The sequence below is a fragment of the Paenibacillus sp. 11B genome (assembly GCF_030487755.1).
GTDB lineage: Bacteria > Bacillota > Bacilli > Paenibacillales > Paenibacillaceae > Paenibacillus > Paenibacillus vandeheii.
The window spans coordinates 230,687-288,357 of record NZ_JAUKNS010000002.1; the positions used below are offsets into that span (position 1 = coordinate 230,687).

The following is a 57,671-nucleotide window of genomic DNA, read 5'->3' on the forward strand; positions in this document are numbered from 1 at the left end:
GCGATCCGTGGAGGCAAGCACTTCCCACGTCTTTCCTGTCATTTCAACGATCTGGAGTACCAGCCTGCGTGCCAACTCAAGCCGACGTTCGTCGATATCAACCAGGGCAATGGTACCACCCTCCAAGCCTTCAATCAGCAGAATATCCATAGCGATCTCGCGCGTAAATGCACTGCCTGCTCCGATAATTGAGATTTTAGTCATCACTTTTCTCCTCGCCCGTTATTTCATGCCTGTCATCGCCAGGCCTTTAATGAATTGCTTCTGGAAGATCAGAAATATTATAATAACCGGTATCGTAATCAGCACCGCAGCTGACATGACGACGTTGTAGTTGACCTGATGCGTTCCGTTAAAATAGACCAATGCCAGCGGAACGGTCATTTTGCTCTCATCATTTAATACAATCAATGGCCACAGATAGTTATTCCAGGAGTTCATGAACGTGAATATCCCCAAGGCTGATAGCATGGGCATAATAAGCGGCATAACGATGCGAAGCATCAGCCTGAATTCGCCCGAACCGTCTATCCTTGCTGCTTCCAGCAGCTCTTGTGGAATCTCTTCAATGAATTGTTTAGCCAGAAATACACCATAGGAGCTGACCAGATTGGGCAAAATGATCGCGAGCAAATGGTTAACCAGTCCAAGCTCAGCGGTAATCAGATAAGTTGGAATCATAATAACCTGAAAGGGAATCATCATCGTTGCCAGGATCAGAATGAACAGCAGTTTCTTGCCTTTAAACTGATGTTTGGCAAATACATATCCGGCTAGAGCACTGGTAAATAAGGTGACTACCGTTATGATGACAGATGTCATCAGGCTGTTAAGCAGCCACGTAACAAATGGCGCCTCGCTAAAAACCGTTCGGTATCCGTCGAGGCTCGGCTTGCTTGGAAACAACCCGCCAGAACCCGAGACGATGTCCATGTTGCTTTTCAGAGATGACAATACCATCCAGGCATAAGGCAAAAGCATAATACAGGCTATGACTGCAAGAACTGCGATCGTGACGCCTTCCCATAGACTTACTTTACGTCGCATCGGCTTCTCCTCCTGTTCTCCTCAATGTTCCCATTGTGTGCGTCCCCATCGCAGCTGCAGCAGTGTCACAAGCAGGATGATCATTAGAAACACTGTGGCCATAGCGGAAGCGTACCCCATGTTGGAACTGGAGAATGCCTGCTCATAAATTTGCAGTGATAGCACTCGTGTTTCGTTGAAGGGTCCGCCCTTGGTCATAATCTGAAATTGCGGGAAGGCCTGAAAATAGGAAACAACTGTCGTGATAGAAACAAATAGCGTCGTTCTGCGCAGTAAAGGCAGTGTGATGTGAAGAAAGACATGCCATCGGCCCGCCCCCTCCAGTGTCGCTGCTTCATAGTACATATCCGGGATGGAATCCAATCCGGCAATCAAAAGAACGATGTTATACCCAATATCAGCCCACAAGGTCATCATAATGACGGAATAGAGCGCATAATGTGGATCACTGAGCCACTGGATTGGAGCCATATTCAGCTTGGCAAGAATCATGTTGAACAAGCCGTCATTGTAATTGAACATGGTATTCCATACGATGGCCGTTCCCGCCAGCGGAGCGATTGTGGGAAGAAAGAATATAGTTCGAAAGCCATTTTTGAGCCACGGGATGCTAATTCGTTGAATCGCTGAAGCGATCAAAAGTGTAATGACAATGTTGATCAGTACAGCGATAAATACAAATTTGAAGGTTACCCATAGTGACTTCAGAAATATGGAATCCTGGAACATACGGATATAGTTCTCCGCCCCCACGAATATCGCGTTTGAGCTGAGCGGGTCATACTTGAATGCGGACAAGCCAAGGCTCCATGCGATGGGAAGGAAAGCAAACACCCCGAACAGAAGCAAGATCGGTACGAGTGAAATGATGATGAACCTTCGTTTTGCCCTGTAAGCTGTCGACTTTACCGCTGGGTTACCCTTTTCGGCCTTTTTGGTAGATATAGCAGTACTCATGCCCCAGCACCCCTATCACTTATGTTGATCCTGATTATCGTTGATCGTCCGTTCAATGTTCGTCAATCCGTCTTCAACACTTTGCTGTCCACCAGCCATCAGTTGAAAATTGTCGTTGATCTGCTTGAAGAAGAAATCCCGGTCTGCTATAGGACCAATCCATTGACCTAACGCCAATATAGCCAGCGAGGGCTTTAAATGGGGATTGTTCTTCAGGAATTCCGGATTTTCAGCAATTTCCTTTTTGGCTGGAACGGTAAAGGTGTCCGTATTCCATGTCGTAAGGTTGTCCTTCTCCGAGATGAATTGGATGAAATCAAGTGCAGCCTCCTGCTGTTTGCTTTGCTTTGATACCGCAAGCCCCCAACCGGATTCGGCAGCAAAAACAGGAGGATTCTCCGTAAAGGAAGGCACGGAAACATATTCAAAATCATCTACCTTATAGTTGTTCTGCCCTGCAGCAATGGTCCAAGGGCCGCGATAGGTCATCGCTGATTTCCCCTGAAAAAAATAGTCAGAGGTATCCAGCTCACCACCGAAAGTGGTTAAATCCGCAACTTTGTCATCAGCCACGAGCGAAACCAAGGTGGACATCGCTTTCTGAGCCTCCGCCGTGTGAAAATTAACATGTCCGTCTTCACCCATAAAACTTGCGCCCTGCTGCAAAATGAGCGATAGGAAAGTAAACGTAATATTGTCTGCCGATACAAAATCGAAGCCTTTCACTTTGATGATAGCGCTTTCACGCACGGTTAGTTTTTGGGCGTAATCCACAAGTTCTGTCCAGCTTGAAGGTGGATGATCCAAGCCTTGTTCTTTGAGCATTTGTGGATGAATCAGCATGCCACCGTTCTCAATGTTATATTCGAGCGGCAGCCCATATAACTTGTTGTCTCGCAAATATCCCCCCAGGGGGGCATCATAATATGCTTTTTTTACATTTTCACTATCAGGAATTTCAACAAGCAGGTTGTTCTTGGAATATTCGGGTACCCAGGTGCCGAAGAATTCGGCAATGTCGGGTGGTTTCTTCGCGGAGAATGAAGCTTTCAGTTTCTGGCTGTACACATCATACGGAAAGGTCTGATACTCGATCGTTACATCGGGGTGTAAGCTCTGATATTTGGATATTAATTTCTTGTAAGCGCCCACTATGGCGTCTTCCTGATGACTCCAAAAAACCAGATTCACCTTGCCTTGCGAGTCTGCAGATGGATCGCCGCCGGAAGTGGAAGAACTGGAACAGCCCGCTTCAGCGATTACAACGCAAATCATCGCAAGGATCAGCATAAACTTGGAAAAATGCATTTGCATATCCTCCCTTGTTCTGCAAATTAGCCAGCATCTGAAGAGAGGGTCGTTTGAGAATCAGTCGTACTTATATAGAAGCATTGTGATCTGTAGTTGTATGTATAGCAATCTGCTGCTCCCTGCACGCTTGCTCAAACCATCCCTCCGGCTGCTTATTCGTAATTACCCCTGTCACCTGATTCAAGGGAGCAATGGTAAACAAAGCACTTTTCTCAACCTTGCTTTGATCGAATACAGCATAAACCTCGCTGGAACGTTCCATTGTTAATTGGGCTATACGGGCTTCAAGCTCGGAATGCATCGTAAAGCCGAAATTCTGTGTTACTCCATCCACCCCGAGGAACATTTTCGTAATGTTAATTTTATCAATTACGCTTTCCGCCAGCGGACCGCATAATTCGTAGCTTTTGGACCGCATAACGCCACCAATGACCACGACCTGAATATCTTCGGCATCAGCCAGTTCATAAGCAATATTCACCGCGTTCGTGACAATCGTAATATTACGGTGCTTTTTGAGTGCTTTCGCAATAAAGAACGTCGTTGTACCTCCCGTCAGGCAGATAATGTCCCCCTCTTCAACGAGGGCGGCGGCCGTGGCGGCGATTCGTTCCTTATCCAACCGTCTGTAATCGCGTTTTGCTGCAAAAGGCAGCTCCGATACCGCCGACGTCAGACTCCCTTCATAAATGGCTCCCCCATTTGTTCGAATAATCTCGCCCGCTTTTTCGAGCGCATCCAAATCCCGTCTTGCGGTTGCTTCCGAGCAACCGACCGTCTGGACAATCTCTAGCAGCGATATTTTCCCATGCGATTTAATCAGTTCCAATGTTTGTGCTCTGCGCAGTTCACCCTTTGAATATTGCATAAGTCTCTCCTTTATTATGTCTGGGCTTGTAAGATATCCGTTAACTACAGCCCGTGCTAGCTCTATTGTGTAGGATGAAAGGATGGATTGCAATATGCCGACGTGAACTGCATTTCATCAGAAAAGCATCTCTCTGGCGATTATTCATGAGGGATATGAAGCTGATTTGTACAACCTTCACCTTTTATAAAGGTATAATCTGCACCTGTTGTTCGTACTCCTCAAAAAGACCATAGTCGATGTCACCTGCTTTGGAAGACATGGCATTCGCAGCTGCCGCCGTGACAGCTGTTCGCAGCCTCGACTCAGCCGAATCGCCGCGCTCTGCCGCATACGCCATGCCAGCAACAAAGGCATCCCCGCATCCTACCGTGTTTACGGGCTGAATGGCTGGCGGCTTCACCATATACGCTGTTCCGTTTAGAATGGCCAGAGCACCGTTACTGCCTAGTGTTATGCACACCTCGTCAATTCCCTGATCCGCCAGCATATGTGCTGCTCGAGTCCACTCACTTACGTCTCTCGGCTTCTGTCCCAGCCATTCGGCTAGCTCGTGCTCATTAGGCTTCACGAAATGAGGCGTTGCACTCAACCCAATGTTGAAAGCTGTTCCACCTGTATCCAGAAAGGCTCGCGCGCCTGCTGAACGGACAATGCGAATCAGTTCTGCGTACAATGTGTTCGGTGCGCCTGGGGGTAAACTTCCAGACATGACGACCACACTGGACTGGATGGCAAGCTCCTGTACTTTGTTCTTGATCGCTTCAACTTCGGCTTCTGACATGGTTGGACCCTGCCCAAGCAGCTCGGTAGAGCTCCCACTGGAATCGTCCAGAATGTTAAGGCAGACTCGCGAGTCTCCTGCGGATTGGATAAAAGCAGTTCGTATCCCCCGTTCAGTCAGACTGCTCTCAATAAATCCGCCGTTATTGCCAGCAATAATGCCTGTAGCTGTGACTTGACCGCCAAGCTGCCGAATCACTTTGGCTACATTATTACCTTTGCCACCCGGTTCATTAACCTCCCGTGTAACCCGATGCACCTGACCTACGCCAAACTTGTCAACGTACAACGTCCGGTCAATGGCCGCGTGGAGTGTGACTGTGGTAATCATCGGGCCACGCCGGCTCTGCCAGTGCATCCGCATAATCGCATTTTCTCCATGGCAAGCCGTTTAACTGCTTCCTTCGCCGGAGCCATGTATTTGCGTGGATCATTCTCTTCCGGGTGAATTAAGAACACATCCTTGATGGCTTCGGAAAACGCAATACGCAGCTCTGTAGCTATGTTTACCTTCGACATTCCCAACGCGACCGCCCGATGAATTTGCTCGGCTGGAATGCCCGAACCACCGTGCAATACCAGAGGAACTGCTACACGATTCGCAATGGTTTCGATTCGTTCGAAATCAATGTTCGGCAGGCCTTTGTATATACCGTGCGCAGTTCCGATTGCCGGAGCAAGGGTAGTTACGCCGGTACGTTCAACAAACTGTACGCAATCTTCGGGATCAGCCAAGGACGCATGCTGTTCCTCAACGACAATATCGTCTTCAACGCCTCCGACTTTGCCAAGCTCCGCCTCAACGTTTACACCAGATGCTTGGGCAACCTCCATCACTTTACGGGTTAGATTCACGTTTTCTTCAAAAGGGTACATGGATGCATCGATCATAACGGATGTATAGCCTGCTCGTATGCATCGAATAATTGTCGAAAAATCAGTGCAGTGATCCAGATGAAGTGCGATGGGAATATCCGTCAATTCCGCTGCGGTTTTAGCCGCATGGGCGATGTATTCCGGACCCAAATGGTTGACTGTGCCCACCGTGGTTTGAATAATCAGCGGTGATTCGGTTTCCACAGCCGCTTCAACGACAGCCTGAAGCATCTCCAGAGTGTGTACGTTAAATGCAGCAATGGCGTAATGGTCCCTGCGAGCTGTTTGCAGCAGTTCAGTGGACGAGATCAGTGGCATATCCATTCCCCCTTAAAAGGTTGCGCCGCTCCCTGCTTCTAGGATTCAATGGTTACCCTTTATCAGCAGGCTACATAGCGACGATTAGAACGATCCTGCACCTCCCTTCACGGGTCAGATGAGATTGGAAATCTTTTTAACTTTTCTTGCTTGTGATCATAATAATCTTTTTATTTGATTAAATCAATCATTATTTTGGAAAACTATTGCAATTTCGTGGGTTATAACGGCATAATTATGATTAACACAATCATACAACTATATATTTGATCAAAAAGATCACAAACTGATGTTATCAATCTAAAACATTCCCGGGAGGTATTTTTATGAGTTTGACGTATCGTGAAGTAAAAGAACAATATAAGGCCTTGCAGCAGACTTACAACTATTTACTGGCCAAACGCACGGAATTTACTGCCTTTGTCCAAGCTCAAGCAATTAGCTCCGTAACCTTTGTTGGCGCCGGGTCCAGCTATTGCTTGAGCGAAGCGGCCGCTTTTTCCTTCCGTTTGCGTGCTGGCCTACCCTCAATGTCACTTGCCGCTGGTGATCTCATGCTCCATGCAGATCGGTACCGTCCCATGTTGGAGCGCAGCCTGATCATAGCGCCGTCTCGATCTGGCAGCACCAGTGAAGTGGTTGAAGCGCTGCGTTTACTCCAGTCCGATCAACGTATTCCATTATTAACAATCTCTTGTGTAACGGACTCGCCATTATCTAAAAGCGCCGATTTCCCTTTGGAACTGCCCTGGGCTTTCGATCATAGCGTTTGCCAGACCCGGACAGTAACCAATCTGTATGCAGCCAATCTCCTTCTTGCCGCTTTTCTTGCTGGAGATGAGGACCTGATTATCGACATGCAGGAGGCGATTCATCAAGGCGAAGCCTACATGGAACGTGTAGAGGACAGCATCCGCCGAGTCTCCGACTTCAACTGGACAAACGTGGTCCTGCTTGCAGACGGTGAACTACAAGGAATGGCAGCCGAGGGCGCCATCGCTTTGACCGAAATTGCGAAGACACAAGCACACGCATACCATCTTCTTGACGTACGGCACGGGCCGATGGTCACAGTGGATTCGAATACGTTAGTGATCGCAGCTTTGTCAGACAGCGGTATTGAGCATCAGCGCAATCTGTTGAGGGATATTAAGGAGCGCGGAGCCACCATTATTACGTTTGCCGATCGGGCGAAGGACATTCCGCAGGAGTTCTTTGACCTTGAGATCACGACAGATCGCCCACTTGATACAGCGGTGCGGGGTATCCCTTTCATTTTCATTTCGCAGATCGCTGCTCTTGCCAATGCTGAACGCCATGGGATTAACCCGGATCAACCCGATGGGCTGGTGGCCTGGGTCAAGCTGTAAGAAGCAAGCTTATTTCTTCCGATCCGCTTTAACGGTTGGCTATTTATATAAAAAAGTCGCCATTTCTGGCGACTTTTTTTTCATGTTTATGCCCTTTTATCCAGTATAACGTCAGGGGATACTCAAGACGTTAGATAAACTGTTTACTACAATCCAATAAACATATTTCTGCTTAAGGGTCCCCAATTTCCACCTGTGTATCCGGATCTCCCTTCCAAGTTCACAAAGCACGGAAGCAAAATATAAAGAACTCCCATCGTCGCGTTAACATTGAAGGTTATAACAAATCTCGTTTTGGAATTATTGATTGGAGTTATCATTCCCCGATCAGCACGAATCGTATTTTCTTTAGTAATGGCCTCTCCCATTCCTACACTGGCTATGTCTGATGGACTAGACATATTACTTCTTATCCAATAATTCGAAATGTTTGTTGCTGATGCTAAATCCGCTGGCTGATCATACGTCACCACAATTTGATTGGATGCGACTTGCCTAACCTCCACAACAACAGGGTGAGGCATCACGGCTTCCCTGTCTCTTCCCCCCATGTTCTCGATCCAATAAGGATGTGTTGTATTGGAATGATTATTAACTGACATTAGATTCCCTCCATGGCTGACTTCAATAGTCATTTGTCCTGAGATAATGTATGTAGGTGAATGACTATTGGTGCTTTGCAAGGCATCGCGAATCTAGCTTTCCCCTATGGGTTCACCATGACTTCCTAAAATTCAACTGTGGTCGAACCTCACTTTAAATGACATCATCGATTATTTAAAATAGGTATCTCTCCGAGCAAATTCTTCAAGTTAATCGAATCCCATGGCATATGCTCGGTTATACCCAAACCAACCACATCTGTTTCTTCCGATAGCTCTTTGAGCAGATGAAGAAGCTGAGGAATTTGCAAGGCTCCCGCAGGAGAAAAGGTGTAGGGTCCTTCAGGATTCGCAAATAATAAAGAACGAAAAGCTTTAGGGTCCAGCACATCCAAGTCAAGGTGAATAGCCAAATGCTTAATATCGCTTTCTTTGATCCACTCTTTTATGGATTGTGTACTTCTCATTAGTTCTTCGGCTCCGGCTGTTCTGATGCCTAGTCTTTGAATCATTTCTGTATCGGACTCTGCAGTAGTTATACCTAATCTTTCTAATGCTTCTGAGATGACTTCGCTTTCTTGCTCCGTAGGCGTTGCCAACCCCGCGATAAAGATATTTTCAGGTTTGAGAGGAATTTTTACATGTTTTGCAAACTCTTCATCCCCTTCTCCCAAAAGGTTCCCCAGGGGAAGCGTATGTCCGTTGTCATAACCCACGTAACCAACCAAATCACTGTGCGCATCAATCCAGATCAATCCTAATTCCCCGTCATATCGTTCGTTTAAATAGGCAAACGGGGCTTGTTCGACCAAGCAGTCCCCACCAAACATGACGATGCGATCCGGCTTGTGAGCACGAATAATATGTTGGGCTGCTTCCAATTGTTCAATGAGCTGTTTTCTGCCATGTACACCATTCTCGTTTTCCAGTGGAGTTCCATCATATGCTTGAACAGGCACTTGAATCAGTGGTTGATCATTATCAGGAGCCAGCCAGGCAAGCAGTTCCGCCCCAAAAGAGTAATTAGGATTGTTTCCCCCCTGCCATTGTGGCATTAACAGACGTATTGTTTTTTGATTCATGTTTTTCTCTCCTTTACTTCAAAGTAAGGTTAGTATAGACTGAACGCAAATCAAAAAGTAGTACGCACTATTATGACAGGTACTACCCGAAAGGATAGCATAAATATGAGCATGGCTGAATATCAAGGTAAGGTGAAACATATTCAAGATACGCCTTTTGGCTACACATTGTCTGTCATTGGCGGCAAGTGGAAGATGGTCATTATTTATCTTTTGGCAGAAAATCAACCGGTGCGCTTTAATGAACTGAAAAGACAAATTGGAGCGATTACGTTTAAAACATTGAGTTCACAACTCAAAGAGTTGGAAGCGGATGGGATGGTCGAACGGAAAGAGTATCCTCAAGTCCCTCCTAAAGTGGAGTACAGTCTGACTGATAAAGCGGAAACGTTACTACCCGTTCTAGAAGGCATGTGTGAGTGGGGAGTTAAAAATCAAAGTGAAAGAGGTGTGCTCGAGAATGATTAACTTTTTTTTCGACGAAGTGTAGTGCGATAATGATGACTCCCGCAGTGACATGGTTAACGTAAATAAAGTTGTGCATATGGACAGCAGCAGTCTGAACGGTTATGCTGCCGTCCATTATTCTGTTACGAATCATTTAAAGTACTACAACACCAACTCCAATGCGCGCCGCCTGTGCCTTATGCTCAACATCTGCCTTATCCTTCAAAGCCAAAGAGCCAAGCGGTAACGATGACACATCTCCGGAGATAACCAAATTGGGGGCCGCCAACATTTTGTTAAAATCATCACTGCTCCCTGTTTTGTAACCATTTAACCGTCCCAATGAGACCTATGAGTCCTATTAAGAAAACCAGTAAATAACTAGTACCCAACAAGGGAAATAAAGCGACTCCGCTTTCTTGCAAATGCAAAGCAGGTACAGACCAAGGGAGATAAGCTCCAATGGCGGTAGGTCCGAACACCAATGCCAACATTAAAGTTGTAAATGCAAAGCCGATCGGAACCAGATAACCACGCGATATACAGGCCAATAGGGCAAGAGGTGCACTTAATAATAGGTGGAGAGCGCCAATTATAAGTATTAGGAACAAATAATGTTGTACAATCGCAAACGAAAAGCCAGAAAGTCCAATAGCAAAACCGAGTATTAAGGCATAAGCAAAGCTGATCAACATCATTACAAAACACCAGAATATAATTGCGACATATTTGGCAATCGCAATTTTACCACGCGATACAGGCAAAACGAGCAAATCCTTGAGCGTCCGATCGGAATACTCACGGCCAAATGTCCAACTTGTTACCAGTCCAAACCCCAGCAGCCCAAACACGGATGCATACAAAAACGCAGTCTGTTCAAAAAAAGAAGGCCAATTGGGCTGTCCTAAGAACAACGTGATGACAAACAATATAAACAGAAGCGTGCCCCATAAAACAAAGGATCGACGCAATTTGTAAACTTCAACGCTACAGGCTGTCAACAAAGGTCTCATTCCGTCCCCCCCCCTCAACTCCGATTACTTTGAGAAAGTAATGTTCCAAATTCTCTTCTTCAATTTTAAGCATGGTGAGCGGTACTTCATGATGAGCAAGCAATCTCGCAATATGTTCGGGATGCTTAACGGCATAATCATCCGGTAGCGTAAAGCAGTTATTCGAAGTCGAATGTACCGCAAACCCGGAGTCTGAAAGAATAGCTTGAGCCTTCCGATCATCCTTCGTTCCGATCATCAACTGCTTTCGGCGGATTGTTTCAAAGTCTGTTGTTGTCAGTTCTTCAAGCAACACGCCTTTGTGAATAATGCCGATTCGAGAAGCCAATTTGGACATTTCCTCAAGGATATGGCTCGATATAAACACGGTAACCCCATGTTGGGAAGCCAGAGCTTTCAGCATTTCTCTTACCTCGACAATTCCGGCTGGATCAAGTGCATTGGTTGGTTCATCGAGAATCAGAACGTCCGGCTTATGAATTAACGCTTTGGCCAATCCAAGTTTCTGCGCGTTACCAAGTGACAAATCTCTTGCCTTACTATCCGCATATTGGGTCAGATTCAATTGCTCCATAATCTCGTTAACTGCCCTTGGAACAGATAATCCTCGCAACTTGGCGATCAAATTCAAGTTTTCCCTAACCGTAAAGTTAGGGTAGGCATAAGGAACTTCCACCATATAGCCTAGTCTTCTCGACAAATCGGGATTCCCGTTCGCCCAGCGCTGACCAAATAAATACACTTCTCCGGAAGAAGGCTTGCTCATGCCGAGAAGAGCTCGGATGGTTGTCGTTTTCCCTGCACCGTTCAACCCCAAGAATCCATAGATTTCTCCTTTCTTAACGGAAATCGAAACGCGATCTACAGTGACTTTATTTCCGTATTGCTTTGTCAAGTTAACGGTTCGAATAATATCTTCCATAGTAACAGTCCTTCCCATAACCTAAATTAAACGAATATAAGAGCCGGCAGCCTTATGAGATGTTGAAAAGAATCCTGCCGGCCTTGTCCAAATCAGTTTGCGCCATAGATGGAATTCAAGTAATTCGAAATCGATACGGTATCATCAATGGATGTACGCAGTGCGATGTAACCGTCGGGACGAATCAATACGAATTCATTACTTGCCACATCGTAAATTCGATAGGCATTCCCTGCTGTGTCTATTATGCCTTCCGCCCCCTCCACGTTCGATGGCAGGATATAATGCACGTGGAGTTCGTCGTTGGTGAAGTTCTTCAGCGAAGGATCGATGCAGTTTGCAAAAGCCAAAAGCGTCCAGTGTGGGCCGCGCAATAGGTCAAAGACACTTCCTGCAAACCCGGTGCCTTGCAGGCCCGTAGCATTAGGAGCACGATCCCCAGGAAATGAACAGGTAGCATTTGTTAGAGCAGACGGACGGATAAGAGAACTTGACCGATAGGAAATGAGAAGCCCACTCGTCAGGTCGTCGGATATGGTGCTTAAAGATTGGGACAACCCTCCGCCTTCAGTCGCCGTTCCTATGACCCCTCCCATCTTCTTCGTGCTGTCCTCAAGCACGGCTTGAGCCACTGGGCGGCGCTCCTCATCGTACGTGTCGAGTAAGGCAGTGTCCGCTCCGTGTATGACAGCCGCCAGCTTCCAGCCTAGGTTGTACGCGTCCTGCATCCCCGTATTCATGCCTTGACCGCCGGCCGGCGAATGAACATGAGCAGCATCACCGGCAAGGAAGACCCGGCCGTTGCGGTAACATTCAACCATACGAACGTTGACGCGGTAGATGGACAGCCAGGAAGCATCCGTGAGCTGAACACTTCCTGCCCCGGCGCGACGGTCAAACATGGCTTGATACGCCTCTAGCGACGGTTGCTCTGGTTCTTCGATGTCTGCCGGAATGGTAGCCTGCAGCTGCCAAATGTCGGATTTCGGCAGCGGTGTCAACCCGACCATCCCCTCTGAAGATGTCCAGATATGGATATGGTCACGATCTAACCCTTCCAATCGTACATCGCCAAGATACCATCGCTCATGATCGTGTGTTTCCCCAACCAGCGGTAAGTGAATAAACTTGCGGATATTACTTTTGCCCCCGTCAGCGCCGACGACATAACGAGCGCGAATGTGCTCTTCTCCTTGCGGTGTATTCACGGTTACGGTTACACCATCCGAATCCTGAACAAGCCCTACAGCTTCCACGCCCAACTCAACTTGACTGCCAAGCACTGCATATCGGTCTCGCAGTGCTTTCTCCACATCAAATTGAGCAATCCAAACCGGATCACGGTAGGGTGTCTCAAGTTCGGCGCTGGCTGCAACGGTAATAGCCCGCTTATCCACACTCCTGCCATCGGCAGAATAATAACGAACAGGTAAATCCACGGTACCTGTGTCAATAATGTAGCGAACGGCCTCCAAATCATCGACGACTTCAAGCGAGCGAGGCTGGATTCCTTTGGCGCGAGATGCAATGTTATATACGGTACTTCGTTCAATAACCCGGTGGTTGACTTTTCGACGGGCAAGGTCACAGGCAAGTGTAAGTCCTGTAGGTCCGGCCCCGACAATGAGAACCTCAACAAAAGACGCCATGGTTGTCATGGATTTTCCTCCTTGATTAATGATTTAATATGTTGCATTAGTTATACTACACCGTGCAGTGTAGTTTGTAAAGTGGAACTCATTTTTGATAGTATACCTGTAGGGGGGAAACGTAAGCATGGATAATACGGAAAACAAAAAAATCCGCAAAGGCTCTTCAGACAAACGAGCTAAAATTATTGCAGCGGCACGAGATCTGTTTCTTTCAGATGGGTTTGATCGTTCCAGCGTCGATGCGGTCGCAGCTAAAGCGGGGGTTTCCAAAAGGACCGTTTATGATTATTATGGCGACAAACAGAACTTACTACTTGCTGTTGTGGAAGAAACCAGTCAGGCAGTTCTGGACATGATCAAGCAAGGGATATCAGACTACCTCTGGGAATTCGAGGATCTGGAGCAGGCGCTCATCTTATTCTGCGAACAATTCGTAGCTTCTGCGAACGGTTCGTCCGATTACAGCGCTCTGATCCGTCTGGTTACAATGGAAGCCGCCAACCTGCCAGCCTCATTTTTAGAAAAGCTGGATAACGCAACGGAAGAGGGGATTATCAGGAGGTTTACCGAGTTTGGACAAACCGGACTGCTCGATGTGCCAGATCCTATAATGGCTACAAAGCACTTCGCTGCCTTAACGTTTTTATTGGTATTTGATCAACCAAGAAAAACCGGTACATTAGAGGAGGAACAAACCAAACGTATCATCACTGAAGGCGTACGCGTCTTTCTTTGCGCTTATGGAAAACGTACCGTTTAAGAGGAAAATCAAACAACTCAAAAAGAGATGCCCTGGCTAATCTACATTAGCGTGGAGCATCTCTTTATGTTCAACGAATTACTTTGCAGCATATGAGGCTTGCTTAAATTGTTAGGGCACTTTACGATGTTCCGGCTTATTCTCCGCGAACAACACGAAAACCCTGATCGGGACCAAATCCATTGGCATCGAATTTACCTCGAAAAGCGATCTCGTTATTGTTGACACCGCCGATCCAGCCTCCGCCCTTAACCACCCGAAAGGAAGCAATTTGACTCTCCGCGTCGATGTACCAGTCCCAGCACCATTCTCTTACATTACCAGACATATCGTATATTCCAAGCTCGTTCGGCTTTTGTGTACCAATCGATTTGGTTTTGTTTTTATTGCTCTCTATGGCAGGCCAGTTCCAATCTCCAGTTAAGATTTTGTCCCCGGCGTTCTTCCAATACCATGCTACTTCGTCGGCGTTATTGCTGCCGCTGTATGTGTAATTCTTGCTCTCCTGACCTCCGGCTGCGGCATACTCCCACTCCGCTTCTGTAGGCAGTCGGTAACCGTTAGTTCCCTCATTAATGGTTACTGTCCACTTTAAATTATCGTTATCATTCTTATTATTCAGGTCTTGGGTATCCTTATCGATGTTGTAATGCGGCTTCAAGCCCTCTTGTATACTTCTTTGGTTACAATACTCTACCGCGTCATACCAACTCACCATTTCTACTGGCAATTGATCTCCTTTGAATCCGGAAGGATTATTTCCCATGACATCCTCCCACTCTTTTTGAGTTACCTCATATTTCCCGATATAAAAATTCGACAGGGTCACATTTCTTCCAGCAAAATTGGACTTGTTGTTCTTAAACGTCCCGCCTTGCACGAATACAAGGTTATCCTTCGGTTCGGGTTTATCCTGCGAACAAGCGCTGATCACTATCATTGTTGCTATTAAAAAGAACATTAATAGCTTTCTCATTGAACGATCTCCTTTAAGCTAATGGGAAAATAACAGGCTATGATACCTGCCATCCGTTAACGTTGAAGGCCATTTGCTCGATAAGAAACGGCCTTCAACGAATTAGGACGGACTGGTTGGATCTGAGGGGAAGGCCATAGGCCTGCCCTAATGTATAAAAATCTGTTTTACTTTCATAGAAAGGCTTACCGTGGATTGGTTACCACACCGTTACGTTGGAACTTCCGCTGCTCTGATATCCTTCTGTCGCTAACACCTGATAAGACCAACTGCTACCCAGATTCATGCCTTTGCTTGCCCATGCGTTCACATGGTTGCTGAATGTAATAGCAGAGTTAACCCCGGTCGCTCTCTTCGACTGTCTTACACTCCAGTACTGCGCAAAGGTTTGTGTTCCGTCAATGGAAGGTGCGTTGTATCGCATGGTTGTATAGATGTCATAGGTACCCCCATCACTGGTTACGGTACCTTTAAACGTTCCGGTTGGTCGATACGTACCCCAGCTATCCACAACGTAATATTCGATAAGTGCATTTCTCGTCCATCCGTAAAGGGTCAAATACCCATTGCCAGATGGTGCAAAGACACCTGCATTATAATTAATAGTCCGGTTTGGAGAACCGACGTTCCAACCTTTACCAACTACAAAATTCCCTGTATTCTGCCACGTTACACTGTAATTACCGCCTGATCCATTAACAGCATTGACTGTTCCGCCGCCATCGGTCCAATTTTGCCAATAATCTGTTGCCGCACTTGAAGTTGCTGCAAACACACCAAAACTCATAGAAGCCGCAAGAACGACCGTCAACAATTTTTTACTGAATTTAAACATACTCTACCTCCCGATATGATTGTATTTTCACTATAAAACTCGTTTAGTTTGATTCTCTGGGATGTGTCCGGTTTACCCATTGGTCTTTTTTTTACTTTTACCTCCTTTCTGACTAAATTATAGAATGATAGCGTTTACATAAAAACCTGACAAACTATAGAATAATCTCTAATATGTTTAGATATAGCGATTCATGTCGTTGGAATTAAGGTGTATATATTGGTCTCAAAAAGAGCACTACCTGAACAAGTCAGTTTACCGTATCTTTTTACGTACTTGGTTCGTTTATAAAGAGATACCTTATTTATATATTTCTTTCTATGGAGGACTAATAATATGGAAATTTCAATGGGAGTCGAAATGCTTCATCTGGATTATCACGGGAATGTCATCCACCCCATTCTTTTAAAGGATCAAGAAATGACTATTCTAATAGACACTGGTTTTCCAGGTCAATTCGAGGATTTACGTGCGGCGATAGAAATGGCTGGTGTCTCGTTAGACAAACTAAATGCAGTAATTTTGACCCATCAGGATGTCGATCATATAGGGAATCTTCCGGAGATTTTGCAAGCCTGTCGAAACGAAATTAAAGTATATGCACACGAACTGGATAAGCCGTACATCCAGGGAGAGCTACCTCTTTTAAAAGATAGTCACCTGGAAAATCCCCCGAAGGGTACAGTGAACAATACCTTAATAGATGGTCAGGAATTGCCGTTTTGTGGCGGGATTCGTGTTATTCACACGCCTGGGCATACGCCAGGTCATATCAGTCTTTATTTGAAGGAAAGTAAAACGCTCATTGCAGGGGATTCGATGTATAGTGTAGACGGAATGCTCGGGGGAATTCATGCACCGACCACACCGGACATGAATTCAGCACGGCTCTCGTTGAAAAAGTATTTAGATCTAGACATCACATCCGTGATTTGTTACCACGGGGGATTAAGTGATGTTAATGTAAAAGATCAGATATCAGACCTCATCCAAGGTTGATCTTTTGAAGAATCAATGTTGTGCATTAACTCTAAATATTAGAAAAAATTTATATATCAGTGATTTTAAAAGGAGACACCTTAGCTTACTGAGATTATAAATCAAAGAGACGATTCTTCAGGTGCTCGTCACCAGTGGAACGTCTTTTTTCGTTGAAGAGAATAAGTAAATCATTGGACATTTTTGTTGCAAATCCATAATTGTTCGTATAAAATAAAACAAATTAGTTGTTCTATAAATATAGAACAATAAAAACAAGGGGGAAATTCGAGCTATGAACTACAAAGTGGAAGTTGATTTTGCACCCATTTATGAATGTGTGAGTAGCCTGACGGTTTTCATGAGCAAACAGAATCATAATGCTCTGGATGCTGGAAAACTATGGGTTAGAGAAGTACAGGATCGATTCGCCCCCGCCAAACTCCAACAAATGCGGGAGACGATGAAACTTGTAGACGATTTTAGCCTTGCGCCTTATATATGGAGTTGTCCTGGAGAACGCTCAGTGAGTGACTTTTTGGATTGGCTTGAAGACCTGTCCACAGGCCAGCTGTATGACATCGCTGCTAACGTGAAGTTGTCCGTCCCCTCCAATCTCCCGGAACTGCGCACTCGGACGTCCGAAGCGCTGCGTGAATGGAATGCCCACTATTTCAGTCAAATCGATTCGGCGATTATCGAAGGTCTTGCCTTAGAAGCTGAAGCAAGAAGGTCCAGTCTAAACGGAACCAATGACCTAGAGGTCTATGAGGAGGCAACGGAAGGTATGCGTCTATACCCTACCCCTCTGCTCAAACAAGTGATTCTAATCCCTCAATATCATGCTCGTCCCTTTGTCACCTCAGCCATCTTTGATGAAGTGATTTTCACCAGTTACTCTGCAGATATTCTCCCACCAGCAACGGGCCGGCCTGAACATAGGTTGTTACGTCTAACACGAGCATTGTCCGACGAGACCAGATTATACATCCTCCGCCTGTTAGCTGGAAGGCAGTTAACATTCACCGAGATCGTTAGCGAGGTTAAACTTTCTAAGAGCACAGTACACTACCACCTGATTTCATTGAGGGCAGCAGGGCTTGTCATCGTACATTATAACCAGAAAACTACCTCTTACAGCTTGCGTGTAGAAGCTCTCAACAAGCTTTCGGAACAGATTTCAGCTTATATTGAAGAATGATGATAATTCCCTTTAGCCTACACACACGGAGGAATACTCATGCTTAAGCGCAGTTATTATGGTTTACTAGCTACTGTCACTCTGAGTTCATTTGGTGACGTATTTGGTCTTCTGGCTATGGAATGGCTTGTCTATGAAATAACTGCATCTAAGATGGCCATGGGTGCGATGGCACTAAGCTTTAGCATTCCAGAAGTGGCCTTTCGATTGCTCGGCTCGCCATTATCCGATCGGTTACACCGAGGGCGGTTCATGGCAGTGCTTGCTGCTATTAGGTTGCTTGCTCTCTTATTACCGCTGAGTCTGGGACTCGCAGGCCACTTGCAATTATGGCACCTTTTTCTGGCCGCAGGTCTGAGCGGGGCATGTTCTGCCCTATTCATGCCCACCGCAATGGCAATTGTTCCGGGAGTATCAGATGAACGCAAGCTGGTGCGAGCATTCGCGGTAATCGACGGCTGCCGTAATGCAGCTGCCCTGTTGGGCCCAGCCTTGGCCGGAGCACTTACAGCCGCCGCCGGGGCGTTGCCAACACTTGGCATCAACGCTGTTTGTTACACCGCCGCCATTGCCACGTTGCTTTATCTGCCCACAATGCAGAAGCCAGTTGCATCAAAAGCCTCCTTTTCAATTAAAGCTTATCTCAGAGATATCCATGAAGGTTTCTCCTTTTATCGTCGCTTCCCGGCCATGCTTTCGATTATGGGAATGGTTTCGATCAGCAACATGTCTTCTGTAGCCATCTGGACCATGATGATTCCTTTTGTTCGTGAAGTGTTAGATCGGGATGCCACTGCAATGGGCACACTCACCACTGCTTCAGCATGTGGAACATTGGTAGGACTAGTGGTCATCTCGTGGATGGGTGAAATCAAAAAACGACGATCAGTCATGCTGTGCAGCCTAGCAATCATCGGTCTTTTTAACGCTTTACTGGGCCTATTCCCAAGTTACCCATTTGCGCTCGTTGCCTTATGTGCCGCTGGTGCAGCAGGACCTTTCTTTGGTTCTCTCAGTTCTTCTTTGCACGGCACACTTGTCCCTGGACCTCTGCAAGGCCGAGTCAACTCCATACGGTTCTTAATTGGGGGCGGACTGCAGCCTTTAGGTGCTTTTGCAGGTGCAGCAATTGCAGAACTCTATGGTCTGCCTTTCTTATTCTTGTCTTTGGGTCTTCTTCCCTTGTTTTGTTCGGCCGCAGCAGTATTCATTCCAAATTTGAAGAATTTAGATGGTGATTTATCTACTTTACAGAATAGCACACAATTAAATTCTCATAACAAGGTAATTAACACATTATAAAAAATCATTTTTTAAAAGAAGTGAAGTTCTGGATTAATCGTGTGTATCCGCCTTAGCTGACTTGTATTCTTCCAAACGGATACACAGCGCATAAAAAAGAAAGACAATTCCTTTCAAGGTATTGTCTTTCCTCATTCATTTTAATTCTCTTCCCCACATCTTCACCACTACAGCAGTTCGAACTGAAGCTGAGGTTCAGGTACCTGAGCTTTCCCTTTGGGCTGTTCACCAGCGTATCCCAATTCCAGAACCGCAGCAATACGCTCGTTGCCAAGTACGCCAAATGTTTCAGCACGGCTCCGGTCGTACATCCAGTCATGCAACGTGCTACGTACCCCGAGTCCCTGTTCATAGGCAAGCAAGCGAAAATTTTGGATTAGACAGTATACGGCTGCAAAGTCCTCTTCCCGCTTATGGTGATCCGCCTCTTCCTTCACCAAGACCAGAAGATACGCTGGCGCGTGCTTCTGCAATCCCTGCATGAGTTTCCCATTATGGTTATCGGCAAAAATAAACCGCCATGGCTCACGGAGCCCATCGTTCGGTGCCCATACGGCGTGATTGAGCAATTTAAGGATTAGCTCTTGCGATACCGGTCGATCCAAAAAATCTTTCGGACTATGCATGTCCCCTTCCAGCTCAGACAGTTTCATTTTTACATCTTCCCCTTCCTTTTACGTAGTCTGGCCCTGTAAAACAGTCCACTTCTGCTCAGCGGGTGTTCTTTTCCGGCTTCTTGGCGCTTTGTCAAAGTATCCTATATGAAGAATGCCAACAAATCTTTCATTCTCGCGCAGACCAATTCCTTTAAAAAATCCTTCATGCTGAATCATGGACTCTGTATCCCACAGCATGCCTAACCCTCGTTCCCATCCCAGCAGTTGGAAGCTCTGCATCATTTCGCAGGCAGCGGCATAATTGCGGTCATTAGTCAGACGATCCGGCCCTACAGCAGACATAACAATGACATGGGCAGGAATATCAGTGAATCTCTTTTTAAACACATCCAGCAGTTTTCCCGGAATCAGCTTACCGAGCTTGCTCTGCGACATCTGTTCCAGCATACAGTCCACCAGCCGTTTGCGTGCTTCTGGAGTTCCGGCATATACAACACGCCACGAACCAGCGTCAACGATTGGTTGAAGCCTTGTTGCCCTGTGCAGCAATTCAACAACCAGCTCCTGTTCCACAGGGGTTGCATTACATTTACGAATACTTCTGCGTTCCCTGATCAATTCCACCAGACTCAATCGCTTCACTCTCCTTTGGTTTATCTGGATTCCATATCCATGCTGCTGTCTTGAAGAAATTGATGTATTATTTTCAGCTCTGGTTCCGAATATTTGTCCAAAGAACGATAGAACCGTTCAGCCTCAAGTACATGCAGACGTTCATGCAATTCAAAAATCTTCTTTCCTTGTGGGGACAACCGGAAATAGCTTTCCTTCTTGTTGTCATTCATTTTCGTACGTTTGACGAATCCTTCCTCCAGCAGTTTGTTGCCGATCTTGGTAATACTTGCTTTGGACAAATTCATCGCCTCGGCAATGCCCGTATTGTTAATGGGCTCATGCCTGCCAATGCAATCTATCATATGAACTGCAGTCAAATGCTGGGGGATTTTCTCGATGCTTTCCCGCTGGGCGATACTTAGAAAATGTTCGATTTCCGTATCCTTGTGATTCTCATATACATGTAAAAACCGGATAAATTGGTCATACAGTAACTGTTTTGTTCGATCTTTTGAATCCATTCTGCAATCGCCCCTTATTTACTTGTAAACAATAAAAAAACCTTAAATAATCTATATTATTCACTAATTAAATCTTAAATAGTTTACTTGTTAACAATATATCATGATTGATAACGGTTATCAACTATATTCTCTGGCTATGGAAATTTGGAATGTTAGAGAGATCCATTACCTATTGAACATTTCTTCTTTTTCAAGTACTATAAATTTAAACAATTCAAACGACCATATGTGACTGGCGAACACGGTGAACCGTGAGGGAGCATATGGTTTGTAATAAGCCGTACGCCTGGGCAGAGGTAAGGAATATTTATTTCCTTGCCTCTTTTTTATGTTGAAAGGGCGATGTGAAAATGAGTACAGACACACTGATCTTGAATGGACAAACGGTAGCAGATTTTATGAAGGAAGACATGGCCACAAAGGTTGGCATCCTTAAGGAAAAAGGCATTCAGCCTTGTCTCGCTACAATTCTCGTCGGAGATGATCCTTCCTCAGCGACCTATGTGCGTATGAAAGGAAATGCTTGTGCTCGCTTAGGCGTGCATTCCATTAAGGTCGTTCTTTCTGCGGATACCACCACGGATGAATTGATTCAAGAAATTAACAAACTAAATGATGACCCTTCCGTACACGGTATTTTGCTTCAGCACCCTGTCCCGAATCATATTGATGAAAGAGCAGCTTTTGACGCCATTCGTATCGAAAAAGACGTTGATGGTGTAACGACCCTCGGTTTTGCACTTAATGCTTTTGGAGAAGCCGAATTCCCTTCCTGTACACCACAGGCTATCATGCGTATTCTGGATTTCTACAATATTCAAATTGAGGGCAAACACGCGGTGGTCATCGGAAGAAGTCCAATTCTGGGCAAGCCGGTCTCAGCCATGCTGCTAAACCGGAATGCAACGGTGACAACCTGCCACTCTAAAACTGTGAATCTGGAAGAGATCGTGAAGCTTGGTGATATCGTCATTGCAGCCGTGGGTAAACCCCTGTTTGTCAAAGGAGACTGGATTAAACCGGGTGCTGTCGTTATTGACGCAGGTTATAACAAAGGGAATGTCGGAGATGTGGACTATGAAGCTTGCTTTGTTCCTTCTTCGGCTATTACACCTGTACCGGGCGGCGTTGGACCTGTAACAATCGCAACGCTCATCGAACATACGATTAAATCTGCCTATAAGCTATCTGAAAATGCATAATGAAATAGCCCAAAAAACAAGGTTCCTCCGATTGACGAGGGGCCTTGTTTGTCTTTGAATACGGCTATAATTGAAAATAAGAACATATATATATCTTTTTTTCTCTTTTTACAAACGGTTCATATCTATATTATTATGAACAAGGCATGGGGAAGGAGATAAACATAACTTGAAACCTTTAGTACAGCTGCTGCATTTTGGTTATCATCAAGCGATGAGTTGCATTTTTCCTGTGGCGATCTTTGGAACGTTGGCCCTCTCTAGCGTAATTCAGATCCCCTTTCTTTATCGCTATGATGCCATTCTGCTGATTTTATTAGCAGTGCAATACCTTATGTACCGGAGCGGATTGGAAACACGTGATGAAATCAAAGTCATATGTATATTTCACGTGATTGGTTTGGTGCTGGAGATGTATAAAGTGTGGATGGGATCCTGGTCATACCCTGAGCCTGGATATACCAAGCTCTTTGGTGTTCCCCTTTATAGTGGATTTATGTATGCAAGTGTAGCAAGCTTTATGTGTCAAATATGGCGCAGATTGCGTATGGACATGACTGGATGGCCCGGGTTCACATCTTCGGTTCTGTTAGGTGGAGCCGTCTATATCAACTTTTTCACACATCATTTTATTCCCGATTTTCGTTGGTGGTTGACCGCTCTTGTATTTATTGTTTTTCGAAAAACGTGGATTATCTATCGGGTACGATTAACGACCTATCGCATGCCGCTTACACTCGCTTTCATCATCGTAGGTTTCTTCATCTGGACGGCTGAAAATATAGCTACCTTTTTTAATGGCTGGAAATATCCTGACCAACACGACTCCTGGCAGCTGGTTAGTTTTAGCAAGATCAGTTCGTGGTTCCTTTTGGTTATCATTAGTGTCATCATTGTTGCCCAGCTTAAATATGTCAAAGCCAATCGAAAGTAGGTTCTATACATTTGCAAGTTCTGAAAGATAACCGTTATGATTGTATGGAATGCTGAGTTGGTAAATGAAGAAAATATGAGTAGGAGGATACAATGGAAGACGTTATTTTGTGGTTGAAATATGTATTATTAGGTATCGTACAAGGGGCTACTGAGCCTATTCCGGTTTCTTCAAGTGGACATTTAATTATTGCTCAACGATTGCTTGGCATGAAGCAGAATGGATTATCCTTTGAAATTTTGACAAACACGGCCTCACTGATTGCCATTATGTTTATCTTTCGGGAAGATATCAAAAAACTTATTGTCGGAGGCTGGCGATTCCTAATCTCTCGCAATGCAGCGTACAGAGCAGATTTCATGTTTTGTCTATACATAATCATTGGTACTCTCCCTGCTGCGATCGGAGCTGTGCTATTCAAGGATAAAATCGAAGAAATTTTCACTTCTGTTTATACGGTTGCGATTAGTTTACTGATCACCGGGGTTGCTCTGTGGCTCATTCGAAACCTTCGCGGGCGGAAAAGAGATGGCGATTTGTCGGTGAAAGACGCAGTACTGGTAGGTCTGGCTCAGGCCGTGGCTCTTATTCCGGGGATAAGCCGCTCTGGTGCAACAGTCATTGCATCGATCGCTGTCGGGATGAAACAGGAAACGGCTTTGAAATTTTCCTTTATGCTCTATATTCCAATTAGCATCGGCGGGGTAATATTAGGTGCATCTGACATCGTAACCGATCCGCAGCGTACACAGCTAGCTATACCTTACATTTTAGCGTTCATCACTACGCTTATCGTTACCTACTTCTCAATGAGATGGTTTATGGGAATTATGGCTAGAGGGAACCTGATTTATTTTTCATACTATTGCTTCGCAGTCGGAATTCTTTTACTTATTTTTTTGTAAAACAGGAGATCCATTTAACGTAAAAGGGAACAACCTCTAATCAAGAGGTTGTTCCCTTTGTATTGTCCTCCACACGTTCATTTCTTAACTCTCTCCAAGAACCATGGAACCCATATCATTCGGATCTTCAATTTGTTTATGGATTACAAGCTCTCCTCTGTCGTTGAATCCCTTGATTTCATACGGAATAGTTGCAGACGAGGGCAGGAATATAAACCAGATTGTGCTGTCAGGGCCCACCTCCACCAGCTTAGCTTCGGTAGCCACTGGTTTCTCATTTTCTTTGAACTCGACGGCAACACGCTTAATAGAGGGGTCTAATATATGTCCGAACAGCATAGGAAAAGGTTTCGATATATGACTTAATTCAGGTATGCTCATATAATCCAGCGCTGACGTGAATTGAGATGATTCACCAATGGAATATCCGCCACCCCACCCCCACTTCCAGCCGAATACTATTTTCCTCGCATACTCCACCTGAAGATTGCTGCTATTTGCCTGACTCGTTTTTTGTTTAAACAAAACCATTCCCCCGTCTACCGGTTCTTGATGAATGATCTGTAATGAATCATAATGACCTCTAAACCTCTCAATCGCTTCTTCAGGAGTTTTTCCTATAGGAATATGCATGGCTTCACTCATTCCCATTGCCTTGGACATGCGCCAATCGGACAATCCACCAGCCTTGTCATTAACATAAATAAATGCGATGCACAATATGAGGAAAAGTAAGATAGCTATCACTGTAATTCGTCGTTTGCTTCGTTTGCTTCGCATTGTTTGCATTACTACGTCCACTCCTTCAGATAACGCTAATTACTATTCTCCCTGAACAGTAGATAAGGAAACAAGCACTGGACCAGCGAAATCGGAGGCTTCTTCGCCTTTTGGATTGTGAAGACGGAATAAAAAAGCATCACCTTTTTCAGATTTCCAGACCATATAATCGTTTATCCCGTTTTCACCCGAGGCTTGAAGATAAAGCTCAGCGAAACCAAGCGGATGCTCGATCAATTCGCCACTATAATCAGACACCTTGCCCGCTTTTTCCAAATCCTCTCGCCCTGTTGTCTCAAGTTTACTCAGATCATAATCAGAGGGCAGTGGTTCAATATCCACATAGTAGTCCGGATTGCTTGTCAGCGACAAGCGGCCTTTGGCAGCGTCAAAAGAAAATTTCTCGAACACGTACAGTGAAAAACCTTCTCCTTGATACAACGTTGCCGTTTGTGATGTATTGCCCTCCCCTGTCATCAAATCAAAACGTTCTGTCTCCGGTCGTGGCGTTTCAGAGGTTACCTCATTTTCTGTCGTGGGAGTTGAAACCGACTCATTGGTTACAGCGGATGGTTCAGGGTTTGCCGACGGCTCTGTTTCCCCAGAGCAAGCTGTAAGTGCAAGTAACATGACAAACATCGGGATCTTCATATAAACAGAACGAAATTCATTCATTTGTAGTACTCCTTCCAAGTTAATTGTTAATACTTTATTACCCATGGAAGCGGCTGGAAACCCGTATTTATACTTTATAGATTTATACACATACTGTAAATCCCTTGAACTTACTTATAAAATATTGCAAACATCTCCCTGTTCTCATGATATGACTCTCCCCTCCTTCTCCATTCACCACTTGGAAAAGACTCTATTGGGAGAACAAGACCTGCTTATAACAAAAAAAGTCGCCATAATGGCGACTTTTAAGCAAATTAGATGTTGGCAAACTGTAGTAAAATAATTAATTGAATTTATAGGTCCAGAATGCTTCTCTTCCAAATCGATTCCGGATTTGTTCATCATCCAATTCCCGCTTGCCGACAAGTTCCGGCGCCTGGAATTGCGAACGGTGAGCTCGAATCGACGCCATTTTCTCGGCAAGGAATCCGCTCACATCTTCAATCACATCCGCTTTCCCGATGCTCTCCTCATGATTGTTGGAGAATGCACAGCAGTATACAATAGGTCTCTCTTCTGCGGGCAGTCGACCAATCGTTCGCGTAACCGCAGCTCCGGTTGCATCATGATCGGGATGCACACTATACCCCGGATAGAAAGTAATGACCAGTGACGGATTAAGCTCTTTGATCAGCGCCAAGATATGGCCATCTAGCAGTTCAGGGTCTTCAAACTCGATCATTTTATCGTGAAAACCGAGCATCCTTAAATCTTGAATGCCAATTGCGTTGGAGGACTCTATGAGTTCATCCTTACGAATTATTGGCAAGGTGACACGGTTGGCAAATGGAGGGATGCCCATATTACGTCCCATCTCCCCTAGAGTCAGGCAAGCATAAGTGACTTGAGCTCCGCCTTTTATGTATTTCGCCAACGTTCCCGAAGCAGTGAACGCTTCATCGTCAGGATGGGGAAACACAACTAAAATGCGTTGATGTTCAATCTGTTTGTTATTCATGCTTATTTGATCCTCCGCTTTCATCAGAACAATTCCCGACTAAGTTGTAAGGCTACAACCAGCTTTCCTTGACTATCGTGACCAGCCAGAATGAGTCGTTCTTGTTCCAGCTCGTCAATGTGTGTAAGTCCCTCAGCGTATATCCAGCCGTGAGTAGTCTTTAAGCCTACGCGATATGGCCCCGTGCCGGAGATCGATCCTTGCGTATATCGTATGACCGCATTGGAAATGAATGCCGACCCCGGGTGCCTGGTGCTATCGAAGTGACTTGCGTAAGCACCTGACGTGAGTTCGAGGTGTAAATATAGGTCCTGATCCAGAAGTTGATTGATCCGGGATTGGATGTCTTGAGGCTCTATTGGCTGCATGGCGGCCTCCTTTTTAGTAAAAAGTAACGTGCTCCATCCATTTTAACATATGTCCTATGAGAATAAACATGGAATGATTAAGCGATTGTTTTTAGGACTCTCTACTTACTGCTTTCTAAAGAGTCCTCTTCTTTTTGCACAGGTTCGGAGCATTCTCTTCTTAACAGGGCGATCTCATGTCGATAAGGAGCATTCTTATATTTTATTTTGCCAATCGACGGCGTCTCAAGCAGTTTTGGAAGTGACACGAGCTGGGGGTGATGCACGATATAATCCAAAGCTTGAAGCCCGATATGCCCGTGCCCGATGTTCTCATGGCGATCTTTCCTCGATCCCCGCACATTTTTGGAATCATTGATGTGCAGTACTTTCAATCGCTCAAGGCCAATAACCTTATCAAACTGCTCCAGTACCCCGTCAAAATGATGAACAATGTCGTATCCTGCATCATGAACATGACAAGTATCCAGACATATGGAGAGTCGTTCATTCCGTTGTACACCATCGACAATCTGTGCCAGTTCTTCAAAGCTTGTTCCGCATTCTGTCCCTTTTCCGGCCATCGTCTCCAACGAAATCTGGACCTCAGGGTAATTGTCGTCCTGTAATACTTCGTTTAATCCCTGGATAATTTGCCGAATGCCGATGTCTACCCCAGCGTTAACATGGGCACCGGGATGAAGAACAAGCTGATTTGATCCAAGCGAAGCCGTTCTCTCAATCTCATCCCGCAGGAATTGTACGCTAAAATCAAATACCTCTCGTTTGTAGCTATTAGCCAAATTTATCAGGAACGGAGCATGCACAACAATGTTGGAAATGCCCTGCTGCTTCATGTGCATATGGCCTGCTTCTATATTATATTGCAAAATAGGTTTTCGTTTCGAATTCTGCGGTGCCCCGGTGTACATCAGAAAAGTAGATGCACCATAAGAAGCGGCTTCCTTACTCGCCTGCAGAAGCATCTCTTTCCCGCCAAAGGATACATGAGATCCAATGAGCAGATCACACTTTTTCATTACCAACCACTTCCTCTTTGGATTCCATCATTTCATTATCAGTGAAATCTGATGAATTGGCTATTGGGAAATGGCGGTGGTGAAGGAGATCTGAGGAAGGCAAAAAAGCCGCCGATTGGCGACTCTTTTATACACCTCAATTCTCGTAACAACTGTTTCATTCTTGATTTTCATGCTGCTTTCTCAAGGAGAAACGGATACGTTATCGAAATGCGTGTGCTTATTTGCGGTTCTGACACCGATTTTGCCATGTGTGAACGGATTCAAGCTGTTGTCGGTATAGTCGATCTTCGGATTGACCATATCGTCGACAAACACCTTGATGTTGGTGCCCTTAACGACAACTTTCATATGATACCAGGTATTGGTTGAATACGATTGCGCATTGCTCTTGAGCAGCGCCCAATTATAATTCATCTTGCCCAGACTGACTCCGCTTGTAGTCAGATAGGCGTAATATCCTTGTAAAGCATCATAATTGTTCTGGCCTCGCTCCGTACCGTGGGATGCATTGGATACTCGGACGAGCAAGCCCCCGTCACCCCCTGTATCGATCATCTTGATATCGGACTCCACCGTATAATCTGCCCATTGCGAATCCCCGATTGTAGATTTGGCAGGCCCAGTGCTCGCTGCACTGTATTCACCGTTCTCTACCGCCCAGGTTCCTTCAAACCGGGTCCATCCATTATCGCCCCCGTCGTTAAAATTATCGCTTACGCTGGTCACATCGACATTTTTATGAAACGTCATTCTTGAGAAATCGGCCTCACCTGTTACGAATTCAACCTTTAATTCCCGCTGCCCTGCATTTAAATAGACCTTTTTCTTGGATATGTTTCTCCAGTTCTCCCAGTCACCCGTATTAGGTACATTGACGATACCTGTCAAGTCGGTCGCACCATCCCACAGCCGAATTTGAGCCCCGTCCAGCGCGGTAGCCATGCGAAAATCAATATCATAATATCCACTTGTCTCTACGTTCACTTTGTATTTATACCATTCTCCGGTCTGGTTCCAGCCTAAGTTGAACAGTGCTTCACTATTTAGACGAATATCACCGGCATCGGTCCGATAAGCCCCACCAAGATTAGCAGGCGTTGTATCGTGATAAGCGACACCTTCGCCACCTTTCATATAATGAACAGCCTCGATCGTGCCCGGAATCGGCTTGGAAGCGTTCCATGCACTGCTTCCATTCACATCGTTATTAAAGGCAGTGTAGCCGAAATCCGCATGCGTATCCTCTGTTAGAACACCGATTTTGCCTGCTCCTACATTGGCGGAACGCATTGCTTTGAACATGCCGTCTACATAGTATTTAAACGTAGATCCCGACTTCTCTATGCGTATGTTATGCCATTTCGAATAATTGAAGTCCGCGGGCAAATTGAATGTTTGCCAAGCCTGATCCACTCCGTTAACCCGGAAAAATGTTTCCAGTCTCTTGTTCTTTGAACTGATCAGTGCAACACCATAATTGTTCTCATCCGTATAGGAGAATGTAGCGCCATATCTCGGATTGGTGGAAGTTCCCCGATTCATTTCCTTCATGTTAAATTCTGCCGTATAATCGGACGCGCTGGTTGAAGCAGTCACTTGTTTGTACCAAGTTGAGCTGCCCAATGAATTTTGCCACATGAGCTCCTGATTGAAGATGCCCCAATTACCACCGTTCACGTTGTTCCAATTGCTCCCGATGGCAGAACGATCGAAGTAGTCGTAGAAAACAGGCATTTCCGGATTGGGTTGATCCGTTGAAGTTGGACCAAGCACGATCATCTTATCGTTGTTCCATACAATTCGGTCCATGTTCAGATGCCGCAGTGGTCCAATTATTCCGTTACCTTCCAAATTATGATACATCATATAGTGAGTGTCCAGATTGGGTCCCGTTACTACGGTATTGTGTCCCAATCCCACGGTTGGGCCTTCCGTACGTATTAATACCGGGTTGGTGCTATCAGTCACATATCCGGATCTCGGACCTGTGGTGCTAACCGCCACATCCACCCGATATCCTTTGCTAAATACGTGGTTGCCTGTATAGGTCATATAGTATTTTCCATTCCGTTTGAAGACAGTCGAGCCCTCCGTCCAGCCTCCCATGCCCACTCCTGTTGACGCACTCGTTCCGATCTGAGTGGGGCTGCTCATCGGTGCAGCATCGATGCGGCCTTGCGCGGCATGATAGAAGCTGAACGAGCCATCATCGTCAATGAACACATTACCGTCAATCGACTTTCCAAGATTGCCAGTCACTACATTGAAAGGTCCGGTAGGACTCGTGCTGCTCAGTACGTAATGCCCCTTTCCGGCAGGAGATGTATACATGTAGAACATTCCGTTCCAGTAAACGACTTCAGGAGCATAAGCTCCATGCGTAATGGGATCTGTTGCAGCCAAGCCGCGGTACGACCAATTCACCAAGTCTTTGGAGCTCCATACTTTGACACCATCGTCCGTATCTCTTGTACTTACATACAGATAATAGTATCCATTAAATTTCAATACATAGGGATCTCCCAATCCGTATTGTCCCCATTCATCCGGTAACGTTTGTGGATTTTGATACGCTGTGGCTGTGATCGGCACCGAAGAAACCATTAATAAAATGACCATCAGCGTGAACATGAATCGACTCTTTCTCACGTTATTTCCTCCTAGTCCGTGTTTTGTTATCGCTTACAAATACATCGAAATTCTCAACATGCGTTTGCATTCTTACGTCTTGAAGGTCTTGTTCTCATCTACCATCGATTAACCGTCATAGCAGTAAGCGCAGAGAAAATTCAGACTCTTCAGTCGGTGTTAAAATCTAGCATAAAGTAAGCCGTTACAAATAGAAATAACATTTCGTTGTCATTCATTTGGCATTTTGTTGGAAAAAAGTGCTTATCTTTAATTTAAAGCTCGCTCGTTCATACAAACAAAAAAAGGACAGTCCCTAGCCATTTTATGACTTGGGACAGCCCCTTCGAATGATGTGAACGATAACTATTGCAAATTTGCGGTGGTAACATCCTTCCAATGATCATTCGTTTCTATTTCAGCATTATTGCCAACAAAAGCACCCCTTGCCTCCGAATCATCCATTAATTGATATCTCATCCAAGCTGTCAAATAACCTCGATGCTGACCGCCATCCTGCTCTATCGCTGTATGTGCAGCGCCTTTAGCCATAGCCATTAAGGCCGGAAGATCCGAGTTGGCATTACGTAAGGCCAATTGGTTGGAAGCTGACGGGGAGATGATAAAATCTCGGGTCCCTCCCATAACAAAAAATGGAACCTTCAGCGCTGAAGTATTATACACGTCCTCTGGATCACAATATTTCAGGTCGGGCAGAGCAATCGATACAATCGTTCTGATGAGATTACCGTTCTCAAAATTCGTATGAGCATTAATGACGCCCGTTGACCCCTGCGAATGTCCTGCCGCTGCAATTCGATCCTTCTGAACCCTCTTGTAAAACGGGCTGACAGCTGCTTCATTTTCACTGAGCATATATTCAATGGCAGCCATAATTTCTTTACCTGTGCCCGTGGTTTGGCTGTATGTATCGATGACAATAAATCCCCAACCGGCCAGGTGTCTTAACAACTCATCATAATTATCAGGCAAAGCTCCCGTTCCGTTGCCCCAAGCAATGAGTGGGTGCGAGACATCCGTTGATTGCGGAGAATAAATCCTGTACAGCTTCTCGCCTTGTTCGTCCTTGACCTCCATTGTATCTACCTCGTACGTACCGGGTAGAGCATATCTCTCTTCAACACTTCCGGTTTCGAAAGTAGCCGATACCGAATTTACGAGGATGAAGGATAGTACGCAAAAAGCAGCAATCAAAATAACGACAACACCTGTTATCCATAGAAACCACTTGCTTCGGATTACCTTTTTCACTTGTGGCATACAATCTCCTTTAAAGATGCGTTAGGTGGATTCTTCTTTAGCATCTTCCTTCTGTTCTGAATAAAGAACGAATTCATATTTATCCCCATTGATCTGATCGTGATAGAACATAATCTTTCGATTTAAGATATCCAGATTCTCTTGCAATGCTTGAATTTCCTGTTCTACTTTGCCCTTACGCTGTTCAAGCAAATGAAGTCTATCATACATCGTCTCCTCACCCATGGCACGCCATTCAGTATATTGTTTTAGCTCTACCATCGACATTCCCGAATTTTTCAAATGTAGTAAAAACCGAACCCATCCGATATCTTGATCTGTATATTCCCGTAGATTATTTCCATCTCGCTGGGGAGTAAGTAAACCTTCCATTTCATAATATCTGAGCGTGCTTTTATTAATACCAATAATTTCAGCAAATTCTCCAATGGAATACGTCATAGCATCAACCTCAGTTTCCTAGATTCGTTTCTCCCTCTAGTATACACTTCTACAGTTTGAACAAAACTAAAAATAGTGTCTTGACTTAAAGTTCACTTTAAGGCCTATACTTCGTCATGTGCACATTGAAATGAATTGGAGGTAAAGAGCTTATGCCCGAAAAACAAACCGCCGGCCGAGAATTACTTGGAGAATTTGCACCGAAATTTGCTGAACTTAATGATGATGTTTTATTTGGTGAAGTTTGGTCCAGAGAGAAGGAATTATCACCTCGCGATCGCAGCATGATAACCGTATCCGCATTGATTGCTGGCGGGAATTTCGAACAGTTAACTCCTCATTTTCAAAAAGCAAAAGCAAACGGAGTAACCAAAGAGGAAATTGCGGAAATTATCACTCATCTTTCATTTTATGCTGGATGGCCGAAAGCTTGGTCAGCATTTAATATCGCAAAAGAAATCTACAAACATTAAGAGAAAGCAGGGTTCAATTATGACAAATGAAGAATTACAGAAGACCGCCATCTTTCCGTTAGGGCAAAAAGTTGATGCAAACTTTATCGGGGATGCATACTTACAAATGATCTTTACTGACCCGACTCCACTTAATGCACCCATTGGAAGTGTAACCTTTGCTCCAGGAGCTCGCAATAACTGGCACTCTCATAAAGTTGGGCAAGTTTTGATTGTAACTGGTGGCGAGGGCTGGTATCAAGAAGAAGGCAAACCAGCACAATTACTTAAATCCGGGGATGTAATTAATATTCCCCCTACTATAAAACATTGGCATGGAGCTACAAAAGACAGTTGGTTTGTACACTTGGCAATTACACCCGGAGAAACGGTTTGGTTAGAACCAGTCGATGGTAAGTCGTATAATCAGTTGTAAAAATAAACGCATCGAGTCCATGGATTCGATGCGTTGTTCTGTATTCTTTCAAGACACTCGTAATTTTATTTATTTTTGCTCGACGAAGTAGTGTTCAACTGCAGCTCCCTCCAAGAACTGAAATATGTTTATATAATATTACAATAACCATTTCTCATATAGAAAAAAGCCCGGTTCATCACCGGACTTAACATTTCAAAGGTATTCAAATTATATTTTGATATATTCCACCCATTCCTCATGCAACTCAGTCTCGCTACATTGAAAGATCCCTTCGAAATCTTGAGGATTACGGATCAGTTTGTTTAATGCCTCTATTCCGTATCGCTCAACCACAAATTCCACCATCATATAAGAGAACTGAAAGCCTTTCATCGTTTCAAAATCCCACGTATCGTTATTTAATTCATCAAAAGATGGAATCGACTGGTTGCAAATGCTATCTTCCGTCGAACCTTTAATGAATTCTTGGGACATCTGTTTAGCTTCATATCCACCAATGCCCTGTCTGATCCATTTCGGAGCTGCAGGATTAATATCGCTGATTAGCCACATGGCGAACAAGTGGACTGTGCCTTTCAGAATGGATTGATACGTATGCTCCGGTCCAGGGTTCAATGGAGAGACAATTTTCAGAGTACGCCCTTCATATGTGCCCATAAACCAATTGGGGGCATCAGTTTCTCCGACAGCTTGATGGAACGTTGGCAAATCGGGATAAATTTCAATGACTACTTTTTGTGATGGACGATGTTTGTATTTGGTAGACACTCGTTCAACACTACTGTTGAGTTCATCGAACAAATCTTGATGCACTTTCTTCGTACGATCATTCGTTTCGTGGCTTACACCTTTATTTACAATAGAAATCAGGTCTTGAATAGACATGATGGCAATGTCCCCCCACTCTTTCAGTTCTTTTCTTAATTTCTCCAAAGCCCGGTATAGTCTGTTCTTTACTGCACTCTCCCGCCTTCCAACAATCTTGGATATTTCAGGCAAGGTGCAGTCAACGAAAAAGCGTAATGCAATAATTTCTTGATCAATCTCATCCAGCTTTTTTAACGCGGAGCCAATATCAATTCGGATATCAACATGTTTCGTAAATTCAAGGGAGATGGATTGGGATTCATAATCTGTAAAATCATAAGGAGATTCTTTTTGTCGAGATAACCTGCGATATTCGTTTTTCACCGTATTCTGAGCAATCTTAAAGATCCAGGTGAATAAGTTTGAGGACCCTTTAAAGCTATGAATATTTTCGACCGCTTTCAAAAACACCTGTTGGGTCAAATCATCTGCAACCAACGGATTCAATTTCAGTGAGAAGTATTTACTGATTCTTTGACGATATTGTTCATACGTGTTCTCAAAGATGGTGATGCTTTCCTGTTCATCCGGATAAACAGGTTTCGTGTCATGAGCTCCTGACATGGTGGTGAACCTCCTCTTGATTTACATTTAATTAGACACCGGAGGAAGCGAAAAAGCCACGCGTTAGAAAAAATAAATTTGAGGACTCCACCTCTTATGTATAAATTCTGCTAACTTTTGAAGTTGTAGAATAAACAAGGTAGCCGCTCGCACTGAACGGCTACCTTTGTTCTTTTATTGAAGTACAACTTAGTCCTTGCTTATTTCAGGACGGAAGACGCTTTTAATTGAGTCTGCATGAAGACCAGTTCTTCAGCCAATTTTTCCAGCCGACTTAGTGCTTCAGTATCTTTAATGTTATTCTCAGCATCAAAATGATCACTATTCAGATAAACATAGCTTGGGGCAACATAGGAGCGGAAAAAGCCTGCAATCGGTTTCAATTGATTTTCAACAACCAAATAATGCTGATAGGTGCCCCCGGTTGCTAGAAAACCCATCACTTTATTGTAAACGCTCTGCACAGGCAATAGGTCGAATACATTCTTTAGTACACCTGTCAGAGAGGATTGATATATTGGTGTGCCGATTACGTAAAAGTCAGCATCAATCAATTTTTGAACCACCGACTGGGTGTCTTCATTATAATCCTCCAATTTGCGGCCATCGCAAAATTCGATCCCTTTATAATCTCTTAAATCTATGAGCTCCACTTCAATTTCTGGATGATTATTTTTCACGAATTGGAGTACCGTATCCACACCCACTGGTGTCTTTGATCCAATCAACGACCCGGACAATCCTATTAATTTCACAACATAACCTCCAATAAGTCGTAGTCATCTGTTAAATTTCCTGCCTACTCTCCCAAAATAATGACTTCCGTCTCCAATTCAATATTAAATTGATCGTACACTCTTTTTTTAATTAATCTAATTAATTCCAAATAATCCTCAGCAGTGGCGTGATCTGCATTAATGATAAAACCCGCATGTTTCTTCGAAATTTCAGCTCCCCCAATGCGAGTACCTTGTAGATTACATTCTTGAATAAGTTTCCCGACATAATGTCCCTCTGGACGTTTGAAAACACTTCCGCAAGAAGGGTACTCAAGCGGTTGTTTGGATTCCCGTTTAAACGTTAAATCCTGCATGACACTGGAGATAACATCCTTATTGCCTTTTTTGAGATTAAATTCGACTTCAAGTATGATGTATTGATCTGTTCGGAAGATACTGTTTCGATAACCAAGCTGCATATCATCTCGGGCGATGTTAACCAGTTCTCCATGTTTAGTAACAACAAGCGCTTGCTCGACGACCTCTTCCATCTGACCGCCATAAGCTCCCGCATTCATATATAAAGCACCACCTGTGCTCCCTGGTATTCCACATGCAAACTCCAGACCCGTTAGACTGTTTTCCAAAGCGATCTGTGAGACGTCGATAATATTGGAACCGCTTTGCGCGACAATCTTGTCACCATAGACCTCAATTTGATCGAATTGGCTCAGAGAGAGCGTGATTCCACGCAGCCCCTGATCTTTAATAATGACGTTTGATCCTTTGCCAATGACAGTCAGAGGTATTTGATGTACTTTTGCAATGTTAACTATGTTAATAATTTCTTCTTTCGTAGTAGGATGAATAAGTATGTCTGCTTTACCACCTAGTCTTATATAGGTATGGTCCTTTAATGGCTCATTCAATTTCAATTTTTCCAAAGGTATGTGATTCTCAAAAATATTCATGACATTCTCTCCCTGAGTTGAAAAGACGTGATTGCACAATCGGCGAACAGAAAACTCCTTCATTGTATGTTTAATATGAGATTTTACTTGGAATTATTCCGAACATCATATCATTTAATCACATTTTTTAACCTCGCCACGGTAATTCGCCATTCTGAAACTGGCTCCGCAGCCACATGACACTTTTGCATTAGGATTATTCATGGTGAATCCCCCTAACATCCCGCTTTCTTCATAATCAATCTCAAGTCCTTCAATATATGGAACCGTATTTGAGTGAACCAATATACGAAATACACCTTTATCTAATAAGATATCCCCTTCTGCTTGCTGTTCATCTACGATAAGGGTATAGGACAGACCACTGCAGCCCCCCTCATCCACCCCTACTCGAAGAAATGAATTCCGGCTATCCGCACTTGCCAGAATTTCAACGATCTTTTCGGATGCTGTTTCACTGACCTGAATCATCGTTTATACCTCCTTGAAACGTATTTTTGGGTTAGACTGGTGTTGTTCAAACGCTGCCCATTAAAATTCTAATGATTTCTTCTGGACTCGTATAAGCATTAAAACATCGATATTCTGCTGCTTGCAGATGGTTAGGAATATCCATGATTTCAAGAGATCCGCTATATAAAACGATCCTATATTTCCCGGAAAATTGTTCTATAAACGGCTCAATATTCTCCAAATTCATATCTACGATGATCACAGTATTATCCGGAAGATGGTTAATGTCACAGATCACATCACGCGTAGCGTCCAGAACATGCAAGGAGGACTCGGTTCGAATCAACAAACTTAAACTTTTAACGATGTGATGCGTGTTTGACAAGACTAACACATGGTTCATTCAGAAAACCTCCGGATAAATGATCGCAATCGCAGGATATTTCTCTTCCTAAATTCATGTTTTTAGTACACCAGTCCATCAAACAGGGTATGAGAGCGGCTAGAGCGGCCCCGTGAATTTAAATTCATACATGATTTGTATAGGATACCGGATACTTAGTAAACATTTTTATTTATAAAGTATAAGCTACAGCTCGCCTTTGACTTTGTCAATATTTTTGTTTAAAATGTATGAAATCATGCAGATTCTGTTGCTTAAAAAGGAGGTTCACCATGAGCCAGGACCAAACGAAAAAGGCTGCCTCAACCAGTACCCGAAAAGCAATCATTAACCTGCTTAAGCAGCAAGGTGGAATGGATGTTGTGGCACTCTCCTCCCAATTTGCGTTATCTGGAATGGCTATCAGGCAGCACTTAAATGCACTGAAAGAAGAAGGATTGGTTACTTTCGAAGAAGAGGCTCGTCCCATGGGTCGACCAACCAAGCTATGGAGACTAACCCCCGCGGCTGATCGTTTTTTTCCTAGTGGATATTCAGAGTTATCCGTCAGTCTGATTAATTCCATGAAAGAAGCTTTTGGAAATGAAGGGCTGGACAAGCTGCTGAGTGTTCGAAATAAGAACATGCAAGACCAATATCTTCAGTACATCGGTGATGTAACTGGCGTGAAGGAAAGACTGGAGAAACTGGCTGAAATCCGAACAAATGAAGGTTATATGGCTGAGGTCAGGGATCAAGGCGATGGTAGCCTCTTATTTATAGAGAAGCATTGTCCCATCTGTGAAGCCGCCGCCGTATGTACCGGGTTATGTAAGAGCGAATTACATTTATTTAAAACGGTGCTTGGAGATCATGTTCATATTGAACGGGGAGAGTATATTATGGCAGGCGGAAGAAACTGTATATATACCGTAAGAGAAAATATGCAGTGACAAGACTGTCGACTTTCCCCTTCTATAAAAATGTGCATCGTTATAACAAAAAAGAACCCCGAGATGAATCTCAAGGTTCTTTACGTTCAGAATGGAAAATAAGTCTAGAAAATGGTTGGCACCATTCCACCATCCATGGGAATTGGAGAAATCTCCAAGTCTTCTAAATAAGCAAGAAACCAATGCGGAAAGTTCCACATTGGTTTCTTGGAGGCATTATTTTGGCGTTATTTTGTTTGTTCAAGAAGACCGATAATAAGCGTAACGGCCTCACCCCGGGTGGCTGTCTGCATTGGGGCAAATCGATTGCCACCAATACCGCCTACCAGACCTGCCTCCACGGCAGAAGCTACATGGGATACTGCCCATGCCGGAACATCCTTTGCATCTTTGAAATCCAGCTTCGCATTGGAATCCGTTGGGATCCCGCCAGCGCGAGCAATCATGGTCACCATCTCCGCACGGCTCAGCGTCTTGCCAGGACCGAACGAACCGTTAGCGTAACCATTGATAATGCCAGCAGATGCCGCTGCTGTAATATATGACTTCGCCCATGAAGGAATCTTGTTATCATCCGTATAGTGAATGCTCTCGCTTACGGTATTCATATTCAGGGCACGACCCAGCATCGTTATGAACTCGGCGCGTGTGACTTTTTGATTTGGACGGAAAGTCTGATCGCCGTATCCATTTACAAATCCAGCCGCCAAGGCTTTATCAATTGCAGATTTTGCCCAGTGCCCGGCTGTATCTTTTATCGCTGGCGTAGTCCCTGCGTTCCCGTTATTGCCTGATCCAGTACCCGGCTCATTGCCAGACTCAGTTCCGTTGCCGGTACCGTTGTTTGAACCGTTACCGGTTCCTGTGTTGCCGCCGGTGCCTGAGGAGCCATTACCGCTGCCTGATCCGTTACCGGAGCCTGAGCCAGAACCCGGATTGGATGTTCCCGGATTGGATGGATCAGTCCCAGGATTTGTCGTTCCCGTTTTCTTCACGATACCGAACTGATCAATAATGAATGGGGCTGCTCCGTTCAGATTTTGGTCAATTTCATACGTGATAGCTGTCAGTTTACTGCCGTCAATCGTAATGCCCACAAAATTCTGGACCTGACTGCGCATTGGACGGCGGTTGTCGTTCGGATCCGGGCCATATTTCTCTGCATGATTTTCCTCTGCACGTTCAAAAAGACTGTAGTAAGCTTCTGCGAGACTTTCACTCTTATTTTTGTAATACACTTTTGGACCCGCTGTTGCCGGAATCAGATAGATTGAGCCATTCGGATTCACAGAGTACTCGATTTTCTCTCCATTTTGCATCTCCGTGATGATCTCTGGCTGACGTGCTTTTCCATTCTGATCGATCGGTTTTGTGCGGGCATAGATATGATCATGTCCCTGAAGAACAAAATCAATGCCCAGCTCCGCCATGATCGGTGCAATCTTGGTACGTAAACCGTTTGCTCCCATGATGTCGGAATCCGTTGCGTGATTTGAGGTCGTGTATGGTCCCTTGTGAATGTTCACAATAATCCATTGGGCTCCATTTTTCTTGGCAGCCTGGACATCTTTCTTCAGCCACTCGACCTGCTCTACTGAAAAGTTGTCATACTCGTCCGAATCCTCATTCGAATTCAGCACAACAAAATGTGCATTGCTGTAATTATATGAGTAGTACGCTCCCGTCTCCGTTGCTGAATTCTCTGGTGATTGGACATTAAAATGATCAATAAACGCATAATTCTTGTCTTCATGGTTTCCTGCGGATGGAACGATGGTTGTGTTCAACAGGCTTTCCTGCGAATGCCCAAGCAGCCAATTCCACTGTTCCTCTTTGATACCATTATCCACGATGTCACCGTTGTGTACGACGAACTGTGCATCCGGTACAGTGGCGAGCGCTTTAGCCAGTGTCTCGGAGGAAAGGATGGCTTCATCTTCTTCCTTGGCTTGTGTATCGGCCAGATCGATGAAGGTAAATTTGCCTTTTTCCGGTGCCGTGCGGAAGGTTCCTGTCTCGCTCCATACTTGCCGGGAAGCATCCCCTACCCGGTAATAATAGGTCGTATTCGCTTTGAGTCCGGTCACTTCCGCTTTGTGCATCAGCTCCGATGGAGCATTCGCAGGCTGGGCAGAGCGCCCTTGAACCGATTTGGCTTGTGTAAAATCAGGTGCTGCAGCTGTTTTCTCCACAACTTGAAGGTTGCTCTCTGTCACTTGATCAGAGGTATACCAGGTAAAACCCTTGCTATTGGTCGGATCTCCATGGAACGTTACCGTTACTTTGCTGACTTTCTCAGGAACAGGTACCGTATCCGATTCCTTGATAATTCCGAAAGTATCCACGATAAATGGTTCTGCATTATATTTATTTTGGTCAATCTCATATGTTATGGCTGACAGCTTGCCTCCATTAATGGTCAAGGAGACAAAGTTCTGTACATGACCTCTGGCCAAACTTGTAGTGTCACCATATTTCCGTGCATGGTTTTCTTCCGCACGCTCGAACAAGCTGAAATATGCTTCACCCAGTTCTGGCTTTACGTTTTTGAAATATACTTTGGCCCCGGCGGTTGCGGGAATCATATAAATGGTTCCATCCGGTTTGACCGAGTATTCAATACTCTGACCATTAAAAGTCTCTGTTATTTTGGACACATCTTCAGCAGTGCCATCGCTCTTGATTGGCTTGGTGCGAGCAAATATATGGTCATGTCCCTGGAGGACCAGATCAATTCCCAGTTCGTTCATGAGCGGGGCGATTTTTTTTCGTTCACCGTTCGCACCAATAATGTCGCTATCTGTGGCGTGATTCGATGTCGTGTACGGACCTTTATGGATGTTAACGATAATCCACTCGGCTCCTGCGGCTTTCGCCTCCGCAACATCCTGCTTCATCCATGCGACTTGCTCGTTTGAGAAATTGGCATACTCGGTTGAATTCTCGTTGGAGTTCAGTACGATAAAGTGGGCTTTACTGTAATCATAAGAGTAATATGCGCCTGTTACTGTTGCGGCACCCTCTGGCTGCTTCACGTTAAAATGCTCGTAGAACGCATAATTCTTGTTCTCATGATTACCAGCGGATGGTGCAATGGTCGTGTTCATCAGACTGTCTTGTGAGTGACCAAGCAGCCAGTTCCATTCTTGCTCTGACGTGCCATTCTCCACAACGTCTCCGTTATGGACGACAAATTCAGCATTCGGAACAGTCGCGAGTGCCTTGGCAAGTGTAGAGCCGGACAGAATCGCCTCATCTTCTTCCTTTGCTTGCGTATCCGTCAGGTCAATGAAGGTAAAGTCTCCATCAACCGGAGCCGTTTTGAACGTTCCAACCTCACTCCATATGTCCAGGCTCTGATCACCAACGCGGAAATAATAAGCGGTATCTGGCATAAGACCCGTCGCTTCCGCCTTATGCACCATTTCTCCCGGGGAGTTAGAGGCTACGGATTCACGTCCGTTGAAGCTTTGGGCCTGACTGAAATCTGCAAGACCTCCCTGGTTAGGTACCACTTGAACAGTGCTCTGTGCAGATGCAAGAGGAGTATACCAAGTGAAACCTTTGGCACTTGTCGCATCACCATAAAAAGTAACCGTAACTTTGCTGATATCCAGCGATGGCGCATTAGCCAATGCTTTAAGCTCCATGTCAAAATACAGGTCAGAGCTACTGTCGCTTTGCTGATGAACTTCGACCGCAATTACGTTCGTTCCATCTTGCAGCTCAGCTTTCAGCGGCTCCGTCAGATCAACATTTTCATACATCACAGGCAAGTCCTGACTCGATGCTGCTTTGGTAGAGTACTGAACCTCACCTTCCGGCATGCCAAATCGGCCAATTTCCACACCATTGACATAGATAACTGCCCCGTCATCAATGCCGAATGTACCGAGAATTTGTCCGTAGCTGTTGATTTGATCTTTGTTAACGTTTAGATTTGTGCGGAAATAAGTAGTGCGGGGTTTTAATTTTTTGTCCAGACCGTAGCTGACTTCTGTTTTGAGAGGTCCAAAATAGGAAGTGCTCACGCCATTGCCGTTGTCCTTATACCCAAATGGAGCCTGTCCCGTTTTCCAGGAGGACAAATCATCGTAGGTACGCCATTCTGTCAGTAAATCCTGACCCTGATCAAAATAAGTCCATTCGACGTTGCGCTGTAACAGAATATCCGGCTCGGAAGACGATGCGGCTTGGGCTGAATTGGCTCCCCCAAATCCCGCGAACCATCCGAATACCAAAGAAAGCGATAACAGGATGGGTAAACACTTTTTGTAGAGGTGACTGATCATAATTCTCTCCTTTTTATGTAAGATTAGTTGGATTATCAAAATCCAAACAGGCCAAGCATAGCAAATGGAAATCAGTTTCCAGTCAGCTTGAAGTAAAACGGTTGTAAACTCTGACATTTATTTATTCTGTTCACGAATGATATTTTAAAGTTAACATAATAATTAATATGGTTCTTAATATCATCGAATGAAACGATACGTCTATTTATAAAGGTTTGATGATTTGGCTTTTAGGAAGTAGACTAATGAGGATAGACTATATAGAAGTTAACACGTTCTGGGAAAGGAGAATCCGAATGTCCTCCAGTGTCATTGATATGCTACAGCTTGAATACCAGCGCTTCTCAGCAAAAGAAAAGGAAATAGCCGATTATGTTATGCGCAATAAATCATCCATTAATAACATCAATATTAGGGATCTGGCTACCTACACCAATGCTTCCATGTCCACCATTACTCGATTTTGCAAAAAAGTAGGTTGTTCCACCTTTGTCGATTTTAAAATTCGGCTTAGCCGTGAAGTGCACCAACCCCGCAATGAAACGGATTTTTTTATACGAACACAACAGATTCACAATGATATTATAAATGCGACCGCGGAAATGCTGGATACCGACAAAATTGAACAAGTGGTCCAGTACATAAAAGAAGCTCGCAAAATTTATGTCTATGGTTTGGGAAGTTCAGGCTTGTCTGCTTTGGAATTCAAATACAGGCTCATGCGGATGGATATCGTAATCGATGCGGTAACCGATTCTCACATGATGATCATGAGTGCTTCTCTTCTGGGCGAAGACGATCTGGTTATTGGTTTATCTAATTCTGGACGAACGTTAGAAGTCAGCGATGCATTAAACGCGGCCAAAAAAAGAGGAAGCAAAGTCGTGGGAATTACTAATTTTGATCATACACCCCTGTCTGAAATTTCGGATTTGTGTATTTTTACCCCGGATATCGGGCGAAACGGAGATGTGAACTTCATCAACAGCCAATTGGCCATTATTTACATCCTGGATGTAATCTCGCTTCTATTACTTGAGGATGAACATTTACTGCATGCACGGCAGCAAACGTTAAAAGCTCTTTATTCTGCTGAATAAACAAACAGCCAACTTGATTCGTTGGCTGTTTTCATGTTTTCTCCTCTTATTTAGCAGAAGGAGAAGACTCCTTCAATTTTGCAATTTCAGCGACAAAACGTTCCGTAATTTGTTGAGGACGCGTAATGGCCCCACCGACAACAACACAATAGACTCCAGCTTCGAGACACGTTGCTGCCATCTCCGGCGTCATGATATTCCCTTCCGCAACAACAGGCGTTTGCACACTTGCCAGAATTTCCTTCAAGGCCGCAAATTGATTATCGTACAGCTTAACCCCTGCTGTCTCCTCTGTATATCCGACTAATGTAGAAGAAATCAGATCAAAGCCGAGCCGTTCTGCATTTATAGCTTCCTCTTGGGTCGAAATATCCCCCATTAATAGAAGTTGAGGATGTTTGGTACGAATTTCATGCACGAATTCATCCAGTGTTTTGCCATCCGGCCGTGCTCGCAGCGTCGCATCAACCGCAACGATCTCCGCATGCACCTCGGCAAGCTCATCCACTTCCACGATCGTTGGTGTAATGAACACCGGATTGGTTCCGTAATTTCTCTTCACAATACCTATGACCGGAAGATCAACCTGTTCCTTAACCTCTTTCACATCAGCCGCCGTATTGGCACGAATACCTATGGCTCCACCTTCTTTTGCTGCGATTGCCATGCGTCCCATGATGAACGAACTATGAAGCGGCTCATGCTCCAATGCCTGACATGATACAACGAGACCGCTTTGTAAACCCAATTTATCTATATTCATTGCAATTACTCCGTTTCCATAATTTCTTCGATTTCATTTTTGATCACCGTTACCTGAGGGCCGTAAATAACCTGCACTCCGTTACCGACCAGGACGACCCCTTTGGCTCCCGTAGCTGTAAGTGCATCCTTTTGAACCTTCTCGATATCCTTCACGGATACGCGAAGCCGCGTTGCACAGCAATCCAATTCATTGATATTGTCTGCACCGCCCAATCCATTCAGGATGGCTATCGATCGTTCTTCCCCTTTTGCAGATGACGGTGTATTCGTTTGCTGACTTTGTGTTTTGGCTTCTGGCTCCGCTGTTCCCTCATCCTCACGTCCTGAAGTTTTTAAATTGAGCTTAACGATCAGAATTCGGAAGGTAAAGTAATACAGGAAGAACCAGACCACACCAATGATAGGAACGATAATCCAGTTGGTTTTCGCATTACCCTGAAGTATCCCGAACAGAATAAAGTCGATTAATCCGCCTGAAAAAGTCTGACCGATTGTAATCTCGAAAATATGCGATAACATAAATGCCAAACCATCAAATACAGCGTGAATCACATACAAGATTGGAGCGACAAACAGGAACGAGAATTCAAGTGGCTCCGTAATTCCTGTCAGGAACGAGGTGAGTGCCGCAGACAACATCAGTCCGCCGACTACTTTTTTACGTTCAGGCTTGGCCGTATGATAAATAGCGAGTGCGGCACCCAGCAGACCAAACATCATCGTGATAAAACGACCTGACATAAATCGGGATGTACCCGAGAAGAATTTCTCGGTTGCAGGGTCTCCCAGTTGAGCAAAGAAAATATTCTGTGTTCCTTCGTAAACTTTTCCCGCAACCTCCATTGTTCCTCCGACTCCAGTCTGCCAGAAAGGCAGATAAAAGATGTGGTGCAACCCAAGTGGACCCAGCATCCGTAAAACAAATCCGTACAACAGTGTTCCGATATACCCAGTTCTATCGACCAAACCTCCAAGCTGCGTTATGCCGAGCTGGATGGTTGGCCAGATCAGGAACAACGCAATACCTATAAAAATGGCCGCAAAAGATGAAACGATAGGAATGAAACGTGAACCTCCAAAGAATCCAAGGAATTGTGGAAGTTCTATTTTGTTGTACCGATTATGAAGCCATGCGGTAACCAATCCGACGACGATCCCTCCGAGCACACCGGTTTGCAGTGTCTGGATACCGAGTACCATACCTTGACCGGCACTAGCCAAATGATCTGCGGCAAGTTTCCCCGAATTGACCAACATCGCATTAATGGATGCATTCATCACCAGATAGGCAAGACCTGCAGCCAAACCTGCTGTACCTTTGTCCGCTCTGGCAAGTCCAACCGCCACACCAATGGCAAAGATCAATGCCAGATTATCAAACACAATACTTCCTGCACTGCTCATCACTGTAAACACTTGCTGCAGCCACGTGATCTGCAAAAACGGATACGAATTAACTGTATTGGCGTTGGATAAGGCGCCTCCAATCCCCAGTAATAGACCCGCCGCAGGTAAAACAGCAATAGGAAGCATGAACGATTTACCAAACTTCTGAGCCTTCTCAAAATATTGCTTCACTGTGATATCCACCTCTCTAAAACTATTTTCATTTACATAATAATTATGAAAATGGTTTTCGTCAACACATATTTAAATCGCTTTCATAACGTGTGAGGTCTAAGGATTTAATGAATAACCTGCTTTAAATATAATTATTTCCAGCGTAGCAAACTTCAGTCTTTCCTGTTCAATGCCAAAAAAGCCGCCAATATGGCGACTTTTATGTGTACGTATTCTTGCTCAACAGTTACTTGCCCAGAACCGGAATATTGCATTATTTTAAGATTCTAGTCACCAGTTTTACTGACCCGTTCATGCCTGAAGGCAGTGATGACTTTCCGTATACATTTTCCAGTGTATTGCCCACTTGAATGGCGATTACATTAATCCCCGGCAAAATATAAGACATGACATTCCAATGATAGGGAGGCCATAAGCGGATGCCAGCATCCTCCCCATTCACATAAAGCCGTGCCGTCTCTCTAATATCTTCCGCTTCCAGCCACAGTTCATCTGCCGGATTCAAGCTGACATTGGACAAGTCCACTTGCTGCGAGTACGATGCTGCTCCCGAATAGAATGGATAACCGGCGGCATTCCAAACTCCTGCCAGTTGTTCCGATTCCACGGTTAATGTAGTCTGATTTTCTATAGCAAATGAACCAATCAGGTAAGCAGGAAAGGAAATGGCAGGCATAGGCTCCAGCAATGAAACCGTGAGAACTTCAAGCTCATTCTCGCCTTTCACGAGGTGTTTGCTAATGTCCACACCATTGTAATGAATATCTTGCCATAGCGATGGTCGGAGTGCTTCCATCCGTACTCCATTAACAAAGATTTCAACATTACGTCTGCGCTGAAGAAAACCGATATGGGATGGAATCTTCTGCTCAATCTCGTCAAGAATCAGCTCCATTTTGGTGAATCGGCGTTCCTCTCCTGATTCGTTTGCATGTTCTGAACCCTTCTGCGAGTTCATAAGCTCGATCCATTCCTCTGTCACGACAAATGTTGTACGGTACGTATTGACTTGACCTGGCATCGCTGCATTCATCCTGGACTTGCGGTCATTCAACGTTACCTGCCATTGATCCAGTACAAGTACGTTGGGTTCTACGGTCTGAAACTGCCAATAATCACCTAAAACCATCACCTCAGTGGAACACTGAGCTTTACCCTTCCCGTGCTCTTGCGGTAAGGAAAATCTATGATCATCGGGGTCAAATGAATCGGTCGCTTGATCATATCTAACCGATAGTACAACTAGCTCCCCCGGTACCAATGTTAGAACAGCATCATGACTTAGCGGGTTCACACTCCTGTTTTCCAAATCCCATTCTTCCATGTAACCGTTCATTCGAATCGGATCGAATTGAATGGACACGGGCTGCTCCGACCAATTCATCAGCCATGTATACACGTGGGCTTCGAATGTTCGTTCAACACGAATTAGATCCTCGCTGTGCCCTTCAACTTGTGTCCAAGCAATGGTCGGTTGTACCGTCAGTAACTCTTTTAAAAGAACACAAAACTTCATAAGGGTATCATTATGATGTGGGTCCTCGTCCGCTTCTTCTTCCACTCCCTCATCTTCATGGACTGTATTGTTCATGGAATAGAATAGGCTGTGCCCTTTGCCAACTGCTTGTAATTTTCCGTGCTGAGGATTGGAACCAAATAGTACATTCATAGGTTTCAATATTTCCGGATCTTGCCGCAGGACTCCACTATCACGAGGAATTGCCCCAACCGCAATAAGCGTTCCGCCATTGTTGACAAAGGATACAAGCTGTTCTGCGATATCCGTGGACATAACCGTAATTTCAGGCAAAATCAAAATCGAATATGCGTTTAGATTACCGGCATACGGATATCCGTCAGCATGAGCATTCTTTACCTCTCTCAACTGGCACTCATCTACATAATCGTAATCAATGGAGCTGCGCAGCATACGATCAGACAATAAGGAGAACAATTGATCCGCAGTTGGATGCTTGTTCGATTCACCGGATACGAACATATGCTCATACACCGTATGGATCGGTGACAATAGCAGCACTTCCGGTATGCGCTTCGTGGAAGCCCCCAGTACACTCAGACGCCCAAGATAATCGGCAAAAGCCCGATAATGAGGCCAGTGCGGAGCATGCTTGAATTCAGTAGGCGGGAAATCCGTTTTTCGATATCCTGCAAACGAATAATAGAATGCATGCGGAATAAACAGATTCACACCCAGAAATGCCATGAAATTGGCATCAAGCCTCCTTTGTCGCATCGCGTAGGCATGACCACTCGCACCAAAGGACTCGCAGATGACTCTCTTTTTCCCATTCAGCTGAGCGACAGACGCTGCGGTCTTTACGGATACGATACGATGCGGATTCTCCCTTGTACCGATCCCATGTGTCAGGTAGTCCACACCTGCATAATGGAATTGTTGCAATACGCGGGTTTGATTGCCCTGCGACCGAGCCTGCCCCCACACTGGCTCCTCCAGTGTATGGCCAATATACAGCAGACTGTGTGACTCGCACCACGTACGAATAGCCGCATGATACCCTTCGACATACCAACGGGTAATCGTATCATAATAATCTTGCCTCACAGATCTGTTGCCATCAACAATCCCATATAACAAAGCGCCTAAGCAGGGAATTAGCTCATATCCGTTCTCCTGTTGATAGCGTCCCGCCATCCCGTGTGTCCACGCAAACACCATTCCGGGCAAAGTTGCGTTCACATCTTGAACCGACGTTCGAATGGCTTCTACGCCAAAAAAACCATCGTGGATCATGAGTCCAGGTTCATCCGTAAATACGCCTTGAATGGTCGCACCGAAGTGTGGCTGTAATTGCTGAAACGGCTCATAAGCCCATTGAATGAAAGCCTGAACGGCATCCGGATTCAAGGTGTCCAGGTAATAGCCTTTTGCAAACGTGATCCCTTCGGCAATTTCACAGGACCAACAGGCGAGTATGATATAATCATCGTCCGAATCCGGTTTCCATTCCTGCCCATATAACGCTGTAATATCTTCCGGTTGATCATATATCAGCCATTCCCCATCTTGCTGGATGGCACGATAAACGAGAATAGCGATGAGTTCATTGTTACCGTAGGAGACAAAATCGAGAGGTAACGTTCCCTGTTGTGCTTTGTATAAGTATCTTCGTTCCTCGACCCTCAAGTATCTCATCCGATATTCGGGATGCCGCCTTGTCAGCTTACCGCCAAGCGTTCCGCTCGGCCAATTGTCCTCATCATACAGCCAGACCACCATATCGCGCTTCTCGCATTCCTTTGTGCAAAATTCCAGCGTATCCATGAACTCTTCGGACAGGTACGGGGTTTGCATTCCATGACGTGCATGCAAAACTACGCCGCCAACACCCGCTTCATACATGGATTGAATTTGGCTTTCAAGCTCAGCCTTGGTGAAATTATGATTTAGAAACCAAAAGGGTTGCGGCCGGTACGTTGCGTCAGGATTCTTGAATTGCTGTTGTAATTCATCAATGTTCGTGATTTTCATTTCCACATTCATCACCTGATCTCATCATGATTTTGATGCAGATGCTGTGGTTAGTAAAGGAATGAAAAATCCACCCACGACCGAACGATTTTGGAAATTCAACTGCTTTCCAGTGATGGTATCATACCAGTCCGTTACGGGCACACGGCTCGATGTCTCATTCATAAAATCCCAAAGTGGTGAGATCATCTGCCCAAACTGGGCTTGCGTTTCACTCATGGAGGCACACCATACGAGCCAATCGGACTTGGTATACGTCTCACGGCTATCCAGCGGTATGCCGTATCGATTCTGTTTTAGCTGATAATATGCCAACTCTTTGGCAGCTACTTCTTTCGGAAAAAGATTGAAGTCGAGCAGACGGTCCCATACCAGATTGTATTTCATGCTCCACGATTCATTCGAGCTGTCAAAAGTCAGCTTGTAGTGATCTTCTGCATTTGCCATGGATTCCCACTCATCTGCCATTTTCTCTGCTGCTTCACGGTAAACGACACCATCGGGCAAACCAAGTTCGGCGCTCATGTAGGCATAAGCGGCAATACCCAAAATCGCTTTAATCGACAGGTTCGCATTGTGCGCAAGATGTCCAGCAAAGTCGTCGGTGCACAGCTGATTGTCCGGGTCCAGACCATGCTGCAGCAAATACGAAGCCCATGTGGTCAGAAGCCCCCAATGCTCACGTGCAAATTCCACCTGCTGCTCATATTTGCATACCGCTGCTGCCATCAGGAGCATATTGCCACATTCCTCGATAGGCATCTGATATTCAAGCTTGTTCTCTCCGTAAACCTGACCATTGGCTTGAGGATAAGTTCCGACGTCATGCGGAGCAAAATCAAATGTCCAATCCGTGCTCTCCGCATACCTATAGATTGGGCGCATCATTCCTTTGACCAATTCGGGATTATACCTCAGGAACAACGGAATCGACGGGTAGCTCACATCCACCGTAGCGATGCAGCCGTTACTGAAATTCTCTTTGGAGAAAAATAATACTTCTCCCGCTTCGTCAGCAACCAATTTATGTGCAGCAATCGCTTGCCGATAGGTCAGTGCCAGGATGTCTCTATATTGGTTCCCGCCTGCGGCCTGACTTTCCGCTAAAAGCTCCTGATTAAAGCGATTGCACCGCTGTACAATCTCTTCATATTGCTCCGCTGCTTTTGCCAGCATTGCATGGAATGTCACACCATCTTTCTTCCAATACGCATTCAGCGGTTTGTGAAAATATTCAATCGCATGAATATCATCATAGGCGAGCATCAGATAGCGTGTGGCTGACTCTTCATGGATAGATCCCATATCCATTTCGGTTGCCATAACAGGCATATCGCCAGTGATGGACCGCGGCTTACGAGAGTCATCTTCTGTCTTCAAACGACCCGTTCGGGCATACTGTTCACGGCTGGATACCGAATGAATGACCGAATGACTTTGAGAAGTCTGCTGAACCACCAGATACATATGTCCCCAGTCTATTCTCGTATCATCGCCGGCACGTTTTAATACAGGCTGTTCCACTGTTCCCATGGACAATGCATGCAACTGCTCATTGATTACATGAGATGCCCAGGTAACCTGCTGATCAGGGGAATGTACACACCATTCACCTGTCACATCAAAATAGATTTTCACGTGATGGCCCTGACCGTCTATCGCTCTAACATGGAACGTAACATAGGTCACAGGTCTGGATAACAACTCCAGATCATCGAGCAATAGTGGCGTGGTAAAATGAACCTCCAGCTCGATGCCTTCTCCTTCAAAGGTGTAACGGGTAGTTACAGGCTCAACGGTAAGATTCGTCTGCATGAGCGCATCCGGCTCGTCAACGGCTGCATCTTCACGAATACCTATTTTTCCCATAAACCTTCTGATTTTGCCGTCAATGGCAATCATGCCGACCATGCCCTGCGGATGGTTCGTCCAGTGCCGAGTGGTATCATCATAGAGGTGATCGGCAGCAGACCATACGCTAAAATAAGGGTCTACCGTGATCAACGGAACCGATGGTGGTCTAAACGTCGTCATTGGTTACATCTCCTTCAATTCATTTTTTCCAACATAAACGGTGCTCCTGATTCAAAAGGGATAGGCTTTGCTCGACTTGTTGACCAAGGCGCTGCAAAGCCTATGTGACTCCCGTGCTAATCGGTAACCTGCCCCTTCGGCATTAGTTCGGCATTTGAACAGTTACGATATCTTTTCCTTTCAGGTTCTCATTGGTGAACTGCATCGCTTGATCGTATCCGGTCTTCCGAAGCTGATCCCTGAGATCGTTGATAATGCTAAGGGCCGCTTCATCTGATTTTGCGAAAATGGCTTCCTTCCAGGCATCTCCCATCCGGTCCATGGAAGGCTTCAGCATTTCCCATTCCGGTGACTTGGTAATCACATCGCCCGGGTTATAGGCTGTTATTACGTGAATACCATTGGGACGCAGGATTTTCCGGGCATTTTCCATGGCATCGAGCCGATCCTGATCTGCCCAGATGTCTCCGCCTGCTGCCGAGTTGATGCGATCTAAACCCGTGATCGATTCCAGTCCGATGCTGATGCCCACACTCTTGCGAACTTTACCGGATTGATCTGCTGTAAACTTGTCGAACCATTCCTGGTTCGGTACAGGTTTGCCGTCCTTCATATCCCAATGAACCCCTTGAACTCCGTACCGGGCCAGCATGAAGCCTTCGTCAGATGCCATGTAATCGAGGAACTTGAGTGCTGCATCTACACACGCACCCTTGCAGCTACTGGTGATAGCCGTTACGTTGTTTCCTTGAATGCCAAGATCGACAGGCCGACTCGGATCAACATCTGCCCGTTCCAACGGTCCGATCGGGATGTAATCGCTTCCAGGATGGGAAGTAACATATTCTTTGGAGGCGTCCAAAATGGCCGGGTAATGTGCAGCAAGGATAGCAATGCGTCCTTGATTGATTTTTTCCTTGGCGATGGGATCGGTCTGAGTAAAGGCTTCGGGGTCCATCAGCCCTTCTTCAACCAGTTTACGATAGAACAGCGTGTATTCTTCATAACCTTTGGTGAAAAAGTTATGCTCTACCGTTCCGTCACCTTTGTCTACATAGCCTGCGCCCGAATAGAACATCGTGTTGCCGATACCCACGGACCATCCGTTACTGAAGCCGCCCAGCGGAAAAACGGGCTGACCGCTCTCCTTCAGATTGGCATCTTTAATTTTTTGGAGGAAGTTATAGAAGTCTTCCTTGGTCACGACAGACTGTGGATCAACGCCGACTTTCTCGGCAATGTCTTTGCGAACATAGAAGCCATACAACCAATCCATGCCATCTTCGTTCGTCGCAGGCTGATTTTGTAAGAGTAAATATTTCTTACCGTCATACGCATCTATTGCTTTTTCATAGAGTGCTGGCGGTACATTCTCTTTCGCAATGGATTTGGCCAGGTTCGGATAATCTCCCAATTTATCGGATATATCAACCAGCTGCCCTTCTTTGGCAGCCTTGATGATTCCGTCCAGCTCACCTCCCCATGCAGGCCCGGTGTAGATATCCGGCAAATCTTGTGTAGCGAAGATCTGGTTTACTTTCTCCGTCTCGCTGCCTTTTGTATATTCCCACTCCAAGGTAACACCCGTTTTCTCTTTGATCACTTCCTCCACAGGTGTCATTCCATTATCCGATCCGCCCGAGCCATTCCAATTATGCAATATTTTGAGTTTAGTACCGTTCTCCCCTTCTGTTCCTTCCCCGTTCCCGGATGAACTCGTACAGCCGCTCAGCAAACCTCCAACCATGATGGACACGAGCAACATGGATACACCTTTTGACCAAATGCTGTTCAAACCAATCGCCTCCTTGAATATATGATCTGGTCAAGCTCTAGCAATTTCAGGCCAAGATGATCTACCCTTTAACCGAACCGATCATAACCCCCTTCACGAAATATCGTTGCAGAAACGGATATATACATAAGATCGGGAAAACCGTAATGACCAGCAAAGCCATGCGAAGGGACTCAGGGGTTGCTCCAGCTCCGCCGACACCACCAACGGTCTGCCCACCCTGCTGTGCTGCACGCTGCATCGAATTGGATAGCGCCTCTGCTTCGGTCAGCATTTCTTGCAATAGAGTCTGCACCGGGATCAAATCTTTGTTGGATACGTAATAAGCGCCTGAGAACCAGTCATTCCAGTGGGCAACCCCAATAAAGAGCGAGATGGTTGCCAGTACCGGTCCGGAGAGAGGCAGAATGATTCGTATAAAAATTTGAAAATCACCATACCCGTCAATTCGGGCGGATTCCTCCAGCTCTTCCGGTATGCCTTGCAGAAACGTTCGAATAATGATGATGTGCATGAAGTTGAATAGCATAGGCAGAACGTACACCCAGAAGCTATTGATCAGATGCAGCTTTTGGAGTGTAATGAAGAACGGTATGAATCCCGCACTGAAAATCGTGGGCAAAAAGATGTAAAAGGTAAAAAAGGAGCGACCAGGCAATGATTTTTTGGAAAGTGCATAGGCCATGAGTGTACACAGCACAACGTGGAGGAAAGTACCGAGCACGGTGCGCATAATCGTAATTTGATATGCCTTCCAGATTCGTGCGTTATCGAATACCTGGGCATAGTTATCCAATGTGAATTGGCGAGGAAGAAAATAAATTGCCCCTTGCATCGAGTCCTTACCGTCATTCAGTGAATAAGCCAAAATGTAAATAAACGGGTAGATCATGGAGAATCCAACTAAAGCAAGAAAGGTATAGTTAAGCACCGAGAATAAGGACCATTTTCGTTCCATAAGGTCACCTCCTTAGAACAGGGATACATCACTGACTTTGCGGGCGATGCGATTGACGGTTACAACCAGAATGAGTGCGATAACACTTTGGAATAGTCCGACAGCTGCAGCGTAACTGAGACGCCCTTCCCGGATACCGGAGTTAATGGCGTGTACGTCCAGTACACTGCCCAGACTTGCGGTCGCCGGTCCATTCAGGAGAAGCAGTTGTTCATATCCCGCGCTCATCAGACTGCCCACGGCGAGTATGAATAATATGATGGCCACATTGCGGATACCCGGAAGCGATATGTGCCACATCTGCCTGAAGCGTCCTGCACCATCCATTTTGGCAGCTTCGTAAAGCTGCTGATCAATACCCGCAATAGCAGCCATAAAAATGATGGAATTCCAACCGATATTCTTCCAGATGTCCGAACCAACGATCATCTGATAGAACCACGTTGGATTGTTCAGGAACTGGATCGACTCCGCTCCAAATGACCCCAATAAGTCGTTGACTGGACCCCCATACGGCGTTAGAAGCCGTTGCATCAGAGTGACCACAACGATCCAGGATACGAAATAAGGCAAGTAGGAAAGGGTCTGAACCGTCTTTTTGAATTTGATCATTCGGACTTCATTTAACAGGAGTGCAAGAATAATCGGCATCGGAAAACCAATCAGCAGTTTCATGAGACTGATAATGATCGTATTACGGATGATGTCACCGGATTGGTAATAATTGAAGAACTGTTCGAAGTACTTTAGGCCAGCCCAAGGACTTCCCGTGAAACCACCAATGAAGTTGTAATCCCTGAAAGCAACCTGGATTCCATATAGCGGCACGTAAGAAAACAGGAAAAACCAGACGATGCCGGGCAGCATGAACAAATAAAAGAGCTTATGCTGCCAGATTCGCTTCATCAATCGATTGTTGCTCTCTCGTGTCTTGATCACATTCCCACCTCTCCTTTCTTATAAGGGACGGAGAATCGCCCCAGCTATACCTGGCTTAACTTCAGTCTTATCGTAATGATTTCAAATGGTGTGAAGGACAGAGCGATCTCGGATGCTTCTTCAATTGGAACGGTTGAAATCATATTTTCCATAAGATCCGTCGTCCAAGCATCTGCTACCTGAAATCCAAGTTGTAATGCTGTGGAGGCATGGGTTCCTGAAGTTTCAAATAGACGGACGATGATGTCGTCACCCTCTTCGGCTTTTTTGACCGATTCCACCATGATGTGCGGATGATCTGGTTGAAGAAATGCTTTGGAATACGGGAGCTTACCGTTCTGCTTCGCAGATCCAGATGATAAGGAAAGCGTTCGAAGCGGGATGTTCAGTTCATTACCTCTTCGATAGACCTCAGCCTGAACATGATTGCCTTGATGCGGATATAACGAGTAGGTGAACTTATGCTCCGCATGATCTGCTTCGGGGTCTGGGTATGAGCTGCTGCGCAGCAAATTCAGATCAAGCACATTATCGATGGCTCGATGACCATATTTACAATCATTCAGCAGTGCGACTCCATAATCCGGCTCCGATAAGTCAATCCACTGATGAGCGCATATCTCATCCTTGGCGAAGTCCCACATGGTATTCCGATGGGTCGGTCTGGTCAAACTGCCAAATTGGATCTCACAGTGAACCTGGTCTGTACGGATATTCAGCGGGAATGAAGTACGGAGCATTTTCCCATGCTCTCTCCAATCGACAGTCGTCTCAAAATCAATGCGTCTGCTTCCTTCTGTCAGAACGACAGTCTGGACCAGAGCGGATTCTCCATAGTTATACTCGAAAATCAACCCAACTTTGGGACCATCACGAAGCTCGTGAATGTCATGAAGCGTTAATGGCATACCCGTATGCGCTGAATAGTCATGACTGAAATCCCAAGCATCTCCCTCGTCGTGATACACACGAAGTGCATTTCCCGGATAGCCTTGCGGAATGACTTCTCGAGCTTCTGCCTTGTCCCGGATGGAGATGATAGCTCCGTTCCGATCAAACCTTACGATGAAGGTGTCATTCTCCACGACACGCTCATTAGCAGAAACCTGAAATCCCGAATCCCGCATTCCCGGGACCACCTCAGTGGAGGATGCAATTTCATCCATAGCATCCTGGCCCACATGATTAGATATCACGGTATATCCCATGGACGGCACCTGAATTTGGCGCCAGCTTCCATTCGTGTGAAGCCACTCCTGACGTTCCCAAGGCAATGAATTGAATATCACCACGGAGGAGTTGGGTAAGGAATCGACATTTGAAGAGATCTGGTCTGCCAAATGACTGTAGGTTGCATTGATCATATTTTCAGTCTGCTCCAAAAGTTCTTCGTATCTTAGGAGTGACTCATCGTACACTCTCTTGATTGAAGACCCGGGAAGGATATCATGGAACTGATACAGGAGGACTTCCTTCCATATCGTTTCCAATGTCTCGGACGGATAAGACTTACCTATCTGGGCAGTCACCAGTACAGAGGCGAACTCCAATTCGCGCAGCGCCTTCTCCATCTTTCGGTTATATCGTTTGCTTCGGGCTTGACTGGTCAACGTTCCTTGATGTTTTTCTAGGTAAAGCTCCCCGCGCCACGTCTGGAATCGCTCACGCTCTTCATTAAGTCGTTCAAAAAATTTCCACGAAGGTTCCTGTATAACAGGAGACAAGCCAAGCAGGTTCTTCTCCCGTTTCAGCCGCTCCAAATGTTCCTCACCTGGCCCACCGCCCCCATCTCCTATACCAAAGAGCATCAGTGCATGGCTGGATACATTTTTGTCCAGGTATTCCCGCTCAGCTTTGACGATCGAACGCGGAGCTGCCGGACTATTGTAGGTATCCTCAGGCGGCATATGTGTTAATACCGCTGAACCATCAATCCCCTCCCACAGAAAGGAATGATGGGGATGTCGGTTGTACTCGCTCCAGGACAGCTTCTGGGTCATCATATAATCCACACCTGATTTCTTTAACAACTGAGGCAAACTTGCCGAATAGCCGAATACATCAGGCATCCAGAGTGATTTCATTTCCAGACCGAATTCCTGTTGAAAATAACGCTTGCCATACAGAATCTGGCGTACGAGTGATTCACCACCAGGCACATTGGTATCCGACTCCACCCACATGGCCCCCTGCGGTTCCCATCTACCTTCACGTACTCGTTCCTTGATCTGATCATACAGCTTGGGATAATGCTGCTTCATCCAATCGTACAGCTGCGGTTGGCTTGCTCCGAACACATAATCGGGATAACGCTCCATCATGCGGAGCACTGTGGAGAACGTTCTAGCTCCTTTCCGGATCGTTTCACGGATCGGCCATAACCAGGCCAAATCAATATGGGCATGACCGACAGCGCTTAGGGTTAAGACCGGATCGCCTCCCTGCATGCTCAGCTGTTCATTCAGTCGTTTCTTCGTTTGCTGGACATAATCTTCGGAGAATTCTGTCAACTTCAAAGAAATGTCATATAGCGTTTGAAAAATTTTCTCCTTACGAGCGGAACCTTCATGGAGCTGCTCTGCCGTTTCCAAAAGCACCTCGGTATCATAATAGAGATCCCGAATATCTTCCCTGCAGTAGGCG

General features: G+C 45.3%; 52 protein-coding genes and 1 riboswitch (2 of these 53 running past the window's edge). Of the genes, 13 read left to right on the top strand and 39 right to left on the bottom strand.

Annotated features, from left to right (window positions below; translation table 11 throughout):
• The 7 genes from melA to fba form a co-directional block, all read right to left on the bottom strand.
• On the bottom strand, positions 1-204 hold the start of the coding sequence (gene melA / locus Q0V21_RS09550) for an alpha-galactosidase (RefSeq protein WP_301878609.1). It extends 1,101 nt beyond the left edge of the window; only the first 204 of its 1,305 coding nucleotides appear in the window; its start codon is at positions 202-204; its stop codon lies off the left edge, out of view.
• 18 nt (positions 205-222) lie between these two features.
• A complete protein-coding gene (locus Q0V21_RS09555) occupies positions 223-1,047 on the bottom strand; it encodes a carbohydrate ABC transporter permease (RefSeq protein ID WP_079344538.1) in 825 nt (274 codons plus the stop codon).
• A gap of 21 nt (positions 1,048-1,068) precedes the next feature.
• A complete protein-coding gene (locus tag Q0V21_RS09560) occupies positions 1,069-2,004 on the bottom strand; it encodes a carbohydrate ABC transporter permease (RefSeq protein WP_301878612.1) in 936 nt (311 codons plus the stop codon).
• Positions 2,005-2,019: 15 nt separating this feature from the next.
• Positions 2,020-3,312 carry an ABC transporter substrate-binding protein gene (locus tag Q0V21_RS09565; protein WP_301878614.1) on the bottom strand — a complete coding sequence of 431 codons (1,293 nt, stop codon included), beginning with the start codon at positions 3,310-3,312 and terminating at the stop codon, positions 2,020-2,022.
• Between the two features lie 70 nt (positions 3,313-3,382).
• Positions 3,383-4,183 carry a DeoR/GlpR family DNA-binding transcription regulator gene (locus tag Q0V21_RS09570; protein WP_301878616.1) on the bottom strand — a complete coding sequence of 267 codons (801 nt, stop codon included), beginning with the start codon at positions 4,181-4,183 and terminating at the stop codon, positions 3,383-3,385.
• Positions 4,184-4,367: 184 nt separating this feature from the next.
• The gene (locus tag Q0V21_RS09575) at positions 4,368-5,330 is read right to left on the bottom strand and encodes a 1-phosphofructokinase family hexose kinase (protein WP_301878617.1); all 963 of its coding nucleotides are present in this window, start codon (positions 5,328-5,330) and stop codon (positions 4,368-4,370) included.
• A complete protein-coding gene (gene fba, locus Q0V21_RS09580; RefSeq protein ID WP_301878619.1) occupies positions 5,294-6,160 on the bottom strand; it encodes a class II fructose-1,6-bisphosphate aldolase in 867 nt (288 codons plus the stop codon). Before fba ends, Q0V21_RS09575 begins: the two co-directional genes overlap by 37 nt.
• Positions 6,161-6,486: 326 nt before the next feature.
• On the opposite strand from fba, the gene Q0V21_RS09585 reads away from it, so the two are divergent.
• Positions 6,487-7,530: an SIS domain-containing protein gene (locus Q0V21_RS09585; RefSeq protein ID WP_301878621.1), complete on the top strand. Its 1,044-nt coding sequence runs from the start codon at positions 6,487-6,489 to the stop codon at positions 7,528-7,530.
• Between the two features lie 146 nt (positions 7,531-7,676).
• Here the strand turns inward: Q0V21_RS09585 and Q0V21_RS09590 are convergent, their stop codons facing one another.
• Both Q0V21_RS09590 and Q0V21_RS09595 read right to left on the bottom strand, forming a co-directional pair.
• On the bottom strand, positions 7,677-8,132 hold the full coding sequence (locus Q0V21_RS09590) for a hypothetical protein (protein ID WP_367620521.1): 456 nt from the start codon (positions 8,130-8,132) through the stop codon (positions 7,677-7,679).
• Between the two features lie 164 nt (positions 8,133-8,296).
• Positions 8,297-9,214, bottom strand: coding sequence for an arginase family protein (locus Q0V21_RS09595; RefSeq protein ID WP_301878624.1), 918 nt, complete (start codon positions 9,212-9,214; stop codon positions 8,297-8,299).
• A 105-nt stretch (positions 9,215-9,319) separates the two neighbouring features.
• On the opposite strand from Q0V21_RS09595, the gene Q0V21_RS09600 reads away from it, so the two are divergent.
• Positions 9,320-9,682: a winged helix-turn-helix transcriptional regulator gene (locus Q0V21_RS09600; protein WP_301878625.1), complete on the top strand. Its 363-nt coding sequence runs from the start codon at positions 9,320-9,322 to the stop codon at positions 9,680-9,682.
• A gap of 284 nt (positions 9,683-9,966) precedes the next feature.
• On the opposite strand, the gene Q0V21_RS09605 is transcribed toward Q0V21_RS09600, so the two are convergent.
• The 3 genes from Q0V21_RS09605 to Q0V21_RS09615 all read right to left on the bottom strand — a co-directional run bounded on the left by Q0V21_RS09605 (position 9,967) and on the right by Q0V21_RS09615 (position 13,254).
• Positions 9,967-10,674, bottom strand: coding sequence for an ABC transporter permease (locus Q0V21_RS09605; RefSeq protein ID WP_301878626.1), 708 nt, complete (start codon positions 10,672-10,674; stop codon positions 9,967-9,969).
• On the bottom strand, positions 10,649-11,596 hold the full coding sequence (locus Q0V21_RS09610) for an ABC transporter ATP-binding protein (RefSeq protein WP_301878627.1): 948 nt from the start codon (positions 11,594-11,596) through the stop codon (positions 10,649-10,651). Before Q0V21_RS09610 ends, Q0V21_RS09605 begins: the two co-directional genes overlap by 26 nt.
• Positions 11,597-11,688: 92 nt before the next feature.
• Positions 11,689-13,254 (bottom strand): FAD-dependent monooxygenase, encoded by a 1,566-nt coding sequence (locus tag Q0V21_RS09615; RefSeq protein ID WP_301878628.1) that lies wholly within the window; start codon positions 13,252-13,254, stop codon positions 11,689-11,691.
• Between the two features lie 118 nt (positions 13,255-13,372).
• Here Q0V21_RS09615 and Q0V21_RS09620 point away from each other — a divergent pair, with 118 nt between their 5' ends.
• The gene (locus Q0V21_RS09620; RefSeq protein WP_301878629.1) at positions 13,373-14,008 is read left to right on the top strand and encodes a TetR/AcrR family transcriptional regulator; all 636 of its coding nucleotides are present in this window, start codon (positions 13,373-13,375) and stop codon (positions 14,006-14,008) included.
• A gap of 136 nt (positions 14,009-14,144) precedes the next feature.
• Here Q0V21_RS09620 and Q0V21_RS09625 read toward each other — a convergent pair whose 3' ends face one another.
• Both Q0V21_RS09625 and Q0V21_RS09630 read right to left on the bottom strand, forming a co-directional pair.
• Positions 14,145-14,984, bottom strand: coding sequence for a formylglycine-generating enzyme family protein (locus Q0V21_RS09625; protein ID WP_301878632.1), 840 nt, complete (start codon positions 14,982-14,984; stop codon positions 14,145-14,147).
• Positions 14,985-15,183: 199 nt separating this feature from the next.
• Positions 15,184-15,819, bottom strand: a complete 636-nt coding sequence (locus Q0V21_RS09630; protein ID WP_024631692.1) for a glycoside hydrolase family 11 protein — start codon at positions 15,817-15,819, stop codon at positions 15,184-15,186.
• Between the two features lie 336 nt (positions 15,820-16,155).
• Between Q0V21_RS09630 and Q0V21_RS09635 the strand changes: the two genes are divergently transcribed.
• The 3 genes from Q0V21_RS09635 to Q0V21_RS09645 all read left to right on the top strand — a co-directional run bounded on the left by Q0V21_RS09635 (position 16,156) and on the right by Q0V21_RS09645 (position 19,300).
• Positions 16,156-16,818, top strand: coding sequence for an MBL fold metallo-hydrolase (locus Q0V21_RS09635; protein WP_301878634.1), 663 nt, complete (start codon positions 16,156-16,158; stop codon positions 16,816-16,818).
• 274 nt (positions 16,819-17,092) lie between these two features.
• The gene (locus tag Q0V21_RS09640; protein WP_301878636.1) at positions 17,093-17,998 is read left to right on the top strand and encodes an ArsR/SmtB family transcription factor; all 906 of its coding nucleotides are present in this window, start codon (positions 17,093-17,095) and stop codon (positions 17,996-17,998) included.
• A 39-nt stretch (positions 17,999-18,037) separates the two neighbouring features.
• The gene (locus tag Q0V21_RS09645; protein WP_301878638.1) at positions 18,038-19,300 is read left to right on the top strand and encodes an MFS transporter; all 1,263 of its coding nucleotides are present in this window, start codon (positions 18,038-18,040) and stop codon (positions 19,298-19,300) included.
• A gap of 167 nt (positions 19,301-19,467) precedes the next feature.
• Here the strand turns inward: Q0V21_RS09645 and Q0V21_RS09650 are convergent, their stop codons facing one another.
• Genes Q0V21_RS09650 through Q0V21_RS09660 form a run of 3 tightly spaced genes read right to left on the bottom strand, consistent with a single transcriptional unit; the run spans position 19,468 to position 21,053 of the window.
• Positions 19,468-19,953, bottom strand: coding sequence for a nitroreductase family protein (locus Q0V21_RS09650; protein ID WP_301878639.1), 486 nt, complete (start codon positions 19,951-19,953; stop codon positions 19,468-19,470).
• 21 nt (positions 19,954-19,974) lie between these two features.
• Positions 19,975-20,541 (bottom strand): nitroreductase family protein, encoded by a 567-nt coding sequence (locus Q0V21_RS09655; protein ID WP_301879533.1) that lies wholly within the window; start codon positions 20,539-20,541, stop codon positions 19,975-19,977.
• Positions 20,542-20,570: 29 nt separating this feature from the next.
• Complete coding sequence (locus tag Q0V21_RS09660; protein ID WP_301878640.1) at positions 20,571-21,053, bottom strand: MarR family transcriptional regulator; 483 nt, start codon at positions 21,051-21,053, stop codon at positions 20,571-20,573.
• Between the two features lie 221 nt (positions 21,054-21,274).
• Positions 21,275-21,355: riboswitch (ZMP/ZTP riboswitch) on the top strand.
• Positions 21,356-21,406: 51 nt separating this feature from the next.
• Between Q0V21_RS09660 and Q0V21_RS09665 the strand changes: the two genes are divergently transcribed.
• The 3 genes from Q0V21_RS09665 to Q0V21_RS09675 all read left to right on the top strand — a co-directional run bounded on the left by Q0V21_RS09665 (position 21,407) and on the right by Q0V21_RS09675 (position 24,097).
• Entirely contained in the window at positions 21,407-22,258 is an 852-nt protein-coding gene (locus Q0V21_RS09665) for a bifunctional 5,10-methylenetetrahydrofolate dehydrogenase/5,10-methenyltetrahydrofolate cyclohydrolase (RefSeq protein ID WP_094936611.1), read from the top strand.
• A gap of 169 nt (positions 22,259-22,427) precedes the next feature.
• Positions 22,428-23,192: a DUF817 domain-containing protein gene (locus Q0V21_RS09670; protein WP_301878643.1), complete on the top strand. Its 765-nt coding sequence runs from the start codon at positions 22,428-22,430 to the stop codon at positions 23,190-23,192.
• A gap of 92 nt (positions 23,193-23,284) precedes the next feature.
• On the top strand, positions 23,285-24,097 hold the full coding sequence (locus tag Q0V21_RS09675; RefSeq protein ID WP_301878645.1) for an undecaprenyl-diphosphate phosphatase: 813 nt from the start codon (positions 23,285-23,287) through the stop codon (positions 24,095-24,097).
• Between the two features lie 84 nt (positions 24,098-24,181).
• On the opposite strand, the gene Q0V21_RS09680 is transcribed toward Q0V21_RS09675, so the two are convergent.
• From Q0V21_RS09680 to Q0V21_RS09715, 8 genes are all read right to left on the bottom strand, one after another.
• Positions 24,182-24,886, bottom strand: a complete 705-nt coding sequence (locus Q0V21_RS09680; RefSeq protein WP_301878646.1) for a hypothetical protein — start codon at positions 24,884-24,886, stop codon at positions 24,182-24,184.
• A 33-nt stretch (positions 24,887-24,919) separates the two neighbouring features.
• On the bottom strand, positions 24,920-25,552 hold the full coding sequence (locus tag Q0V21_RS09685) for a hypothetical protein (protein ID WP_301878647.1): 633 nt from the start codon (positions 25,550-25,552) through the stop codon (positions 24,920-24,922).
• Between the two features lie 286 nt (positions 25,553-25,838).
• Complete coding sequence (gene bshB2, locus Q0V21_RS09690; RefSeq protein ID WP_029881110.1) at positions 25,839-26,513, bottom strand: bacillithiol biosynthesis deacetylase BshB2; 675 nt, start codon at positions 26,511-26,513, stop codon at positions 25,839-25,841.
• A 23-nt stretch (positions 26,514-26,536) separates the two neighbouring features.
• Positions 26,537-26,881 carry a YojF family protein gene (locus tag Q0V21_RS09695; protein WP_079344516.1) on the bottom strand — a complete coding sequence of 115 codons (345 nt, stop codon included), beginning with the start codon at positions 26,879-26,881 and terminating at the stop codon, positions 26,537-26,539.
• 101 nt (positions 26,882-26,982) lie between these two features.
• A complete protein-coding gene (locus tag Q0V21_RS09700) occupies positions 26,983-27,900 on the bottom strand; it encodes a deoxyribonuclease IV (protein ID WP_301878650.1) in 918 nt (305 codons plus the stop codon).
• Positions 27,901-28,083: 183 nt separating this feature from the next.
• On the bottom strand, positions 28,084-30,552 hold the full coding sequence (locus tag Q0V21_RS09705) for a family 43 glycosylhydrolase (protein WP_301878652.1): 2,469 nt from the start codon (positions 30,550-30,552) through the stop codon (positions 28,084-28,086).
• Between the two features lie 345 nt (positions 30,553-30,897).
• Positions 30,898-31,812, bottom strand: a complete 915-nt coding sequence (locus Q0V21_RS09710; protein ID WP_301878653.1) for a poly(ethylene terephthalate) hydrolase family protein — start codon at positions 31,810-31,812, stop codon at positions 30,898-30,900.
• A gap of 21 nt (positions 31,813-31,833) precedes the next feature.
• Positions 31,834-32,253 carry a MerR family transcriptional regulator gene (locus tag Q0V21_RS09715; RefSeq protein ID WP_301247146.1) on the bottom strand — a complete coding sequence of 140 codons (420 nt, stop codon included), beginning with the start codon at positions 32,251-32,253 and terminating at the stop codon, positions 31,834-31,836.
• Between the two features lie 152 nt (positions 32,254-32,405).
• Between Q0V21_RS09715 and Q0V21_RS09720 the strand changes: the two genes are divergently transcribed.
• Together Q0V21_RS09720 and Q0V21_RS09725 are read left to right on the top strand one after the other, a co-directional pair.
• Positions 32,406-32,726, top strand: coding sequence for a carboxymuconolactone decarboxylase family protein (locus Q0V21_RS09720; protein ID WP_079344512.1), 321 nt, complete (start codon positions 32,406-32,408; stop codon positions 32,724-32,726).
• A 19-nt stretch (positions 32,727-32,745) separates the two neighbouring features.
• Positions 32,746-33,141, top strand: a complete 396-nt coding sequence (locus Q0V21_RS09725; protein WP_079344511.1) for a cupin domain-containing protein — start codon at positions 32,746-32,748, stop codon at positions 33,139-33,141.
• Positions 33,142-33,351: 210 nt separating this feature from the next.
• On the opposite strand, the gene Q0V21_RS09730 is transcribed toward Q0V21_RS09725, so the two are convergent.
• The 5 genes from Q0V21_RS09730 to Q0V21_RS09750 form a co-directional block, all read right to left on the bottom strand.
• Positions 33,352-34,575 (bottom strand): RNA polymerase sigma factor, encoded by a 1,224-nt coding sequence (locus Q0V21_RS09730; protein WP_301878654.1) that lies wholly within the window; start codon positions 34,573-34,575, stop codon positions 33,352-33,354.
• A 200-nt stretch (positions 34,576-34,775) separates the two neighbouring features.
• The gene (locus Q0V21_RS09735; RefSeq protein ID WP_301878655.1) at positions 34,776-35,330 is read right to left on the bottom strand and encodes an NADPH-dependent FMN reductase; all 555 of its coding nucleotides are present in this window, start codon (positions 35,328-35,330) and stop codon (positions 34,776-34,778) included.
• Positions 35,331-35,374: 44 nt separating this feature from the next.
• Positions 35,375-36,265: a UDP-N-acetylmuramate dehydrogenase gene (gene murB / locus Q0V21_RS09740; RefSeq protein WP_301878656.1), complete on the bottom strand. Its 891-nt coding sequence runs from the start codon at positions 36,263-36,265 to the stop codon at positions 35,375-35,377.
• Positions 36,266-36,379: 114 nt separating this feature from the next.
• Entirely contained in the window at positions 36,380-36,736 is a 357-nt protein-coding gene (locus tag Q0V21_RS09745; RefSeq protein ID WP_301878659.1) for a HesB/IscA family protein, read from the bottom strand.
• Between the two features lie 46 nt (positions 36,737-36,782).
• Positions 36,783-37,121, bottom strand: a complete 339-nt coding sequence (locus tag Q0V21_RS09750) for a hypothetical protein (protein ID WP_301878660.1) — start codon at positions 37,119-37,121, stop codon at positions 36,783-36,785.
• Positions 37,122-37,393: 272 nt separating this feature from the next.
• Here Q0V21_RS09750 and Q0V21_RS09755 point away from each other — a divergent pair, with 272 nt between their 5' ends.
• Complete coding sequence (locus Q0V21_RS09755) at positions 37,394-38,053, top strand: helix-turn-helix transcriptional regulator (protein WP_301878662.1); 660 nt, start codon at positions 37,394-37,396, stop codon at positions 38,051-38,053.
• A 227-nt stretch (positions 38,054-38,280) separates the two neighbouring features.
• On the opposite strand, the gene Q0V21_RS09760 is transcribed toward Q0V21_RS09755, so the two are convergent.
• Positions 38,281-42,345, bottom strand: a complete 4,065-nt coding sequence (locus Q0V21_RS09760; protein ID WP_301878664.1) for an S-layer homology domain-containing protein — start codon at positions 42,343-42,345, stop codon at positions 38,281-38,283.
• Between the two features lie 296 nt (positions 42,346-42,641).
• Here Q0V21_RS09760 and Q0V21_RS09765 point away from each other — a divergent pair, with 296 nt between their 5' ends.
• A complete protein-coding gene (locus Q0V21_RS09765; protein ID WP_179132574.1) occupies positions 42,642-43,445 on the top strand; it encodes a MurR/RpiR family transcriptional regulator in 804 nt (267 codons plus the stop codon).
• Between the two features lie 46 nt (positions 43,446-43,491).
• Here the strand turns inward: Q0V21_RS09765 and Q0V21_RS09770 are convergent, their stop codons facing one another.
• From Q0V21_RS09770 to Q0V21_RS09805, 8 genes are all read right to left on the bottom strand, one after another.
• Positions 43,492-44,208: an N-acetylmannosamine-6-phosphate 2-epimerase gene (locus Q0V21_RS09770; protein ID WP_079344502.1), complete on the bottom strand. Its 717-nt coding sequence runs from the start codon at positions 44,206-44,208 to the stop codon at positions 43,492-43,494.
• A gap of 5 nt (positions 44,209-44,213) precedes the next feature.
• Positions 44,214-45,788, bottom strand: a complete 1,575-nt coding sequence (gene ptsG, locus Q0V21_RS09775; protein ID WP_301878666.1) for a glucose-specific PTS transporter subunit IIBC — start codon at positions 45,786-45,788, stop codon at positions 44,214-44,216.
• A gap of 256 nt (positions 45,789-46,044) precedes the next feature.
• On the bottom strand, positions 46,045-49,302 hold the full coding sequence (locus tag Q0V21_RS09780; RefSeq protein ID WP_301878668.1) for a glycosyl hydrolase: 3,258 nt from the start codon (positions 49,300-49,302) through the stop codon (positions 46,045-46,047).
• A 24-nt stretch (positions 49,303-49,326) separates the two neighbouring features.
• The gene (locus Q0V21_RS09785) at positions 49,327-51,336 is read right to left on the bottom strand and encodes a glutaminase family protein (protein ID WP_301878670.1); all 2,010 of its coding nucleotides are present in this window, start codon (positions 51,334-51,336) and stop codon (positions 49,327-49,329) included.
• A 142-nt stretch (positions 51,337-51,478) separates the two neighbouring features.
• A complete protein-coding gene (locus Q0V21_RS09790; protein WP_301878671.1) occupies positions 51,479-53,131 on the bottom strand; it encodes an extracellular solute-binding protein in 1,653 nt (550 codons plus the stop codon).
• Between the two features lie 61 nt (positions 53,132-53,192).
• Complete coding sequence (locus Q0V21_RS09795) at positions 53,193-54,089, bottom strand: carbohydrate ABC transporter permease (protein WP_024631734.1); 897 nt, start codon at positions 54,087-54,089, stop codon at positions 53,193-53,195.
• Between the two features lie 12 nt (positions 54,090-54,101).
• A complete protein-coding gene (locus Q0V21_RS09800) occupies positions 54,102-55,028 on the bottom strand; it encodes an ABC transporter permease (protein WP_024631735.1) in 927 nt (308 codons plus the stop codon).
• A gap of 44 nt (positions 55,029-55,072) precedes the next feature.
• Positions 55,073-57,671 carry the 3' portion of an alpha-mannosidase gene (locus tag Q0V21_RS09805; RefSeq protein ID WP_301878672.1) on the bottom strand. It continues 485 nt past the right edge of the window, so 2,599 of the gene's 3,084 nt are visible here — the last part of the coding sequence; its start codon lies beyond the right edge, outside the window — the gene reads right to left on this strand; the stop codon is at positions 55,073-55,075.

Bases quoted from the DNA above. Each gene is read 5' to 3' on its own strand.
- Q0V21_RS09555 (WP_079344538.1), bottom strand. From the start codon at position 1,047: ATGCGACGTAAAGTAAGTCTATGGGAAGGCGTCACGATCGCAGTTCTT.
- Q0V21_RS09560 (WP_301878612.1), bottom strand. From the start codon at position 2,004: ATGAGTACTGCTATATCTACCAAAAAGGCCGAAAAGGGTAACCCAGCG.
- Q0V21_RS09565 (WP_301878614.1), bottom strand. From the start codon at position 3,312: ATGCATTTTTCCAAGTTTATGCTGATCCTTGCGATGATTTGCGTTGTA.
- Q0V21_RS09570 (WP_301878616.1), bottom strand. From the start codon at position 4,183: ATGCAATATTCAAAGGGTGAACTGCGCAGAGCACAAACATTGGAACTG.
- Q0V21_RS09575 (WP_301878617.1), bottom strand. From the start codon at position 5,330: ATGCGGATGCACTGGCAGAGCCGGCGTGGCCCGATGATTACCACAGTC.
- fba (WP_301878619.1), bottom strand. From the start codon at position 6,160: ATGCCACTGATCTCGTCCACTGAACTGCTGCAAACAGCTCGCAGGGAC.
- Q0V21_RS09585 (WP_301878621.1), top strand. From the start codon at position 6,487: ATGAGTTTGACGTATCGTGAAGTAAAAGAACAATATAAGGCCTTGCAG.
- Q0V21_RS09590 (WP_367620521.1), bottom strand. From the start codon at position 8,132: ATGTCAGTTAATAATCATTCCAATACAACACATCCTTATTGGATCGAG.
- Q0V21_RS09595 (WP_301878624.1), bottom strand. From the start codon at position 9,214: ATGAATCAAAAAACAATACGTCTGTTAATGCCACAATGGCAGGGGGGA.
- Q0V21_RS09600 (WP_301878625.1), top strand. From the start codon at position 9,320: ATGAGCATGGCTGAATATCAAGGTAAGGTGAAACATATTCAAGATACG.
- Q0V21_RS09605 (WP_301878626.1), bottom strand. From the start codon at position 10,674: ATGAGACCTTTGTTGACAGCCTGTAGCGTTGAAGTTTACAAATTGCGT.
- Q0V21_RS09610 (WP_301878627.1), bottom strand. From the start codon at position 11,596: ATGGAAGATATTATTCGAACCGTTAACTTGACAAAGCAATACGGAAAT.
- Q0V21_RS09615 (WP_301878628.1), bottom strand. From the start codon at position 13,254: ATGACAACCATGGCGTCTTTTGTTGAGGTTCTCATTGTCGGGGCCGGA.
- Q0V21_RS09620 (WP_301878629.1), top strand. From the start codon at position 13,373: ATGGATAATACGGAAAACAAAAAAATCCGCAAAGGCTCTTCAGACAAA.
- Q0V21_RS09625 (WP_301878632.1), bottom strand. From the start codon at position 14,984: ATGAGAAAGCTATTAATGTTCTTTTTAATAGCAACAATGATAGTGATC.
- Q0V21_RS09630 (WP_024631692.1), bottom strand. From the start codon at position 15,819: ATGTTTAAATTCAGTAAAAAATTGTTGACGGTCGTTCTTGCGGCTTCT.
- Q0V21_RS09635 (WP_301878634.1), top strand. From the start codon at position 16,156: ATGGAAATTTCAATGGGAGTCGAAATGCTTCATCTGGATTATCACGGG.
- Q0V21_RS09640 (WP_301878636.1), top strand. From the start codon at position 17,093: ATGAACTACAAAGTGGAAGTTGATTTTGCACCCATTTATGAATGTGTG.
- Q0V21_RS09645 (WP_301878638.1), top strand. From the start codon at position 18,038: ATGCTTAAGCGCAGTTATTATGGTTTACTAGCTACTGTCACTCTGAGT.
- Q0V21_RS09650 (WP_301878639.1), bottom strand. From the start codon at position 19,953: ATGAAACTGTCTGAGCTGGAAGGGGACATGCATAGTCCGAAAGATTTT.
- Q0V21_RS09660 (WP_301878640.1), bottom strand. From the start codon at position 21,053: ATGGATTCAAAAGATCGAACAAAACAGTTACTGTATGACCAATTTATC.
- Q0V21_RS09665 (WP_094936611.1), top strand. From the start codon at position 21,407: ATGAGTACAGACACACTGATCTTGAATGGACAAACGGTAGCAGATTTT.
- Q0V21_RS09675 (WP_301878645.1), top strand. From the start codon at position 23,285: ATGGAAGACGTTATTTTGTGGTTGAAATATGTATTATTAGGTATCGTA.
- Q0V21_RS09680 (WP_301878646.1), bottom strand. From the start codon at position 24,886: ATGCAAACAATGCGAAGCAAACGAAGCAAACGACGAATTACAGTGATA.
- Q0V21_RS09685 (WP_301878647.1), bottom strand. From the start codon at position 25,552: ATGAATGAATTTCGTTCTGTTTATATGAAGATCCCGATGTTTGTCATG.
- bshB2 (WP_029881110.1), bottom strand. From the start codon at position 26,513: ATGAATAACAAACAGATTGAACATCAACGCATTTTAGTTGTGTTTCCC.
- Q0V21_RS09695 (WP_079344516.1), bottom strand. From the start codon at position 26,881: ATGCAGCCAATAGAGCCTCAAGACATCCAATCCCGGATCAATCAACTT.
- Q0V21_RS09700 (WP_301878650.1), bottom strand. From the start codon at position 27,900: ATGAAAAAGTGTGATCTGCTCATTGGATCTCATGTATCCTTTGGCGGG.
- Q0V21_RS09710 (WP_301878653.1), bottom strand. From the start codon at position 31,812: ATGCCACAAGTGAAAAAGGTAATCCGAAGCAAGTGGTTTCTATGGATA.
- Q0V21_RS09715 (WP_301247146.1), bottom strand. From the start codon at position 32,253: ATGACGTATTCCATTGGAGAATTTGCTGAAATTATTGGTATTAATAAA.
- Q0V21_RS09720 (WP_079344512.1), top strand. From the start codon at position 32,406: ATGCCCGAAAAACAAACCGCCGGCCGAGAATTACTTGGAGAATTTGCA.
- Q0V21_RS09725 (WP_079344511.1), top strand. From the start codon at position 32,746: ATGACAAATGAAGAATTACAGAAGACCGCCATCTTTCCGTTAGGGCAA.
- Q0V21_RS09730 (WP_301878654.1), bottom strand. From the start codon at position 34,575: ATGTCAGGAGCTCATGACACGAAACCTGTTTATCCGGATGAACAGGAA.
- murB (WP_301878656.1), bottom strand. From the start codon at position 36,265: ATGAATATTTTTGAGAATCACATACCTTTGGAAAAATTGAAATTGAAT.
- Q0V21_RS09745 (WP_301878659.1), bottom strand. From the start codon at position 36,736: ATGATTCAGGTCAGTGAAACAGCATCCGAAAAGATCGTTGAAATTCTG.
- Q0V21_RS09750 (WP_301878660.1), bottom strand. From the start codon at position 37,121: ATGAACCATGTGTTAGTCTTGTCAAACACGCATCACATCGTTAAAAGT.
- Q0V21_RS09755 (WP_301878662.1), top strand. From the start codon at position 37,394: ATGAGCCAGGACCAAACGAAAAAGGCTGCCTCAACCAGTACCCGAAAA.
- Q0V21_RS09760 (WP_301878664.1), bottom strand. From the start codon at position 42,345: ATGATCAGTCACCTCTACAAAAAGTGTTTACCCATCCTGTTATCGCTT.
- Q0V21_RS09765 (WP_179132574.1), top strand. From the start codon at position 42,642: ATGTCCTCCAGTGTCATTGATATGCTACAGCTTGAATACCAGCGCTTC.
- Q0V21_RS09770 (WP_079344502.1), bottom strand. From the start codon at position 44,208: ATGAATATAGATAAATTGGGTTTACAAAGCGGTCTCGTTGTATCATGT.
- Q0V21_RS09780 (WP_301878668.1), bottom strand. From the start codon at position 49,302: ATGAAAATCACGAACATTGATGAATTACAACAGCAATTCAAGAATCCT.
- Q0V21_RS09785 (WP_301878670.1), bottom strand. From the start codon at position 51,336: ATGACGACGTTTAGACCACCATCGGTTCCGTTGATCACGGTAGACCCT.
- Q0V21_RS09795 (WP_024631734.1), bottom strand. From the start codon at position 54,089: ATGGAACGAAAATGGTCCTTATTCTCGGTGCTTAACTATACCTTTCTT.